The 55,256-nt window shown below is 64.9% G+C and carries 59 protein-coding genes (1 of these 59 running past the window's edge); 10 read left to right on the top strand and 49 right to left on the bottom strand.

What is annotated here, in order from left to right:
* The 3 genes in view from JQ566_RS26970 to JQ566_RS26960 are tightly spaced (at most 9 nt apart) and all read right to left on the bottom strand, a layout consistent with a single transcriptional unit that may run on beyond the window.
* Positions 1-86, bottom strand: partial view of an aspartate/glutamate racemase family protein gene (locus JQ566_RS26970; protein ID WP_212378042.1) — the 5' end (the start) only. It extends 658 nt beyond the left edge of the window; only the first 86 of its 744 coding nucleotides appear in the window; it begins with the start codon at positions 84-86; the stop codon falls past the left edge of the window.
* A gap of 9 nt (positions 87-95) precedes the next feature.
* Positions 96-1,361: an NAD(P)/FAD-dependent oxidoreductase gene (locus JQ566_RS26965; protein ID WP_212378040.1), complete on the bottom strand. Its 1,266-nt coding sequence runs from the start codon at positions 1,359-1,361 to the stop codon at positions 96-98.
* Positions 1,362-1,365: 4 nt separating this feature from the next.
* Positions 1,366-3,027 carry a thiamine pyrophosphate-binding protein gene (locus JQ566_RS26960; protein WP_212378037.1) on the bottom strand — a complete coding sequence of 554 codons (1,662 nt, stop codon included), beginning with the start codon at positions 3,025-3,027 and terminating at the stop codon, positions 1,366-1,368.
* Positions 3,028-3,241: 214 nt separating this feature from the next.
* Between JQ566_RS26960 and JQ566_RS26955 the strand changes: the two genes are divergently transcribed.
* Entirely contained in the window at positions 3,242-3,931 is a 690-nt protein-coding gene (locus tag JQ566_RS26955) for an aspartate/glutamate racemase family protein (RefSeq protein WP_212378035.1), read from the top strand.
* A 168-nt stretch (positions 3,932-4,099) separates the two neighbouring features.
* Here JQ566_RS26955 and uxuA read toward each other — a convergent pair whose 3' ends face one another.
* The 6 genes from uxuA to JQ566_RS26925 form a co-directional block, all read right to left on the bottom strand.
* Positions 4,100-5,290 (bottom strand): mannonate dehydratase, encoded by a 1,191-nt coding sequence (gene uxuA / locus JQ566_RS26950; protein ID WP_212378034.1) that lies wholly within the window; start codon positions 5,288-5,290, stop codon positions 4,100-4,102.
* Between the two features lie 71 nt (positions 5,291-5,361).
* Positions 5,362-6,411 carry an L-idonate 5-dehydrogenase gene (locus tag JQ566_RS26945; RefSeq protein WP_212378032.1) on the bottom strand — a complete coding sequence of 350 codons (1,050 nt, stop codon included), beginning with the start codon at positions 6,409-6,411 and terminating at the stop codon, positions 5,362-5,364.
* Positions 6,408-7,814 carry a TRAP transporter large permease gene (locus JQ566_RS26940; protein ID WP_212378030.1) on the bottom strand — a complete coding sequence of 469 codons (1,407 nt, stop codon included), beginning with the start codon at positions 7,812-7,814 and terminating at the stop codon, positions 6,408-6,410. Before JQ566_RS26940 ends, JQ566_RS26945 begins: the two co-directional genes overlap by 4 nt.
* A gap of 4 nt (positions 7,815-7,818) precedes the next feature.
* Positions 7,819-8,397: a TRAP transporter small permease gene (locus JQ566_RS26935; RefSeq protein ID WP_212378028.1), complete on the bottom strand. Its 579-nt coding sequence runs from the start codon at positions 8,395-8,397 to the stop codon at positions 7,819-7,821.
* Positions 8,398-8,535: 138 nt separating this feature from the next.
* Entirely contained in the window at positions 8,536-9,501 is a 966-nt protein-coding gene (locus JQ566_RS26930; RefSeq protein ID WP_434057844.1) for a sialic acid TRAP transporter substrate-binding protein SiaP, read from the bottom strand.
* An 83-nt stretch (positions 9,502-9,584) separates the two neighbouring features.
* The gene (locus JQ566_RS26925) at positions 9,585-10,400 is read right to left on the bottom strand and encodes a FadR/GntR family transcriptional regulator (RefSeq protein WP_212378024.1); all 816 of its coding nucleotides are present in this window, start codon (positions 10,398-10,400) and stop codon (positions 9,585-9,587) included.
* A gap of 158 nt (positions 10,401-10,558) precedes the next feature.
* On the opposite strand from JQ566_RS26925, the gene JQ566_RS26920 reads away from it, so the two are divergent.
* From JQ566_RS26920 to JQ566_RS26910, 3 genes are all read left to right on the top strand, one after another.
* Entirely contained in the window at positions 10,559-12,043 is a 1,485-nt protein-coding gene (locus JQ566_RS26920; RefSeq protein WP_212378228.1) for a mannitol dehydrogenase family protein, read from the top strand.
* Positions 12,044-12,138: 95 nt separating this feature from the next.
* A complete protein-coding gene (locus JQ566_RS26915; RefSeq protein ID WP_212378226.1) occupies positions 12,139-12,546 on the top strand; it encodes a nuclear transport factor 2 family protein in 408 nt (135 codons plus the stop codon).
* Positions 12,547-12,648: 102 nt separating this feature from the next.
* Positions 12,649-13,497, top strand: coding sequence for an SDR family oxidoreductase (locus JQ566_RS26910; RefSeq protein ID WP_212378022.1), 849 nt, complete (start codon positions 12,649-12,651; stop codon positions 13,495-13,497).
* 116 nt (positions 13,498-13,613) lie between these two features.
* Here JQ566_RS26910 and JQ566_RS26905 read toward each other — a convergent pair whose 3' ends face one another.
* The gene (locus tag JQ566_RS26905) at positions 13,614-14,501 is read right to left on the bottom strand and encodes a dienelactone hydrolase family protein (protein ID WP_212378020.1); all 888 of its coding nucleotides are present in this window, start codon (positions 14,499-14,501) and stop codon (positions 13,614-13,616) included.
* A 703-nt stretch (positions 14,502-15,204) separates the two neighbouring features.
* Here JQ566_RS26905 and JQ566_RS26900 point away from each other — a divergent pair.
* Positions 15,205-15,783, top strand: a complete 579-nt coding sequence (locus JQ566_RS26900) for a MarR family winged helix-turn-helix transcriptional regulator (protein WP_212378018.1) — start codon at positions 15,205-15,207, stop codon at positions 15,781-15,783.
* A 12-nt stretch (positions 15,784-15,795) separates the two neighbouring features.
* Here JQ566_RS26900 and JQ566_RS26895 read toward each other — a convergent pair whose 3' ends face one another.
* Entirely contained in the window at positions 15,796-16,752 is a 957-nt protein-coding gene (locus JQ566_RS26895; protein WP_212378016.1) for a hypothetical protein, read from the bottom strand.
* An 830-nt stretch (positions 16,753-17,582) separates the two neighbouring features.
* Here JQ566_RS26895 and JQ566_RS26890 point away from each other — a divergent pair.
* Positions 17,583-18,353, top strand: coding sequence for a response regulator transcription factor (locus JQ566_RS26890; protein ID WP_027572769.1), 771 nt, complete (start codon positions 17,583-17,585; stop codon positions 18,351-18,353).
* Between the two features lie 183 nt (positions 18,354-18,536).
* Here JQ566_RS26890 and JQ566_RS26885 read toward each other — a convergent pair whose 3' ends face one another.
* The 37 genes from JQ566_RS26885 to motA form a co-directional block, all read right to left on the bottom strand.
* Positions 18,537-18,995, bottom strand: coding sequence for a hypothetical protein (locus tag JQ566_RS26885; protein WP_212378014.1), 459 nt, complete (start codon positions 18,993-18,995; stop codon positions 18,537-18,539).
* Entirely contained in the window at positions 18,992-19,504 is a 513-nt protein-coding gene (locus JQ566_RS26880) for a flagellar biosynthesis protein FlgN (protein WP_212378012.1), read from the bottom strand. Before JQ566_RS26880 ends, JQ566_RS26885 begins: the two co-directional genes overlap by 4 nt.
* 42 nt (positions 19,505-19,546) lie before the next feature.
* Positions 19,547-20,023 carry a rod-binding protein gene (locus JQ566_RS26875; RefSeq protein WP_212378010.1) on the bottom strand — a complete coding sequence of 159 codons (477 nt, stop codon included), beginning with the start codon at positions 20,021-20,023 and terminating at the stop codon, positions 19,547-19,549.
* Positions 20,020-20,439 carry a hypothetical protein gene (locus JQ566_RS26870; protein ID WP_212378008.1) on the bottom strand — a complete coding sequence of 140 codons (420 nt, stop codon included), beginning with the start codon at positions 20,437-20,439 and terminating at the stop codon, positions 20,020-20,022. The genes JQ566_RS26875 and JQ566_RS26870 overlap by 4 nt, the downstream gene beginning before the upstream one ends.
* Before the next feature lie 6 nt (positions 20,440-20,445).
* Positions 20,446-21,198, bottom strand: a complete 753-nt coding sequence (gene fliR, locus JQ566_RS26865) for a flagellar biosynthesis protein FliR (RefSeq protein WP_212378006.1) — start codon at positions 21,196-21,198, stop codon at positions 20,446-20,448.
* On the bottom strand, positions 21,195-23,276 hold the full coding sequence (gene flhA, locus JQ566_RS26860; RefSeq protein WP_212378004.1) for a flagellar biosynthesis protein FlhA: 2,082 nt from the start codon (positions 23,274-23,276) through the stop codon (positions 21,195-21,197). Before flhA ends, fliR begins: the two co-directional genes overlap by 4 nt.
* Positions 23,277-23,351: 75 nt before the next feature.
* Positions 23,352-23,618, bottom strand: a complete 267-nt coding sequence (gene fliQ, locus JQ566_RS26855; protein WP_027572776.1) for a flagellar biosynthesis protein FliQ — start codon at positions 23,616-23,618, stop codon at positions 23,352-23,354.
* Positions 23,615-24,037, bottom strand: coding sequence for a flagellar hook assembly protein FlgD (flgD, locus tag JQ566_RS26850; RefSeq protein WP_212378002.1), 423 nt, complete (start codon positions 24,035-24,037; stop codon positions 23,615-23,617). Before flgD ends, fliQ begins: the two co-directional genes overlap by 4 nt.
* Positions 24,038-24,052: 15 nt before the next feature.
* Positions 24,053-24,463 carry a flagellar biosynthesis repressor FlbT gene (flbT, locus tag JQ566_RS26845; RefSeq protein WP_212378224.1) on the bottom strand — a complete coding sequence of 137 codons (411 nt, stop codon included), beginning with the start codon at positions 24,461-24,463 and terminating at the stop codon, positions 24,053-24,055.
* Positions 24,463-24,807, bottom strand: coding sequence for a flagellar biosynthesis regulator FlaF (gene flaF / locus JQ566_RS26840; RefSeq protein ID WP_212378000.1), 345 nt, complete (start codon positions 24,805-24,807; stop codon positions 24,463-24,465). Before flaF ends, flbT begins: the two co-directional genes overlap by 1 nt.
* A 55-nt stretch (positions 24,808-24,862) precedes the next feature.
* On the bottom strand, positions 24,863-25,909 hold the full coding sequence (locus JQ566_RS26835; protein WP_212377998.1) for a flagellar hook-associated family protein: 1,047 nt from the start codon (positions 25,907-25,909) through the stop codon (positions 24,863-24,865).
* Between the two features lie 3 nt (positions 25,910-25,912).
* Positions 25,913-27,388 (bottom strand): flagellar hook-associated protein FlgK, encoded by a 1,476-nt coding sequence (gene flgK, locus JQ566_RS26830; RefSeq protein ID WP_212377996.1) that lies wholly within the window; start codon positions 27,386-27,388, stop codon positions 25,913-25,915.
* A gap of 34 nt (positions 27,389-27,422) precedes the next feature.
* The gene (locus tag JQ566_RS26825; protein ID WP_212377994.1) at positions 27,423-28,655 is read right to left on the bottom strand and encodes a flagellar hook protein FlgE; all 1,233 of its coding nucleotides are present in this window, start codon (positions 28,653-28,655) and stop codon (positions 27,423-27,425) included.
* 90 nt (positions 28,656-28,745) lie between these two features.
* Complete coding sequence (locus JQ566_RS26820; RefSeq protein ID WP_212377992.1) at positions 28,746-29,327, bottom strand: transglycosylase SLT domain-containing protein; 582 nt, start codon at positions 29,325-29,327, stop codon at positions 28,746-28,748.
* Entirely contained in the window at positions 29,278-30,630 is a 1,353-nt protein-coding gene (fliK, locus tag JQ566_RS26815; protein ID WP_212377990.1) for a flagellar hook-length control protein FliK, read from the bottom strand. The genes JQ566_RS26820 and fliK overlap by 50 nt, the downstream gene beginning before the upstream one ends.
* Complete coding sequence (locus JQ566_RS26810) at positions 30,627-31,808, bottom strand: chemotaxis protein (RefSeq protein ID WP_212377988.1); 1,182 nt, start codon at positions 31,806-31,808, stop codon at positions 30,627-30,629. Before JQ566_RS26810 ends, fliK begins: the two co-directional genes overlap by 4 nt.
* A complete protein-coding gene (locus JQ566_RS26805; protein WP_212377986.1) occupies positions 31,805-33,118 on the bottom strand; it encodes a MotB family protein in 1,314 nt (437 codons plus the stop codon). Before JQ566_RS26805 ends, JQ566_RS26810 begins: the two co-directional genes overlap by 4 nt.
* Before the next feature lie 6 nt (positions 33,119-33,124).
* The gene (locus JQ566_RS26800; protein ID WP_212377984.1) at positions 33,125-33,799 is read right to left on the bottom strand and encodes a hypothetical protein; all 675 of its coding nucleotides are present in this window, start codon (positions 33,797-33,799) and stop codon (positions 33,125-33,127) included.
* Positions 33,796-35,421: a flagellar basal-body MS-ring/collar protein FliF gene (gene fliF / locus JQ566_RS26795; RefSeq protein ID WP_212377981.1), complete on the bottom strand. Its 1,626-nt coding sequence runs from the start codon at positions 35,419-35,421 to the stop codon at positions 33,796-33,798. The genes JQ566_RS26800 and fliF overlap by 4 nt, the downstream gene beginning before the upstream one ends.
* 300 nt (positions 35,422-35,721) lie before the next feature.
* The gene (locus JQ566_RS26790; RefSeq protein ID WP_157281905.1) at positions 35,722-36,636 is read right to left on the bottom strand and encodes a flagellin N-terminal helical domain-containing protein; all 915 of its coding nucleotides are present in this window, start codon (positions 36,634-36,636) and stop codon (positions 35,722-35,724) included.
* 276 nt (positions 36,637-36,912) lie between these two features.
* Positions 36,913-37,821 (bottom strand): flagellin N-terminal helical domain-containing protein, encoded by a 909-nt coding sequence (locus JQ566_RS26785; RefSeq protein ID WP_212377979.1) that lies wholly within the window; start codon positions 37,819-37,821, stop codon positions 36,913-36,915.
* 265 nt (positions 37,822-38,086) lie between these two features.
* Positions 38,087-38,827, bottom strand: coding sequence for a flagellar type III secretion system pore protein FliP (gene fliP / locus JQ566_RS26780; RefSeq protein WP_212377977.1), 741 nt, complete (start codon positions 38,825-38,827; stop codon positions 38,087-38,089).
* Positions 38,824-39,267 (bottom strand): flagellar basal body-associated FliL family protein, encoded by a 444-nt coding sequence (locus JQ566_RS26775; protein ID WP_212377975.1) that lies wholly within the window; start codon positions 39,265-39,267, stop codon positions 38,824-38,826. The genes fliP and JQ566_RS26775 overlap by 4 nt, the downstream gene beginning before the upstream one ends.
* A gap of 42 nt (positions 39,268-39,309) precedes the next feature.
* Complete coding sequence (gene flgH, locus JQ566_RS26770) at positions 39,310-40,017, bottom strand: flagellar basal body L-ring protein FlgH (RefSeq protein ID WP_212377973.1); 708 nt, start codon at positions 40,015-40,017, stop codon at positions 39,310-39,312.
* Positions 40,018-40,788 carry a MotE family protein gene (locus JQ566_RS26765; protein WP_212377971.1) on the bottom strand — a complete coding sequence of 257 codons (771 nt, stop codon included), beginning with the start codon at positions 40,786-40,788 and terminating at the stop codon, positions 40,018-40,020.
* Between the two features lie 67 nt (positions 40,789-40,855).
* A complete protein-coding gene (gene flgI, locus JQ566_RS26760) occupies positions 40,856-41,986 on the bottom strand; it encodes a flagellar basal body P-ring protein FlgI (RefSeq protein ID WP_212377969.1) in 1,131 nt (376 codons plus the stop codon).
* On the bottom strand, positions 41,983-42,459 hold the full coding sequence (flgA, locus tag JQ566_RS26755) for a flagellar basal body P-ring formation chaperone FlgA (protein ID WP_212377968.1): 477 nt from the start codon (positions 42,457-42,459) through the stop codon (positions 41,983-41,985). The genes flgI and flgA overlap by 4 nt, the downstream gene beginning before the upstream one ends.
* 13 nt (positions 42,460-42,472) lie before the next feature.
* Positions 42,473-43,261: a flagellar basal-body rod protein FlgG gene (gene flgG / locus JQ566_RS26750; RefSeq protein ID WP_212377966.1), complete on the bottom strand. Its 789-nt coding sequence runs from the start codon at positions 43,259-43,261 to the stop codon at positions 42,473-42,475.
* 18 nt (positions 43,262-43,279) lie between these two features.
* Positions 43,280-43,609: a flagellar hook-basal body complex protein FliE gene (gene fliE / locus JQ566_RS26745; protein WP_212377964.1), complete on the bottom strand. Its 330-nt coding sequence runs from the start codon at positions 43,607-43,609 to the stop codon at positions 43,280-43,282.
* A gap of 2 nt (positions 43,610-43,611) precedes the next feature.
* Entirely contained in the window at positions 43,612-44,028 is a 417-nt protein-coding gene (flgC, locus tag JQ566_RS26740; protein WP_172786962.1) for a flagellar basal body rod protein FlgC, read from the bottom strand.
* Between the two features lie 11 nt (positions 44,029-44,039).
* Complete coding sequence (flgB, locus tag JQ566_RS26735) at positions 44,040-44,441, bottom strand: flagellar basal body rod protein FlgB (RefSeq protein WP_212377962.1); 402 nt, start codon at positions 44,439-44,441, stop codon at positions 44,040-44,042.
* A 64-nt stretch (positions 44,442-44,505) separates the two neighbouring features.
* Entirely contained in the window at positions 44,506-45,591 is a 1,086-nt protein-coding gene (gene flhB, locus JQ566_RS26730) for a flagellar biosynthesis protein FlhB (protein WP_212377960.1), read from the bottom strand.
* Between the two features lie 13 nt (positions 45,592-45,604).
* Positions 45,605-46,645, bottom strand: coding sequence for a flagellar motor switch protein FliG (locus JQ566_RS26725; protein WP_157281925.1), 1,041 nt, complete (start codon positions 46,643-46,645; stop codon positions 45,605-45,607).
* A 2-nt stretch (positions 46,646-46,647) separates the two neighbouring features.
* Positions 46,648-47,022, bottom strand: a complete 375-nt coding sequence (gene fliN, locus JQ566_RS26720; protein ID WP_027572802.1) for a flagellar motor switch protein FliN — start codon at positions 47,020-47,022, stop codon at positions 46,648-46,650.
* Positions 47,023-47,097: 75 nt separating this feature from the next.
* Positions 47,098-47,409, bottom strand: a complete 312-nt coding sequence (locus JQ566_RS26715) for a hypothetical protein (protein WP_027572803.1) — start codon at positions 47,407-47,409, stop codon at positions 47,098-47,100.
* Positions 47,390-48,331, bottom strand: coding sequence for a flagellar motor switch protein FliM (locus JQ566_RS26710; RefSeq protein ID WP_212377958.1), 942 nt, complete (start codon positions 48,329-48,331; stop codon positions 47,390-47,392). The genes JQ566_RS26715 and JQ566_RS26710 overlap by 20 nt, the downstream gene beginning before the upstream one ends.
* A complete protein-coding gene (gene motA, locus JQ566_RS26705) occupies positions 48,328-49,224 on the bottom strand; it encodes a flagellar motor stator protein MotA (protein ID WP_212377956.1) in 897 nt (298 codons plus the stop codon). Before motA ends, JQ566_RS26710 begins: the two co-directional genes overlap by 4 nt.
* A gap of 142 nt (positions 49,225-49,366) precedes the next feature.
* Here motA and JQ566_RS26700 point away from each other — a divergent pair, with 142 nt between their 5' ends.
* The 4 genes from JQ566_RS26700 to JQ566_RS26685 all read left to right on the top strand — a co-directional run bounded on the left by JQ566_RS26700 (position 49,367) and on the right by JQ566_RS26685 (position 53,714).
* Entirely contained in the window at positions 49,367-50,155 is a 789-nt protein-coding gene (locus JQ566_RS26700) for a DUF1217 domain-containing protein (RefSeq protein WP_212377954.1), read from the top strand.
* Positions 50,156-50,158: 3 nt separating this feature from the next.
* Entirely contained in the window at positions 50,159-50,887 is a 729-nt protein-coding gene (gene flgF, locus JQ566_RS26695; protein WP_027572807.1) for a flagellar basal-body rod protein FlgF, read from the top strand.
* A gap of 42 nt (positions 50,888-50,929) precedes the next feature.
* On the top strand, positions 50,930-52,255 hold the full coding sequence (gene fliI, locus JQ566_RS26690; protein ID WP_212377952.1) for a flagellar protein export ATPase FliI: 1,326 nt from the start codon (positions 50,930-50,932) through the stop codon (positions 52,253-52,255).
* A gap of 823 nt (positions 52,256-53,078) precedes the next feature.
* Complete coding sequence (locus JQ566_RS26685) at positions 53,079-53,714, top strand: MarR family winged helix-turn-helix transcriptional regulator (RefSeq protein ID WP_212377950.1); 636 nt, start codon at positions 53,079-53,081, stop codon at positions 53,712-53,714.
* A 1,092-nt stretch (positions 53,715-54,806) separates the two neighbouring features.
* On the opposite strand, the gene JQ566_RS26680 is transcribed toward JQ566_RS26685, so the two are convergent.
* Positions 54,807-55,256 (bottom strand): porin (locus JQ566_RS26680; RefSeq protein ID WP_212377948.1); only part of this gene is annotated, 450 nt, incomplete at its 5' end.

The raw sequence follows: 55,256 nt of genomic DNA, 5'->3' as shown, positions 1-55,256 counted from the left end.
TCCAGCATCAGGATGCCGAGCGGCGCGCCATAGATGGCCTTGCCGCCACGGGCGATGCGGGAGGACGAGCTGGCTGAGATGGTCATGGTGCGCTCTCAGAGGAAACGATCGGGCGCGAACGGCGCGAGTGGAATCTCCGGCGCCTTGCCGCTCACGAGCTGGGCGACAAGACGGCCGGTGCGGGCCGAGCCGACCAGGCCGACATGGCCGTGGCCGAAAGCATAGACGACGTCGCGCGAGGCGCGCGCATGGCCGATGCAGGGACGTCCGTCCGGCATGCTCGGGCGATGGCCGAACCACGTCTTGACGCGCGAGGCCGGGATGTCCTTGGGCAGCTTCGGGAACATGCCGAGCAGATGGTTGCGCAGGATCTCGGCCCGCTTCCAGTTCGGCGCAGCCTCTAAGCCGGCGATCTCGACCGTGCCGGCGGCGCGCAGGCCCTTGTTGGTCCAGTTCACCACCATCTTGGCGTCGGAGGCCATCATCGAGCTGCGCGGACCTGCTTCCGGATTCTCGATCATGACGTGATAGCCGCGCTCGGTCTCGAGCGGGAGGGAATCGCCGACCGACGCAGTAAGCTGCTTCGAGCGGGCGCCGGCCGCGACCACCGCGGCATCGCAAGGAATCTCGCCGGTCTCGGTGAGAACAGCCACGAGCTTGTTGCCGGACAGCTTCAGGCCGGTCGCCTTGGCCCGCACGTGCCTCGCGCCACTGGCGATCGCATGAGCGGCAAGGGCCGCGACATAAGCGCCGGGATCGCGACAGCGCCCGGCTTCCTCCACCACCACGCCAAAGGTGTAGCGCGGATGCAGGTCCGGCTCGCGCTGGCGCATCTCGTCGGCATTGAGCTCCAGCCATTCGACGCCGACCTTCTTGCGCAAGCGCCAGCCGAGATCATTGTCGAAATTGCCGCGCGAGGTGAAGACATGCATCACGCCGTTGCGCTCGATCAGGTCGGGCACGCCGGCCTCTTCCGCGAGCTTGCGGTGCAGCAGCGGCGCGTCCTTCAAGAGGTCGCGCAGCGCAAACGCCGTCGTCTCGACCCGCGCCTCGGTCCAGCCGGAGAGCAGATACTTGACCAGCCAGGGCAGCGCCTTCGGCAGGTAAGACCAGCGGATTGCGAGCGGCCCGAGCGGGTCCAGGAGATAGCCCGGCACCTTCTTCCAGATGCCCGGCTCCGCCGGCGGGATCACCGAATGCGAGGAGAGCCAGCCGGCATTGCCGTAGCTCGCCGCCTGTTCGCCGCCCGGCTCGCCGGGATCGATCAGCGTGACGCGATGACCCTCGCGCAGCGCCTCGATGGCGCTGATCACGCCGACCGCGCCGGCTCCGATGATGGCGACGTGGCGGCCTTCCGGCATCGCTTTAAGCCTTCACCGCCGGCGTGAAATCCTTGCCGACCGAGATAGCCCTGGAATCGATGATGCAATGCAGGATCGACGGCTTGCCCGAGGCCAGCGCGCGCTCGAACGCCGGCGCGAACTCTTCGGTGCGTTCGATGCGCTCGCCATGGCCGCCGAACGCTTTCGCGTACATCGCGAAATCCGGGTTCTTCAGCTGGGTGCCGACGACGCGGCCGGGATAGTCGCGCTCCTGGTGCATGCGGATGGTGCCGTATTGCGAGTTGTCGACGACGATGACGACGAGCGGCGCGTCATATTGCACGGCGGTGGCGAATTCCTGGCCGTTCATCAGGAAGCAGCCGTCCCCGGCAAAAGCGACGACGACGCGATCCGGATATTGCCGTTTTGCCAGCACGCCCGCCGGCACGCCGTAGCCCATCGAGCCCGAGGTCGGCGCGAGCTGGGCGGCAAAGCTGTGGAAGCGGTGATGACGATGGATCCAGCCGGCATAATTGCCGGCACCGTTGCAAACGATCGCGTCCTTCGGCAGGCGGTCGCGCAGCCAGGTCATGACCTGGCCGTACTGGAACCTGCCCGGCAGGTCGCGCGCCTTCTCGGTCCAGGCGAGGTAATCGGCATGCGCCTTGGCGGCCTCGCCCTTCCAGGCCACCGCGCCTGAAGGCTTCAGCGTCTCGACGGCAGCGGCGAAGGCGGCCGGCGTCGCCTGGATCGCCAGCGCCGGCTGATAGACGCGGCCGAGCTCTTCGGAGCCCGGATGCACATGGATCAGCTTCTGCCGCGGAGTGGGAATGTCGAGCAGCGTGTAGGACGAGGACGGCATTTCCGACATGCGGCCGCCGATCAGCAGGAGGACATCGGCATTGTCGATGCGCGCCTTCAGGCCCGGGCTCGGCCCGATGCCGAGATCGCCGGCATAATGCGAATGGTCTGCGTCGATCAGCGAAGCCCGGCGGAACGAGGTCGCGACCGGCAGGTCGAACCGCTCGGCAAACCGCGCGATGCTCTTCGCCGCTTCATCGGTCCAGCGTGACCCGCCGAGAATGACGAGCGGCGCCTTGGCGTCGGCCAGCATGACGCCGAGCTTCTCGATATCGGCAGGCGCCGGCCAGCTCACGGCGGGCTCGATGCGCATGGCATCGGCAACGGCCGCGCTCTCGGTCAGCATGTTCTCCGGCAGCGCGATCACCACGGGACCGGGACGGCCCTGCATGGCGACGCGGAAGGCACGCGCGACCAGCTCCGGAATGCGGTCGGGGCGATCGATCTCGACCGCCCATTTCGCCATCGGGCCGAACACCGCCTTGTAGTCGAGCTCCTGGAACGCCTCGCGCTCGCGCATGCCGGTGTCGACCTGGCCGACGAACAGGATCATCGGCGTCGAATCCTGCATCGCGATGTGGACGCCGTGGCTGGCATTGGTGGCGCCGGGGCCGCGGGTGACGAAGCAGATTCCGGGCCGCCCCGTGAGCTTGCCATAGGCCTCCGCCATCATCGCCGCGCCGCCTTCGGCGCGGCAGATCACGACGTCGATCGGGCTGTCATGCAGCGCATCGAGGGCCGCCAGATAGCTCTCGCCCGGCACGCAGGTGACGCGCTCGACGCCTTGGGCGACGAGCTGATCGATCAGGATCTGGCCCCCGGTGCGGGTGTTGCGAATGGTCATGTCGGCTCCCTCGAGACTTCAGCGATGCGCACTTATTCGGGAACTGGCCTAGGACAGGCCGAGAGAGTGCGCAAGGTCGAAAGGCTTCTCGCAGCCTGCGCAGGCGTCATGCCCGTCCCTGCCGTTTGCACTACAGGCCCTGCCGCGGCCAAGATGGCGAGCTTCGAAATCTTCGTCTACGATCCGGCCGAACCAACTCGCCTGGAGCACCGGAATGCAAACCATCGGCCTGATCGGAGGCATGAGCTGGGAGAGCACCGCGCTCTACTATAAGCTCATCAACGAGCGCGTCCGCGACCGCATGGGCAAGCTGCACTCCGCCCCGCTGCTGATGTATTCCTACGATTTCCAGGACATCAAGGAGATGCAATACGCCGGCCGCTGGAGCGAGGCGGCGGCCAGCCTCGCGGAGGTGGCCCGGCGCCTCGAAAGCGCCGGCGCGCGAGCGATCGTGCTGTGCACGAACACGATGCACAAATTGGCCCCCGAGATCATCTCGAGCATGACCGTCCCTTTCATTCACATCGGCGATGCGACGGCGGAGCGGATCCGGGCCAAGGGATATAGCCGGGTCGGGTTGCTCGGCACCAGGTTCACGATGGAGGAAGCCTTTTACGTCGACCGATTGCGCGCGCACGATCTCGACGTCCTGATTCCTCCCGCGGACGAGCGCGCCGAGGTGAACCGCATCATCTATGACGAGCTGTGCCTTGGGATCGTCGCCGCGCCGTCCCGCCGTCGCTACCAGGACGCGATGGCAGCGCTCGTCGCCGCCGGCGCGGAGTGCATCATCCTCGGCTGCACCGAGATCACGATGCTGGTCGGTCCGGACGACATTTCGGTCGAGACGTTCGACACAACCGCAATTCACGCAGAGACGGCAGCCGATTTCGCGATCGGGTGATCTTGAGTTAAGGCGCCGCGACGGCGGTTTGCCATCAAGCAGGCGGTGTTAAGGTGAAGCACCCTCTCCCCACGTCATTGCGAGCGCAGCGAAGCAATCCAGAGTCTTTCCGCGGAGGGATCCTGGATTGCTTCGCTGCGCTCGCAATGACGGTGGATAGAGCTCCGTCTATCGATGCTCGATCGCCCTGATCGCGCCGCGGAGCTCGGCGAGGCCGCGGAGGCGGCCGATGGCGGTGTAGCCGGGATTGGTGCGCTTGGTGGCGGCGAGATCGTCGAGCATGCGGTGGCCGTGGTCGGGGCGGAACACGATTTTCTTGTCCGGCGAGCGCCGCGCATTCTCCTTCAACAGCGCCTTCAGCACCGCGACCATATCGACGTCGCCGTCGAGATGATCGGACTCGTAGAACGAGAGGCCGTCGGCTTCGCGCTTGGTCGCGCGCAGATGGGCGAACGCAATGCGCGGACCGAAGCGCTCCGCCATTTCAGGCAGATTGTTCTCCGCGCGCACGCCGAGCGAGCCCGTGCACAGGCAGATGCCGTTCGCCTTGGACGGCACGGCATCGAACAGCGCCTGGTAGTCGTCGGCGGACGAAGCGATGCGCGGCAGGCCGAACAGCGGCCGCGGCGGATCGTCCGGATGCAACGTCAGGGAGACGCCGAGCTGCTCGGCGACCGGCGCGACACGCGCCAGGAACTCGGCGAGATGCTGCCGCAGGATCTCAGGCGTGATGTCGCGATAGGTTTCCAGCCGCTCGCGGAACTGCGGGATGGTCATCGGCTCGGTGGTCGAGCCCGGCAGCGCGCTGGCGATGACCATGACGAGATAGTCGATATCGGCCTGGCTCATCTGGTCGAACAGCTTTTTCGCGCGCGCCTGCGCTTCCTGCGAATAGTCCTGCACGGCGGCCGGGCGCTTCAGGATGTGCAGCTCGAACGCCGCAAAGCGGTCCTGGTCGAAGCGCATGGCGCGGGCGCCGTTCGGCAGCTCCCATTCGAGATCGGTGCGGCACCAGTCCACAACAGGCATGAAATTGTAGCAGATGATCTTGATGCCAGCGCTCGCGACCGCCTCCAGGCTCGCGATCCACGCCTCGATCGACTTGTTTGCCTTGCCCCCGAGCCGCTTGACGTCGTCGGGGATCGGAATCGATTCCACCACCGACCAGGTCAGTTGCGTGCGGCCGGGCTGGCCATTCTCGATGAAGTTCTTGCGCGCCTCGACCGCCTTGCGCGTCCAGGCTTCGCCGATCGGCACCTGATGCAGCGCCGAGACGATATCGCTCGCCCCGGCCTGCCTGACGTCATCCAAAGACACCGGATCATCCGGACCGTACCAGCGCCATCCCTCCAGCATCATGGGCATCTCCTAAAGCGTTTTCGAGCGAAGTGGGCACCGGTTCGCGTGAAGAAAACGCGTCAAAACAAAAGTCAATTCGCGGTCAGCACGACCTTCACGCTCTGCGAGCGGTCGAGCGCGAGCCGCAGCGCGTCCGGCGCGGTCGAGAGCGGCCGCTCGGCGGTGACCAGCGACAGCACATCGACGCTGCCGTTGCCGATCAGTTCCACCGCATTCATGAACTCGAAGCCGAACCGGAACGAGCCGCGCAGGTCGATCTCCTTGGCCATCACCGCATTCGACGGCGTCGGGATCTGGCCGCCCGGCAGATTGCCGATCTGCACCACGACGCCGCCGCGCCTGACGATACCGATCGCGCTGGCAAGGCCTGCTGCGGTGCCGGAGACCTCGAACGCGACGTCGTAGGGTCGCGACGCAGCCTGCGCCTTCAGTCCTTCCTCGCCACCGGAGACATTCTCGACGTGGGACGCCCCGAGCCGGCTCGCGAAGGCGAGCGGTGCCGGGGCGATGTCGGCCACCGTGATGTCAGCCATGCCGGCGCGGTGTGCGGCCAGCATGGTCAATAGCCCGATCGGGCCGGCGCCGAAGATGATGCCGCGCTTGCCCTCGATATTGCCGGCGCGCGCGACAGCGTGCAGGCAGACCGCGAGCGGCTCGGCCAGCGCCGCGGCCTGGTAGGAGACGTGGTCGGGAATCTTCACGCACTGCGCGGGGATTGCGTCGAAATAGTTGGCGAAGCCACCCTGCATGTGCGGGGTCTTCGAAGCCGAACCCATGAAATAGATATTCTCGCACAGGTTCGGCCGGCCCTCGCGGCAGGCGACGCAATGGCCGCACCAGCGCGAGGGGTTGACCGCGACGCGGTCGCCGACCTTCAGGTTCGCTGCGGTGCCCGAGATCTCCACGACCTCGCCCGAGATCTCATGTCCCAGCACCAGCGGCGACTTCACCACGAAATCGCCGGTCCGGGCATGACGGAAATAGTGCATGTCCGAGCCGCAGATGCCGCCGGCGCCGAAGCGGATGCGCACCATGCCCTGGCTAAGCTTGTCGAGCGGATGCTCGATCATGCGCAGGTCTTCGGGGCCGAACAGGGTCGCGGCGAGAGCTGTGGAGGTCATTTGGAGAGTCCCATGTATTTTGGCAGCCAGAGGGTCAGGTCGGGAATGTAGGTGATCGCGATCAGCGCGAGCATCAGCGGCACCAGCCAAGGCAGGATCGCGACCGTCGTGCGCTCGACCGAGAGCTTTGCGACGCGGGCGAGCACGAACAGCACCATGCCGAGCGGCGGATGCAACAGGCCGATCATCAAGTTCAGCGTCATGATCAGGCCGAAGTGGATCGGATCGATGCCGAGCTTGAGCACGATCGGCAGCAGGATCGGCACCAGGATGGTGATCGCCGCCGTTGTGTCGATGAAGCAGCCGACGAACAGGATCAGCACGTTGGCGAGCGCCAGGAACACCCATTTGTTGTGGGTGATGCTGAGCATCCAGTCCGACAGCATCTGCGCCGCCTGCGACACCGTCAGCAGCCAGGCGAAGATCGAGGCGGCGGTCACGATGAACAGCACCGAGGCCGTGGTCTCGATGGTGTCGAAAGTCGCCTTCGCAACGGTCTGGAACGTCATGGTCCGGTAGCGCACGAGGCCGAGGAACAGCGACCAGATCACCGCGGCGACGGCGGCTTCGGTCGGCGTGAACCAGCCGAGCGTCATGCCGCCGATCAGGATCACCGGCGCCATCAGCGCCATCACCGCCGAGAAGTCGAAATACCAGTCGATCAGGAGCAGCGTACCGAGGCCGATGACGACCGCCATGTTGACCGAGAGGCCGGCGAGCACCATCAGCCAGATTGCCATCGGGAACGACAGCACGATCAAGATCTCGAGGCCGGCCGAGCCGAGTTGCGGCCAGGAGAACGGCGTGTCGCTGCCCCATTTGTTCTTGTGCGCGAAATAGGTGACGGTCACCATCATGAACAGCGTCAGCACGACGCCGGGAATGAGGCCGCCGAGGAACAGGGCGCCGATCGAGACGTTCGCCATCATGCCGTAGATCACGAACGGCAGCGACGGCGGGATGATCGGCCCGAGCGTCGCCGAGGCCGCGGTGACGCCGACCGAGAATTCGGTGGAGTAGCCGTGGTCCTTCATCGCCTTGATCTCGATGGTGCCGAGGCCGGCAGCGTCCGCGATCGCGGTACCGGACATGCCCGAGAAGATCACCGAGCCGATGATGTTGACGTGGCCGAGGCCGCCGCGCATCCAGCCGACCAGCGCGACGGCGAACTTGTAGATGCGCCCGGTGACACCGGCGATGTTCATGAGGTTGCCGGCCAGGATGAAGAACGGCACGGCGAGCAGCGGAAAGCTCTCGACACCGGCGATCATGCGCTGCGCCAGCGTGACGTCGGGCGTCACGCCGCTGACCAGGATGTAGAGCAGCGACGACGCGGCCATGGCGATCGCCACGGGAACGCCGAGCAGCATCAGGATCAGAAAGCCTCCGAGCAGCAGCAGCATGGTCTTATCCTTCCGATCCGTCGTAGGCACCGGGACGCTCGAGGACCGAGTAGCCCTGCCGCCAGTTCTGTAGCGCCACCTGCACGGAGCGCGCGAACATCAGCACGAAGCTGAGCAGCACGGCGTAGTAGACGTAGTCCTTGGGAAGATTGATCGTGGTCATCTGCTCGTCGCCGATGATCTGGATGTAGACCCAGACCAGCTTGATGGCGTAGCCGAAGAAGGCGATCCGAATCAGGTCGATCATCGTCGCCAGCGCGCGCCCTACTGGATGCGGCAGATAGCGATAGACCAGGTCGACCTGGATGTGCCGCGACAGCCGCACGCACATCGAGGAGCCGATGAAGACCACGCCGATCAGGCAATAGGTCGCGATCTCCTCGGTCCAGGCGTAGCTGTCGTTGAGCACGTAACGGGTGAAGAACTGGAGGAAGACGGCGAGCGCCATCACCCAGAAGATCGCCAGCGCCACCCAATCCTCGAACGCGTAGATGCCGAGATCGACCTTCGGCGTCGCCTCCTCCTCGAAGGTATGGGCGATCTCCTCCGCGGTGATCTGCCGGTGGATTTCGGCGGTCGACATGGTGGGCTCCTCAAACCTTTTCATCGTCATTCCGGGGCGGCTCAACGGGACCGCGCAACGCGCGGCCCGGCGAGCCGAACCCGGAATCTCGAGGTTCCGGGCTCTCGCTTTCGCGAGCCCCGGAACGACGGGCGCTGGTTATTTCACCGCCTGGATCTTTTCCCAATCAGCCTTGCGGTAACCGAACGTCTCGAACGCGACGTTCTTCAGCACGGTGTCGCGGAACTCGTTCTTGTCGACCTCGGTCACGGTCAGGCCCTTCTCCTTGAAGAAGGCGACCAGCTTGGCTTCGTTCTGCTTGATCTCCCCGGTGGCCTTGGCCGCCGCCTCCTGCGCGACGTCGGTGAAGATCTTCTTGTCCTCGTCGGAGAGCTTCTTCCAGAGCGCGCCCGCCACCACCGTGTTGAGGTGGTCGACGATGTGACCGGTCAGCACGATGTGCTTCTGCACCTCGTAGAACTTCTTGGCCTCGATCGTGGTCAGCGGATTCTCCTGCGCCTCGACGGTGCCGTTCTGGAGCGCGAGATAGACTTCGGCAAACGCGATCGGCGCGGTGTTGGCGCCGCAGGCGCGGGGCATTGCGAGGTAGGCCGGCACGTCGGGCACGCGTATCTTCAGGCCCTTCATGTCGGCGCAGGTCTTGATCGGCTTGTTCGACGAGGTCTGGCGCACGCCGTAATAGGTCACCGCGACGATGTGGTGGCCGCTCTTGTCCTCATAGCCCTTGGCGAGCTCCTTGAAGATGTCGCTCTTGGTGTAGGCGAGGAGATGATCGGCGTCGCGGAAGGTGTAGGGATAATAGGTCACGCCGATCGGCGCAAAGCTCTTGGCTGCGAAGCTCGAGCCGGAGATGATGATGTCGACCGAGCCGAGCGACAGGCCCTGGTTGATGTCGGCTTCCTTGCCGAGCTGGGAGGCCGGATAGACTTCGATCTGGTAGCGCCCGTTGGTGCGCTTGCCGATCTCCTGCGCGGCCCAGACCGACGCAGTGTGGAACGGCTCCGAGGTCTCGTAGACATGGGCCCATTTGAGCTTGGTCTGCGCCATGCTCGCGCTGGTCGCTGCCAGCAGCGTGGCGGCGGAGATCGCCGCGGCAATCGTCATCTTCTTCAACATCGACTTTTCCTCCATCGTTCAAGTCTGCTTCTTGTTCGCCCGCGTCCGAAGCGGATGCGGGGCGCCCAATCTCATCGCCGCCGCGCGCCGCTGCTCGCGGCTGGCTTCTTCTTCGGCGCATGTTTCGGTTTCGACGGTTCTGCCGCCGATCGCACCGTGCGGCTTTGCCCCGAAGCCGATCCCGCCGCGGTCTCGGCACCGAAGTTTTGTGCAAAGCGTTCCTGGGATCGCGCCAGATGAGCGCGCATGGCTTCACGCGCGGCGTCGGGATCATGCGCCGCGATCGCGTCGCGCACGGCGCGATGCTCGTCGAGCGCCGTGCGCCAGGTGCCCGGACTCTCGAAATAATGCGCAAGCTTCGCGAAATAGGGATTGAGACGCTGGTCGAACAGCTCGCCGACCACGCGCACCAGAACGGCATTGCCGAGGCTTCCGGCGATCGCGACGTGGAACGCGCGGTCGTGCACCATCGAGGCTTCGCCGGGATGCTCGACATTCTCCATGGCGACCAGGGACGCATCGATGCGGGCGACGTCATCCTTTGTCGCCACGCGCGCGGCCTCTTCGGCAATGGCGCTTTCCAGGAATTCGCGGGCGCGCAGCAGCTCGAACGGACCCTCGATGACGGCAGCGGGTGCGGGCGCGGCCACGGCGGCGGGCTCGATCACATAGATGCCGGACCCGACGCGGATGCGGACGCGGCCTTCGACCTCGAGCGCGATCAGGGCTTCGCGCACCGTCGGCCGCGACACCTTGAGCTGCTCGGCGAGCTCGCGCTCGGTCGGCAAGCGGCTGCCGACCGCGTACTCGCCGCTGTCGATCAGGCTTCGCAATTGATCGGCGACCTGGCGATAGAGCCGTCTCGCCTCCACAGCTTCCAGCGGCACGCTGGTCCTCCCGAAAGGGTCTCGCGGGGGATTTTGCAGCCCGCGGCCCGCCAATTTTGGAAAATTGGTCTTACCAATTGACCGGAGCATTGACCGAGGACAGGCGCCATGTCAAGCAGCGGCAAAGCAAAGGGGAGACGTCCATGCGCCAGAGCTCGATGCGCCTTGATTCCACTTGCCTTGGCCGCGCCAATCTCGACCGGCTGCCGCCGGCCATCCGCCGCCCGGCCTATGATCGTTCGCGCGTCACGCCCGGCATCGTGCATCTCGGCCTCGGGGCGTTTCATCGCGCGCACCAAGCGGTCGTCATCGATGACTGCCTTGCCACCGGCGCCACGTCCTGGGGCATCGTCGGCGCCAGCCTGCGCAGCCCGGGCACGCGCGAGGCCCTCGCCCCGCAGGATCATCTCTACACCGTTGCCGTACGCGCCGCCGAAGGCACCGAGCACCGCGTCATCGGTGCGCTGCTCGACAGCGTCGTCGCGCGCGAGAAGCCGGCAGCGCTGGTCGAGCGCATGGCCGGTCCCGCCACCCGCATCGTCTCGCTGACGGTTACCGAGAAGGGCTATTGCCACACGCCACAGACCGGCGACCTCGACGAGCGGCACCCCGATATCGTGCACGATCTCAACAATTTCGATGCGCCGCGCTCGGCGCCCGGCTTCATCGTCGCCGCGCTGGCACGCCGGCGGGCGCTAGGCGCCGCACCGTTCACCGTGCTGTGCTGCGACAATCTCGCCGCCAACGGCCACACCGTGCAGCGGATCGTGACGCAGTTCGCCGCGCTGCGCTCGAAGGATCTCGGCAAGTGGATCGCGGATGCGGTCGCCTTTCCCTCGACCATGGTCGACCGCATCGTGCCGGAGACGACGGATCGCGACCGCGATGCGGTCGCATCGGCGCTGGGCATGCGCGACGCCTGGCCGGTGATGACCGAGCCGTTCACGCAATGGGTGGTCGAGGACCGCTTCACCGCAGGCCGGCCGGACCTTGCCGCTGCGGGCGTCGAGCTCGTCACCGACGTCAAGCCGTTCGAGTTGATGAAGCTGCGGCTACTCAACGCCAGCCATTCCGCGCTCGCCTATCTCGGCTATCTCTCAGGCTACGAGACCATCGCCGACACCATGCAGGATCCGCATTTTGCGCGCCTTGCCGCGCAGGTGATGGAAGAGGCCGCGGTGACGCTGACCATGCCCGCGGGCACCGACCTTGCAGCGTATCGCGCCTCGTTGCTCAAGCGCTTCGCCAATCCGGCGCTGCACCACCGCACCTGGCAGATCGCCATGGACGGCTCGCAAAAGCTGCCGCAGCGGCTTCTCGGCGCGATGCAGGATCGCCTTGCCAGGAGCCTGCCGATCGCAACGCATGCGCTCGCGGTGGCCGGCTGGATGCGCTACGTCACCGGCCTCGACGAGCAGGGCCGGCCGATCGACGTGCGCGATCCACTCGCCGGCGAGTTCGCCGCGCTGGCGCGCGAGGCGGGCCCCGTCGCCGAGCGGCTCGCGCCGGCACTGCTCGGGGTGGCGAAGGTGTTCGGCCCGCTCGGCGCCGAGCCGCGCCTGCGCGAGGCCGTCACCGCGGCGCTCGGCCGCCTTTACAAGGATGGCGCGCGACAGGCCGTGGCAACGCACGTCTCGGCGTGACCACTGAGCGGGCAGCATCTTGAATGCTGCACTGCGGCCAAAATCGACGGAAAGTCGCGCTTGATTTTTGCCAGTCCTTGCCCCACCCGAGAGCGATGGGAAAGGACAGCAAGGTCATCGCCGCCAACGCGGCCTTTTACGCCGCATTCTCAGCGGGCGACTTCGCCGGCATGGAGCGGATGTGGGCGGACGACGACTCCATCTCCTGCATCCATCCCGGCTGGCCGGCCATCGTCGGGCGCGCCACCGTGATCGGAAGCTGGCGCGACATCCTGCAAGACCCGCAGCGGCCGCAGATCGTCTGCGCCGAGCCGCAGGCGATCATCGACGGCGACAGCGCGCGGGTGCTCTGCATCGAGATCGTCGACGGCACCGCTTTGGCCGCCGCCAACCATTTTCGCCGCGTCGGCGACGACTGGCGCCTGGTGCACCATCAGTCCAGCCCGATCGCGCAGATTGTCGAGCAAGCCGAGGACGATAGAACCAGTCACCGCGTCCACTGAAGGCAGCGATCACGCGAGCGTGATCTACTGTGCATGGGGTTGTTTTTCAGTCTTTGTTTGGCGGCCCAAAAGTTCCGACAGATCGTCCAGCACGGGAGACGCATGCGGCTCTTCATCCTTGGCCTCGGCTACAGTGCCCGGCACTTCGTCCGCAGACACGGCGACCGCTTCTCGCATGTCGCCGGCACTGTGCGCGATCCCGCGCAGCGGAACGATCTCGCCGGCTTCGAGGCGCATCCGTTTTCGGGCAGCCGTCCGTCGCGCGAGATGGTTCAACAGGTTCGCGACGCCGATGTCCTCCTGGTGTCGATCCCGCCCGGCAGCACCGGCGATCCCGCGATCGCGGCGTTCGGCGACGTGCTCCAGGGGAGCCGCCGCAAGGTCGTCTATCTCTCCACGATCGGGGTGTACGGTGATCACGGCGGTGCATGGGTCGACGAGAGCACGCCGCCGCAGGCAACCCTCGACCGCACGCGCATGCGGATCGCTGCGGAGCAGGCCTGGACGGATGCGGCGCGCGGCGATGCCGCCATCCTGCGGCTCGCCGGCATCTACGGTCCCGGCCGCAACGCGCTGGCGACGCTGCGCGCGGGGACGGCGAGGCGCATCATCAAGCCGGGACAGGTCTTCAACCGCATCCACGTCGACGACATCGCAAGCGCGATCATGGCCGCGGTTCATCACCCGAACGGCGGCGTTTGGAACGTCTGCGACGACGAGCCCGCGCCGCCGCAGGACGTGATCGCCTATGCGGCGAAGCTGATGGGCGTGGCGCCGCCGCCTGAAGAGGCGTTCGAGACAGCCGAGATGTCGGCAATGGCGCGCAGCTTCTATGCCAGCAGCGCGCGTGTCTCCAACGCGAAATTGAAGCGCGAGCTCGGCGTCACGCTGGCCTGCCCCACCTATCGGCACGGCCTCGACGCGTTGTGGCGCGCAGGCGAAGGACGATAGGGTTCCTGCACCCCCATTCCTCCCAGACATGCCTTGCCCGCGCTTGACTTCGTCCCTGTGTGGTCCGCGCCGAAATCAAAAGGGCGGCCGTTCGGACCGCCCTTCGAAACCATGCGTCAGCTCAAGACGCCATACTTCTTGAACCAGGCCTCGGCCCGCTTCCAGCCATCTTCCGCGGCGTCCTTGCGGTAGCTGCCGCGATAATCGGCATGGAAGCCGTGCGGCGCTTCGGGATAGATCTTGAACTCGGCCGTCTTCTTGTTCTGCTCGAGCGCTGCCTTCATCTGCTCGACCTGGGCGACGGGAATGCCGGTATCGGCGCCGCCGTAGAGGCCGAGCACCGGCGCCTTCATCTCGGGCGCGAGCTGCATCGGGCTCTTCGGCCACAGCGGATTGGCAGGATCGACCAACGTCCCATAGAAGGCAACGCCCGCCTTGAGCGCGCCGCTATGGGCGGCATATTCCCAGACCGTGCGGCCGCCCCGGCAGAAGCCGATCATGCCGAGCCTTGTGGCGTCACCGCCTTGCGATCCTGCCCACGCCACCGTTGCATCGAGATCCGACCACATCTCGGCGTCCGGCTTCGCATTCACCACCGGCAGCAGGTCCTTGACGTCCGAGACCTTGGTCAGGTCGACGCCCTTGCGGAAATAATAGTCGGGCGCGACCGCAAACGCGCCGAGCTTGGCGAGGCGCCGCGTCACGTCCTTGATGTATTCGTGCAGGCCGAAGATCTCCATCGCCACGATGATCATCGGCGCCTTGGTGTTGCCGGCGGGGCGGGCGAAATAGGCCGGCATCTCCTCGGAACCCAGCTTGATCCTGGCATCGCCGGCCTGAAGACCATTGGTGTCGGTCGTGACCACTTCGGCGCGCACCGGTCCGGCCGCAAGCGTATAGCCCGCCGCCACGGCCGCGGTGGCACTCATGAATCCGCGGCGCGAGACAGGGGCGCTTTTGGTCAGCCCGACGACGTCGGATGTCATGGTGGTTTCGAAGCTCATTGGCCCATTCCTTCCTGCTGATTGCCATCCCCCCGGGGGGCGACGCATTCGCCAATAGTTGCCGGCGGAACGCAAGTCACCAGCCTGCGAGCACACTCGCTTTCACGCCAAGCCACGAGGGCCGGCGAACGCGCGAGCAGCCGCACGAAGTCGTCGAATTCGAGGATGCTGCCGAGAGTGACTGCCAATGCGGCACGATTGACGCTGAACGGTGCTGGACTCGCAACGACACTCCGACGTTCCCTGGATCGCGCGTGTAACTTAACCGTCTGGCTGCATTGCATCGCAACATCCATTAACCGAAAAATGCGGTTCTTCCCTGCCGGCCGGACCGTCAGACCTCGCATGGGATGCTCGTGTTCGCGCCCGCGACAGGCTCGGCCGCAACAAATGGCAATCGCGGCTACGAGAATGACACATCATGTTGCTCGCGCATCGCACATCATCGCCAATTCTCGTGCGAACCGTCGTCATTTGATTGAAATTTTCGAAGGATCTGGGCCGCGCGATTTACTCGAACTTTCTTTGTGACACCGTAGTTCCACGGCCGGAAGCTCCATCTCTGCAAACAGAGAGGCTTCCTCCCGACGCGCGATCGGCCGCCCGGCAACGGACGAGGGAGCGCCCGGGTTTCATTCTCGTTCACTCAGATTGCGCTGCCCAAGGCTCAATTGAATAAACGTTTATCCGACCTGGAATTGAAATGAATTTGGCTCGCGAATCGATTGAACTGTTGGAGCAGGCCGCGCGAATCCTGTGGTTCGAAGGCACCAAGCACGGTTTGCGCGACCGCGAATGGATGGCGCTGCGGTTCCTCTCCCGCGCCAACCGGTTCTCCCGAACGCCGTCGGCGCTGGCGAGCTACGTCGGCACCACGCGCGGCACTGCCTCCTTCATCATCGGCGAGCTCGAGCGGCTCGGTTATCTCGAACGAAAGCGCTCGGCCACGGACAAACGGTCGGTGATGTTGAGCGTGACGCAGCAGGGCAAGAAGTTCCTCGTGCGCGACCCCGTCAACGTTCTCGTCGAGGCGATTGCCACTCTCGACGACGACGTCAAGATCCGCTTCCGCGACACGTTCCGGCACGTGCTGGACCATTCGGATGCTGCCGAGCAGCGGCACCACACCGACGTTTGCAAGCGGTGCATCTTCCTGCGGGAAGATCGCACCACCACGGACAGCAAGACGACCGTCGAGTTCAGCTGCCGCCTGTTTCGTGCGCCGATCGCGGAGGCGGAGGTCGATCTGCTATGCACCAGCTTCGAGCATCACCGTCAATAGAGAGCGGCTCGATCAGGGCGTTGCCTTGCGTGACGAATAGATGACGCCGCCGCTGGATTCCACGACCAGGCGCCCGTTCTCGTTCCTGATCTCTTCGATCCGGCCAAGACCGGGCACCTGTTGCCCGAGCACGGCCTCGATGACGCCGTTCGGGCTTTGCAGGATCGCAATCCCCTCATAGGCCTGGCGGACCGACCAGCCCTTGATCGTCTTGCGCGGCGCCGACGCACGCTCGGGCGCTGGCACCGATCCCGTGAATTCGGGCGCTGCGACCGAGGCCATCATCGGCCCCTGCTGTGACACGGGCTGGGATTGCACCATTGCCGGCGCGGGAGCCTGGGCCTGGGCCTGCACCTGAGCGAGCTTGTCGAGCTTCGCCGTGGAGGACGAGCTCACCCGCTCGATCCGGTCCAGGTTCTCGGCAAACCTGCCGAAGCGATCATTCGTCACCTTGCTCGATTGATCGACCGCGGTGCGCAAGCCGTCGAGATTTTCGGATACGCCCGACACCTGCTTGCGCAGCTGCGCGACGGTCTCGCGCAGAATTCTGATCTCCGCATTGGCTGCAGCGTTGTTCTGAGCGGGCTGGGTGGTGAGATAGGCGATCACGCCGGTGCAGGCGCAGACCACCAACATGGCAGCGACCGCCAGAGTTGCGAGCGGCGCGACCCATGTCGGACGGGGTGGCGGCGGCTTCGCCACGATCACGGCCGGCTTGATCACGACCGGCGCAGGTTTCGGGATCGCCATCTTGTCGAGGCGGGCCTTGGCACGAATGCGCTTCAGCCCCTCGAGTGCCTCTTTTGCGAGAGCTTCGTCGCTCGTCGCGGCCGATGCACGCTTTGCGCTCGCAGCAGGCTTGGTCGCTCGCGTGGCATTGTCCTTTGTATCGCTCGCCTCCGGAGCCGGCTTCGCCGCCGCGGAAGCATCCGCGGTCGCGGTGGGACGAGCTTGTCCATCGGACAACATGTGAAAATGCTCCGTTCGTTTCGATCTACCGAACGGTGACGTTATTTGCCGAAGCTTGCCTGAAACGTGCGCATCGGAAACTTTTCATCGCGCGAGATGCGACGCCGCATGAGTCAATCGGAGTCGATCCGCGTCATACACGTGGCGATAGTGCGACTCGAAAGACACACACTCGCCAAGATTTCACCAAGCTGGAGTCGCTGCGCCGAGCGTGAGTCGAATTGTCGCATGTGGAAAAGCGAGTGCCGGAGTCAATCCGGGGTTGAAAACCCCTCAATGTGCATGACTCGGAGCACCACCCAAAATAGCTGTAATTGTACGGGGATGCGGAACTATACAGCCGCTACGGTGCAAAACTAGTTTAAAATCCAAATCAACTGATGCGATTGAATACATCAAGAAACAACCCGAAACGAATCAACAGCATCAAGCACGCGTAGCAATCGCTTTCTTACGCACGCTTGATCGGAAATCGGCAATTGTTACGGTCCTACTCAAGTGATTCTCGCCAGTTGGCGAGGAGATCGACACAGTTCAGCAGTGTTCGGACGCGATGAGCAACTTGGCGCAACTGTTCTAGGTCGTTTCTCAATCCGCTCCGCGAGGTGATCCGTAAGACACCCGCCGAGCCTCACGCAGTAAGCGTTTCAGTATCGAGTTGAAGTAACAGGCCTGCGAGACGCAGGCACTGAATGCGTAGGGCTGCCCGCGAATATCGAAACCATAACAACGGTTCGCGGGATGGAATGTCGTCAAACAGCATCGTTGCCGAGCCGGGCATCACAACAACCAACCGGCCGCAACAAGTGCGAAACAGGGGCGAAAGACTGATGTATATTATCGTTGATGATCGCGAGAGCGTCGCGAACAGCTACGTCGGAGGGCTGGTTCGCGAAGGCGTATCGTCGATCGGCTTCTCCTCCGGAGAATTCTGGGACTGGCTGCAATCTGCGAGTGAATCGGATCTGGCGGCGGTAGACGCCTTTCTGCTCGGGGATTGCGATGCCCGCGGAAGCCTGCCGCGGGCGATGCGCAAGCGCTCCTCGGCGCCCATCATCGCCATGAGCGGCCAGAAGATGCTCAAGAACACGCTGGAGCTGTTCGAATCGGGCGTCGACGACGTCGTGCACGTGCCGATTCACCTGCGCGAGATCCTCGCCCGAACGGCCGCAATCGCGCGCCGCCGGGTGGGCGAGCTGCCGAGGCCCTGCGAGAGCAGGATCCAGGTCTTCTTCAACGGCCGTGACCCCGAGATCGCGGGCCACGCCCTCACCCTGCCCCGCCGCGAACTGCGCATTCTCGAATATATGGTCGCCAACCACGGCAAGTGGATCACCAAGACGCAGATCTTCAACGCGGTCTACGGTATCTTCGAGTCCACCTTCGACGAGAGCGTGATCGAGAGTCACGTCAGCAAGCTGCGCAAGAAGCTCCGCGACCGCCTCGGCTTCGACGCGATCGTGGCCCGGCGTTACGTCGGATACCGCCTCAACATCCCCGCCGGCGAGACCCTCGACGAGCCGGTGCAGGAGCTCGACGACGTCGGCATCCTCCTGAACAGGGCGCATGCCGCCCCGGCGGCATATCCGGCCGGAAACTGACGGCAAGACACTGCCACGAAACCGGCAACGGCCTCTGCGAACACTTTTGCAGAGGCCGTTGTACTTTCAGCGGCAGAGACGGCAGGGCACATGCCTGCATTGGCGACGCAACCGTCGTGGCGCCGGCCTCAGGTGGCGATTGGGCACGATCCTTCCGGAAACAGTATTTCCGAACGACCTGCTCTACGGCTTCTGCTGGAATTCTTCCTTGGACACGTAGTTGAAGTCCTCGACCAGGACGTCCTGGACGATGTCAGCCTGCATCCGTTCATTGACGCGCTGCTTGATCGCCGTCGTCAGAATGGAGAGGTCGTAACGGGCGAGCTTCCTGAAGTCGAGACGCTCGTCGGCATAGATCCTGCGGAAGGCCTCATCGACGACGAACGGCTCCGGCGGAACGTTCAGCTGGTGCATGGTCCGCGCCTCCACGGTGTAGACGAAGCGCGCGACGATGTAGCCCTGCACATTGCCGTTCTCGACCATGGGCACGCTCAGGGCCCGCGTCTTCTGATATTGCAGCCCGTCGAGGTATTCGTCCTTCGCCGGCAGCAGGCTGCCGTTCTCCTTCCAATAGGCGACGGCATAGCTCGTGCCCGCGGTGAGGATGCATACCCAGAGTCCGGCCAGCACCAGTCTGATCATTTTCCGTCCTGAGCTGCGCGACCGGTATAGGTGCCGTCCGACTCGGCTTCCTTGATCGCCTTGACGATGATGCCCGCGACCTCGCGCACCGCGTCGTAGTGCATTTCCAGGATGGAACGATTCCGCTCGAGCTTCTCCCGTAGCCGCTGAATCTCCTCGGTGATCTCGACTTCGCCGCCGAGGTGCATCCGCGCCCGCATCAGGCGGACGAACTCGAGCATGCTCCGGCTCTTCCGGGCGCTGAACTCGTCGAAATCGATCTTCTGCCCCGCCGCGAGCGCGACCGTCTCCTCCTCGACGATACCCGCGAGCCGGCGGATTGCGGCCAGGAGGCCACGCACCTCGTCCGACCTCACCGCATTCGCAGCGTCGGCCATCGCCTTGCCATTCGCGATCGGCAGCAGGACGGGCAGCAGCGCATCGCCTGCTGCCGCTTCCGTCGTCATCACCTCGGTCTCCGCGACCACCTGGTCTATCGCCATGGCCGCCGCGCCTTCTGGTACCTGCATCGGAAATTCACCCCTCAACTTCTGTCACTCGTTCGTGGATCGTCATTCGGCCTTCCCTGCGGCGCCCGGTCCGGCCGGATGTGCGGCGGCGAGCTGCTTGGCGATGCCAATGCCCTTGCCCTTTGCCAGCTGGTTGCCGAGCTGCTCTGCAAGCATCGACTTCCAGACGCCGCCAGCCGTGCCCTTGCCAAAGACCTCCTCCGACTCCTTCGGCAACATCGTCTCGACGAAGGTCTGGAGGATGAAGGCTTCGAACTTGCGGTAGACCTCGCCGGATGCCGGCGCCTTGATCACCTGCACCGGCGCTCCGTTCACTGCACCCGACTGCGCTTCGGCGACCTTCGCCGCGGATTGATCGGCAGCCGCCGCGGCCCTGCCGACCTCCGCCTCCATCGTGGCGGCGAAATCGGCGTCCGACGATTTCAGCGCGTCGAGCTTCGCGGTCGCCGCCCGCTGCGTCACGGGATCGGCGGCTTCGAGGACATCGAGAACGAGGTCGGGCGTCGCTGTCACGATCATGTCTTGTTCCGGTTGGCTGGCTGTGGCGTCCACGCTTGCACGGTAAGGCTCGTTCCCGTCATTTCCTCGAGCGAGCGCTTCTCGGCGTCGCGAAGCTTGTCCGCGAGCGCGGCCTTCGCGACCTCCTCGAGCTGCTTCACGCGGCGGCTCTCGCGGCGAACCTGGTCGAGCTGTAGCGAGGCCTGCTCCTTCACGGCGCGCGCGCCGACGCTCGTCCTGTTGAGCCGCCGCGCGATCGATTCGCTCGATGATCCCGCCGGCGGCCTTCCATCGTTCAGGGCTCCGACCAACCATTCCTGCTCGTCCTGCAGGCTGCGCTCCTGCTGCCGCAATTGCGCGAGCTGCCATTCGGACAGCCGGAGCTGGAGCTTCACGAGGGAGACCATCCGGCCGAGCTTGTCCGCGCGCGACGCCATGACCGATCACTCCGCCAGCCACGACGAGACGCCCAGCATGAACTGCGTCAGCAGCTCGTCGCTGGTGAGGTAGAGCAGCAGGAAGCCGCCGAACAGCACGAAGGGCACCGAGATGAAATAGACCGGAATTGCCGGCGTCAGCTTGTTGATCAGCCCGACTGCCAGGTTGACGATGACGGAGTAGACGATGAAGGGGCTGGTGATCCGCAGCGTCAGCACGAACGCTTCCGACAGGCGGCCGACGAGCAGCTCGAGCGCCATGTTGCCGCCGAGCCTGTTGCCGGGATGCCAGACGTCGTAGGAGTTCATCAGCCCGCGCAGCACCTGCCAATGCTGGTCGGTCATGAAGAACAGCGTGGTGACGGCCGCCATGATCAGCGGCACCAGGGCCGGCGCCGGATCGGTATCGCCGACCGGTGTGCCCGGGATGTTGCTCAGCCCGATCGCGCTCGCCATCATGGTCGCCATGGTCTGGAGGGCGAGGAAGAACACGCGCCCGCCGAGCCCGATGACGCTGCCGACCACGAGCTCGGAGCAGATCAGGAGGGCCAGCGTCAGCGGCGCCGCGTTGTCCGTGATCGGTTTCAGGACCGAGACGAGGATCGGCGTCAGTGCAAACGTCGTGACCAGCGCGACGAACAGGCGCACCTGGGGCGGAACGTTGACGCTGGAATAGCCGGGCACCAGCATCAGGCAGGCACCGATACGGCAGAACACGATAAACGTCACCAGCACGCTGTCGGCGAGCCCAGAGATCACGATATGGCTCCGAGTGCCCTGATCTCGGCGCTGCGCGCGACTTCGACATGCGACAGGATCGGCAAAGTCGGGAACACCCGCTCCAGGATCATCCGGACATAGGGCCGCGCTTCCGGCGTCACCGCCAGCACCACGCTGGTGCCGTTCTCGGTGAACTTGCGGATCACGGCGCTGGCTTCGGTCGCGAACTGCTCGATCAGGCGCGGGTCGGCGTCGAACTCGACGACGTCGCCCTTGGCGTCGCGCTTCAGGCTTTGGTGGAAAGCGAGGTCCCAGCGGTTGCCGAGACGGACCACGTTGAGGACGCCATTGTCGGAGAGGTCGCCGCAGATCTGCTGGGCAAGCCGCGTGCGCACATGCTCTGCGACCTGCTCGGAGCGCCGCACATGGGGCGCTATCTCGGCAATCGCCTCGAGGATCAGATGGAGGTTACGGATCGACACGCGCTCGGCCAGCAGGATCTTCAGGATCGCCAGCAGGCCCGAATAGGAGATCTGCGAAGGGCAGAGATCCTCGACCAGGCGCTTGTATTCGGGATCGAGCCGCTCGAGCAGGGCGCGCATGTCCTTGTAGGACAGCAGCTGGGCGAGGTTCGCCCTGATCACCTCGCTCAAGTGCGTGAGCAGCACCGACAGGTTGTCGACCGGCTTGCAGCCCTGTCGCTTGACTTCGTCGGTGAAGGCTTCAGTCACCCACAGCGCCTTCATGCCGAAGGCGGGTTCGATCACCTCGTCGCCCGGCACGTCGGGCTTGCCGTCCTTGTCGACCAGCACCAGTACCTCGCCGAGCCTGAGCTCGCCATGGGCGACGCGCGTGTCGTGAATCCGGATCTGGTAGCTCTTGGGGTCGATCGACAGATTGTCGGTGAGCTTGATCTCGGGAATGACGAATCCGTACTGCTTGGCGAACTTCTTGCGGATCTTGGCCACACGGTGGGCAAGCTCGGTGCGCGAGCCCAGGAGATGGACCGAAAGGTGGCCGCCGAGCGCCAGCTCGATCTCGGCGGTCTTGAGCTGCTCCTTCACCGATTCCTTGGCCTCGGCCTGGGCGCGCTCGTCGGCCTTGGATGCCGCCTCCTTGCGCTCCCGCGCCGCCTGCCGCCTCGGCAGCGAGTAGCCGACGAAGGCCATGACACCCCCAAGCAGCACGAACGGCGCCATCGGCAGCCCCGGCATCAGGGCGAGCACGAACATCATCAGCGCGGCAGCCGACACCGCGCGCGGATAGCCGCCGAGCTGCCGCAGCACCGCCTGCTCGGCCGAGCCCCTGGTGCCGCCCTTGGAGACCAGGAGGCCCGCCGACAGCGACACGATCAGAGCCGGCATCTGCGACACCAGACCATCGCCGACGGAGAGCTTGGTATAGACGTCGGCGGCGCGGGACAGCGTCAATCCGTGATGGGTGACGCCGATGACGATGCCGCCGAAGATGTTGATCGCGGTAATGAGGAGGCCGGCAATGGCGTCGCCGCGGACGAATTTCGAGGCGCCGTCCATGGCGCCGAAGAACGCGCTCTCCTCTTCGAGCTCGCGCCGCCGGCGCTGGGCTTCCTTGTCGTCGATCAGGCCTGCGGACAGGTCCGCGTCGATCGCCATCTGCTTGCCGGGGATGGCGTCCAAGGTGAAACGGGCGCCGACTTCGGCGATGCGCGTCGCACCCTTGGTGATCACGACGAAATTCACCGTAACGAGGATCGCGAAGATGATCAGGCCGATGACGAAGTCGCCGCCCATGACGAACTTCGAGAAGCCGGCAACGACGTGGCCCGCGGCCTGTTCGCCCTCCCCGCCCCGCGACAGGATCAGTCGCGTCGTCGCGATGTTCAGCGCCAGGCGCAGGATCGTCGCGATCAGCAGCACGGTCGGGAAGGCCGAGAAGTCGAGCGGCCGCTGAATCCACAGCGCGACCATCAGGATCAGCGCCGAAAGTGCGATCGAGAACGCGAGGCCGAGATCGATCAGGATCGGAGGAATCGGCAGGAACAGGATCGTGAGCATGGTCACGATGCCGCCAGCGAAGAAGGCATCCGCCCCGAGGCGGCGCGGATTGGGCAGGCTAGCAGCTAACGTATCGGCCATGGGTCACCGGCAGAGGGGTCCACCCGTAATCTGCCGCGCAAAGCTTACGCGAGGGTGGTGCCGGGACTGTCCGGATCAGAAGCCGTGTTCGATCCGCGAATAGACCATCTCGGTGAAGGTCGACAGATGCGCGCCGATGAAGGAGCCGGAGACCGCAACGACCAGGAGAATGACGATGATCTTCGGAACGAAGGTCAGCGTCACCTCCTGGATCTGGGTCAGGGCCTGGATCAGCGCGATGACGGTGCCGACCAGCATCGCGGCGCCGACCGCGGGCCCGGAGGCGACGATGATGGTCCAGATCGCCGCCTGGACGATATCGAGGGCGTCCCGCTCGTTCATGACTGGCTGATCGTGAGCCCCGGTCCGACCGCGACCTTCGTGCCGTCCTGAAGGGTCGCGATGGAGCCGTCGCTGTTGATGGAGACCGAGACGACCTTGCCGCTGAAGGTGGCACCGGTCGAGTCGGTGAAGCTGACCGTCTTCCCGATCAGCCCGTTGGCCTGCGACAGGGACTGCGAGGACAGCAGCGCGTCCAGCTTCGAATTCGTCTGCATCGCCTGCTCGACCGTCGAGAGCTGGGCGAACTGGCTCATATATTGCGAGGTATCCATCGGATTGGTCGGATCCTGGTTCTTCATCTCGGCGACGAGGAGCTGAAGAAACGTGTTGTAGTCCACGCTGTTGCTCGACGTCGCCGAGGTGGTGCCTGTCGAGCTGGACGACTTGCCGGTCGTGTCGGTCGCGCTGTTGACGTTCATCTAGCCTCTCCGCTGTCAGGCAGCCTCGAATGGGGAAACGGTGGCGGCGCCGGCCAAGATGGCCTGCTCCACCGGGAACAAGGCCCGAATCCGCTTGAGCGCCTCGAAGTAGCGGGTCGCGCCGACCAGTTCGTCGATCGCGCCGAGTCCATCCAGCATCTCGCGGTTCTCGCACACCGCAGACAGGGCTGCGTGATGCTGCGCGTAGAGCACCGCAGCGTCGCGGACGTCGGTCGGGTTCATCAGCATGAGCTGGACGATGAAATAGAGCTGCCGCAGCGCCGTGGTGGCGTCGGAAGCCTGCATGACCTGCCCTTCGAGCAGGAACATCACGTCGTTCACGAGCTCGACGGAGACCTTGCGGTCCACGCGGAGCACCGCACCGTTGATGTAGATCCGTTCACCCGCCCGCAAGGAGATCTTCATCAAAGCGCGTCTCGGATCAGGCGGTTGATTTCGATGAGCTGCACCACGTCGTCCGATCTCTCCTCGCGAAGGCGATCGGCCTCCTTGACGACCCACAGGCCGATCGAGATGATGTCGGCGCGCAGCTTGTCCGGAAGCCCGTTTTCCGGGTGCGCGAGATCCTCGATGAAGATCGTCCACAGCCGCCGCACATAGAGCAGGCTCTCGACCAGATCCTCGAGACTGAAACGCCCCTTCTGGATCCGCTCGAGCCGGTCGATGCCGAGGCTGAGCGCCTGCCGCTCGCGGCTTCGCGCCTCATAGCCACTTTCGTCAACGACCGCTTCATAGGCTTCAAACGTCATCAGGACCACTCTTCGCAGGAGACCGAACAACTGGACAAAGGTTACGAGCCCCGGCTCAGAGGTAATTGATGAGGCTGATCTGCTGGAGCTGCGAGGTCAGCGCCAGCGCCGTCTTGATCTGGGTCTGCAAGGTGTTGACCCGGACCGAGGCCTCGGTCGGGTCGACCTTCTCGATACCGACGATCTGATTGTTCAGGATGTCCTGCTGCGTCTTGAGCTTGGCGGTTGCGGTGGTGACCCGCTGCTGGACCGTGCCGACGCTGCCGCCGAGCGCAGCGAGGTCGTTGATGGCGTTGCCGACAAGGCCGATGGCCTTGTCCACGACGACCTGGAACGTCTCCTGGCTCAGGTTCACATTCCCGAGATCGGCCATCATGGTGTAGGCCTCCGCGAGCTTGCGGAAGCCGGCCTCGTTGGCGCTGACGGACGTATCGGCGATCTCGGTCGTCGAGATGCGGCTTTGCATGGTCTGGTCGGTGGCCGACGACCAGTTGGTGTTCCAGGCCGGGCTGGCAAACTCGGCATCGAACGTGGTGTCGAGGAAGGTCTGCATCTGGGCCGGAGTAATGGTGCCCACAGCGGGCGAGGATTGCGGGAAGCCGAAGCTCGCGAGAAAATCCGCATCGACCTGGTTCTTGCTGGCCGAGCCCGCGGCGTACGGCGTGATCGGCGCGTTCTGCGTGTTGATGCCCGAGAACAGCGACGAGCCGTTATAGGAGACATTCAACGCGCCAATCAGATCCTGGAGATTGGAGGCTGCAGGCGGCAGGATGACCCGCCCGCCGCCGTCGGTGCTGCGGGCCGCGATCAGATCCTTGAGGAAGTCGGTCGCGGTCTTGTTGAGCTGGGTGATGCGGTTCTGCGTCACGTCCAGGCGTCCCGCAACGAGCCCGTTGGTATCGACGAGTTGATCGGCGAAGCTCCAGTCAGCCCGCAGCGTCAGGTCGCTTCCCGTCGTGGCACCGAGCTCGAGGCCGACATCGGCGAAGCGGCCGGTGGTCGCCTCGGTCGAGGCCTTGCTCAGCGCCGCCTGGTTGCTCGTGATCGAATACCTCAACGACGAGGACAACATCAGGGTGGAAATGTAGTTCGCGCTCATCATGACTTAATTCCCCACGGCAGCGAGCAGGCTCTGCAGCATTTCATCGACGGTCGAAATGATCTTTGACGAGGCCGAATAGGTGCGCTCGACCTGGAGCATCAACGCCATCTCGTCGTCCATGTTGACGCCGTTGACGTTCGACAACGCCGTGATGCTGCGGTTGAGCAGCGTGTTCTGGTACTCGGAGTTGTCGTTGGCGGTCTTGCGCTGGTTTTCGATCCAGCTCGCCGACGACGACGCGAAGTCGATCAGGCTGCCGCTTGGCTTGCCTTGCGTGGTTGCATCGAACGGCTGCGAAGCATCCATGCCGCCGATGAGCTGCTGCAGCCGGACCGAATAGCCGCCGTTGCCCGCGGTGTTGTATCGGTAGGCGGGGTTGCCGTTGATCGCGCCGTCGCGCAGCAGATTGGGGTTGCCGCCCTGGGCCGGATCGACCGATGCGGCGACCGAGATCGTGCCGGCGAGGCCCACCGAGACGGTCGCGCTCGCCGGCATCGCCGGCGCGCCGGGATAGGTGAAGAGACCGGGGACGTCGGGCAGCGCCGCGGCCGTCTGATCGCTTTCCCTGAAAGTGTTGATCAGGCCGCGCGCGATTTCGTCGAGCTGGCTCTGATAGGTGACGGTGTCCTGATCACGCAGCTGAGCGAGGCCGGCGAGCTTGCCCGACTTCAGCGGCATCACCGAATTGGCGCCGGTCACGGGGACGCCGTCGATGTAGACGGCATTGCCCGTGGTGCCCGCGGTGTAGATATTCGTCGGCGCAAAGCTCACCGTCCGCGCCGTTTTGTCGAACAGCACGACGCCACTGTCGGCGTAGAGCGCCGCGTCGCCGTTGGGGCGGATCGACATCGAGACGCCGAGCTCCTGCGACAGCTTCGAGACGATGTTGTCACGCTGGTCGAGGTAGTCGGTGATGTCGTCGCCGGAGATCGTGCCCTTCACGATCGCGGTGTTCACGGTCTCGAACTGGGAGAGCAGCTGGTTGATGTTCTGAACCGACGTCTTCATGTCGGCATCCGCGCTCTCACGGACCGACTGCACGGTCCGGGTCGCCTGGTTGAGCGCGGCGGCCATGTCCTTGGCGGACGTAACGGCCGCCTGCGCCAGCGTGGTGTTGTCGGGGGCGTTGGCGTATTTCTGCAACGCCTGCTTGAGCGCATTGAGCTGCGCCGTCGGCGACTGGTCGAGCTCGGGATCGTCCACGGTCGATGCCGCGATCTTCTGGAGACCGTCATAGACCACGCTTTGCTTGGCGGACGCCGAGGTCGCGGTCAGGACGTTGGTGAACAGGCCGCCGCTCGCGGCGCGCTGGATCGCCGCGACATAGACACCGGCATTCGGCAGATTGTCCAGCACGGCGATCTTGCGCGAATAGCCGGCAGCGCTGGCACCGGCGATGTTGCGCGAGATCGTCGAGGACTGGATGCCCGACGCCATGAGCGAAGCGCGGGCGGAGTCGAGGGCGGCGGTAAGGGACATGGTTTGCTCTTGCCCGGAATGGGCGCTGAAGAATTCAACGCTTCAAGTTGACGACGACGTCGAGCAGGTCGGCACCGGTCTGGAACGATTTCGAGTTGGCGGTGAAGCCGCGCTGGGCCTCGATCATCCCGGTGAGCTCGTCCGCGAGATCGACGTTGGAATCTTCCAGGGCGCCGGACTGGATCGTGCCGAGCCCGCCAGTGCCGGCATTGCCGGCCTGCGCATTGCCGGAATTCATGTTGGTCGAATAGACGTTGCCCGGCTCCGGCGTCAGATTGTCGGGGCTCGCGACATCGGCGAGCATGATGGTGTAGAGCGTCCGTTGCTGGCCGTTCTTGAGGATCGCCGTCACGTGACCCGCCTCGTCGACGTCGACCTTGTCGATGGCCGAGGGAGCACTGCCGTTGACGGTCGCCTTGAAGCTGAAGTCGGTTCCGGTCTGCGTCATGTTCGACAGGTTCATGGTCAGCGCCGCACCGCCCGGCACAGTCACGGTGAGACCGGTCGGGCTTGCACCAGCCAGAGCGCCCTTGCCGGCCGCCGTGGTGTCGAAGGTGAAGGTGGTGGCGGGAGCGAGCGAGGTGCCGGTCGCGGAATCGTACACCTGGATCTGCCAGGTGTCCGAGCCGGCCGCCGTCGCGGTGTGAGACATATAGACGTCGAGCGTGACCGGCTGGCCGATATTGTTGTAGGCCACGATCGAGCTCTTCGAGGAATATGATGCCGGGCCGGGCGGACCGGCAATGACAGCCGCCTTCGGATCCAGATTGCCGGCCGTCAGCGTTCCCGCGGTCGACGGCACAGGCACCTGTGAGACCTGGGCGACGTTCACGATCTGCATTCCGGCCAGGCTATTTTGCGAGAAGTTGGTCACGAGACCGGGCTGGCCCAGAAGATAGTAGCCGGCCGCGTTGACCAGATTGCCCTGGGCGTCCGGCACGAAGGAGCCGGCGCGCGTCAGAAACTGCTGCGTATTGTTGGCGTTCGACACCACGAAGAAGCCGTTGCCCTGAACGGCGAGGTCCGTGCTCGACGTGGTGAACTGCGTATGTCCCGCGTCGCTGATGGCGTAGCGGACCGTGGTCTCGACGGCGCCGGAATCGTAATTGCCGGAGCCGCTCTTCAGGATCAGCGAGGAGAACTCCGTGGAAGCCCGCTTGTAACCGGTCGTGTTGACGTTGGCGATGTTGTCCGAGACCGTCGACAGCTTGTTGGACTGCGCAGACATGCCGGAAACGCCGGTGCGCATAACACCATACAGGCTCATGAATTGGGCTCCTTCGGTAGGTTGCAGCTACAATGGGGGGTCTTGCTTGCGCGGGGCTGATGATTGGACGCGATGCACAACTTCATGTTGTCAGGTCGTTTTCGGCTGACAGAACGAGCGCGCCTTGTCGGTCCACGCGCCGAAGCCGCTCGAGACGAGATGAGCGACGATGTGACAGACGTAGCGCTTCTGCGCCGGCTGGTTGTTGGGACCTGCATTGTAGCGGGCGACTGCCATGGTCCAGCTGCCTTCGCGCTGCTTCAGCTCCTTGAGGAAGCGCGCGGCATAGTCGACGTTCCTGGCGGGATCGAACATCGCCCGTACCGAAGCGAACTTGTCGCCGTGGTAATAGTGGTTGATCTGCATGCAACCGAGGTCGATCAACTTGATCCCCTTGCTGCGCATCGTCTCGAAATTCGCGATTGCATCATCCATGTCCTTGGCGAACACGGTCTGGCCGTCGGCACCGAGGGCGTAAGGGTGGAGCGCGCCGCGCCGACCGGTCTCGGTGAGGCCGACCGCGTAGAGAATGCCGAGCGGAATCCCGTGCTGCCGCGCCGCGCGCGCCATCTCGCGCTCGCAGGGGCGCGCAGTTTCAGCGGCGGCCAGGGCGGCGCCGGCATTAGAGATAGACAGGGCCGCGACGATGATGCGGCGCCACGTCCTGATCATGACGCGTCTCCTGGTTGAACTGGCGCTCCTGGCGGGCCTGCTTCGCGCCGCCGTCGGACTGCCCCGACGACGTGCCGGCGCCGCCGAACGTGCCTTGCGACTGCGGCGAGGACTGTTGCTGGCCCGACAGCTGCGGCTGCGATTGGCCGGAGCCGCTCTGGAATCCGTCCAGCGAGCCGTGCTGGACCGGCGCGACGTCGGCGACATAGCCCGCCGACTGCATGAGATCGCGGATCTGATCGCGCTGCTGGTCGAGCATCTGGCTCGTGTCCTTGCGCTCGGCCGCAAGCTGGACGGACACTTCGGTGCCGACGAGCCGCAGGCGCACGGTGACGTTGCCGAGCGCGGGCGGTTCGAGATTGACGGTCAGGATCTTGAGCGGCTGATCCGGCGCATTGGTCTGGGACGCTGCAAGATCCGGCACTGCGGACGCGGCCGGTGCCGAGGTCTCCTTCAGCTCGGCTACGACTGCATTGGCGACCTGTTGCGGAGCGTTGAACTGCGCTGGCGGCAGATGGGTCTCCTGCTGGACCACGGTGACCTTGGTCGTCTCGGGCAGCGCGGCCCGCGCCGAGGCCTTGGCAGCGCGCTCGACATTGGCCGTGACCGCCTCGAAGCCCGCTGGCGCCGGCATTGCGCTCGAAGCCTCCGTGCCTTGCGTCGGTGCGGACTGCGCCGCACCAGCCGCTTGCGAAGCCGCAGCCTGCGAGCGCGCAGCAGTGGGAGCGACACTGGACGGGACCGTGTCGACCGTCGCCGCCTTCGCCGCGCCCGTGGCGGCAGCCTCGCGCTTCGCGGCGAAGGACCGCTCGTCGCGCGCGGGCGCGTCCTTGTCGGCGGACTGCAATTGCATCTGCGTCTTCACGGCAGGCGCGGCTGCGATCTCCTGCCCGATTGCCACAGCAATGCCCGATTGCCCCTGGACGTCCGCCCCGGCGGCATGATCCACCGGACGTAGTTTCTCCGGCGACCTGTCGGCCTTCTTGTCGGAGGACTCCTCTGTGGACTCCGGTCCCTCGGAGGCCGCGATGCGTTCGCGCACCGTCGCGTTCTTCTGCTTCTCCTGCTCGGTCGGGTGGGCCAGACGCGTGCGCAACGTTCCGGTCTTCGCAGTCGTATCGCTGCCATCATCCCTCAATGCCTGCTTCGCGAGGTTCGAGACGGTGTGGAGCAGATCGTTGAACGACGAATTTGCCTGCGATTTGGTCCCGGCGCTCTTTGCGGAACGCGACGTCCCGCGCATGTTGAGACTCTCGGCGAGACCCGAGAAGAGCTGTCCGGAGGTTCCACTGAGCTTGGTCATGGACGGCGGTCCCTGGTAAGGAGTTCGAGTTCGCCGAGCTGCTTCTGTGCGCGCGCCAGCGTCACGGTCGATGACGCCAGATCAAGTCGCGCCGGCGTTGCCGGAGGCTTGTCGGCTGCGGCAGCGGGTCCGCCCGCGAACGGCTTGCGGACGTCGAGCGCGAGCTGCACCGTGGCATTCAGGAGGGGGATGTCGCGCTCGGGCAGCTTCGACCGGTCGAGCGCCTTCAGCTCGGCGAGACCGCCGTCATATTCGTCGGTGAGCGCCCGCGAGGCGCCGCGGAAGAAATGGGCCCGCTCGCGATCCGCCGAGGCATCCGCGCTGAGCGTCAGCGCCCGCTCGCCGGCAAGGCGGGTCACGGCCAGCCGTCCGCGCACCATCGCGGCGCGCGCGATCACGAGATACAGCTTGACGCGGCTCGTGCGATCGATCTGCTCCAGCAGGGTTGCGATCCGCGCGAAGCGGCGCTCGTCGAGCGCCAGGCTCGATTGCGTCAGGCCCGAGGAGAAGCGCTGCCAGAAATCGCCGGCATAGATCGAGTTGCGGTAATGGCGGATATAGGCCAGCGTCAGGAACTCGAACTTCTCGAAATCCTCCGCCTGCCCCACCAGCAGGATCTCGCGCCGCAGCGCCGCCTCCTCGACCAGCGTGCCGGGCAACAGCAGGCGCGCGTCGTCGAGACGCTCGATCGCGAGCGATGCCTCGGCACGTGCGAACAGCGCACCTTGAACCAGCGCGACCTGTCCGCCCAGACCTGAGGGAATCGTCCGCGGCTTGACGTCCTTGAGCAGCTCCCGCGCTTCGTCCTGACGACCCTCGACATAGGCGAGCGCGCCGTTGAACAGCCGCTCGTCGACGTTCATCTTGTCGCGCGGCAGCTTGCGGACGACTTGCGGCGCACCGCCGCTGAGCAGATAGATGACCACCGCCTGGCTGTTCTGCGGATTGCTCCACACGGCGGGATCGGCAGCGAGAAACTTCTCGCCGATCTGCCGTATCAGCGCGATGTGACTGCCATGCGCGGCGGTGTCGCCGTTGGCGATGCCGTCCTGCACCGCCTGTAACGCACGGACGAGCTCATAGGGCTCGCCGGACTGGGGCGCAGGTTGAGCAAGCGCGTGCGCCGCCGCCGTGAGCGGCAGCAGCAGCAAGGCGGCGCGGCGCAGCAGCCTGATCAAGGGCGCTTCTCCCGGATCAGGATCTCGATCCGGCGGTTCTGTGCGGCCGCCGGATCGTTCGGAAGCTTCGGCCGCCGGTCGGCGTAACCTTCGACATGCTCGATCCGCCGCGCATCGACCCCGGAGCGGACCAGCATGTAATAGGCCATCTGCGCACGAGCGGTCGACAGCCGCCAATTGTCGTAGGTCTCCGAGCGATACGGCCGATTGTCGGTATGGCCGCGGACGATGATCACGCCCTGGCGCTTCGTCAGCAGCGGCCCGATCTTGTCGATCACGCGGATCAACTCGGGCCTTGGCTCGGCCGAGCCGACCGCGAACATGCCGAAGCTCGCATCGTCGGTCAGGCTGACCAGGAGTCCTTCCTCGACCTGACGCACCTCGGCCGCCGGCCCCGCACCCGCTTTGATGTCCGACAGCGCGTCCGCGATCGCGGACTGAAGCTGCTTGAGGGTCGGCTGCTGCGTTTGCGCCGCATCGCGCGGTTCGGATTCCTTCGCCGTGTCGTTGGGACGCGCCTGCGGGGCGGTATTGGCCTGAACGCCGACCTGGCCGTTGCCCTCGCGCGAGGATTGCGTCGCCGCAGGGCCCGGCGGCAGCAGAGGCGACAGGCTTGCGGACGAGCCATCTGCGTTCGGCGCCACGCTGCCGCCGGCATCATCCGTCTTGGTCCGGCGCGGCTGCGCATCTCCCTGACTTGCGCCGGACGCGTTGTCGCGCGCGGAGGCATTCGGCTTCGGCTCGCTCTCGATGAAGCGATCGGCGTCCTTGGACGCCTGCGGCGCCAGCCTCCAATAGCCGGGGTCGAAGGGATCGCGGTAGGCATCGCCACCCTTGAGGCCCTCCTCTTCCACGGACGTCAGAGCGCCGGCGCGACGCTGGCCCGTGGACTGGTTCGCGCTATTGGCGATCTCCGCGAGCGTCGCATAGGGATCGCGGAACAGGACCTTCTCCTCATAGGAGGCCGGCTTCTCGGCGGTTGGAGAGTCACCGCGACGTTCTTCGTTCGGCCCGGCCGGCTGACGCTTGCCATCCTGGCCTTCGAGCGACGACGGCTCCTTCTTGGTGAGATCCCTGAGACCCTTCGGGGCAGGTGCGTTCTCCGCGAGCTTGATCGGGTTGAAATAGCTCGCGACCACCTGCTTCTGGTCCTGGTTGAGCGCATTGAGCAGCCACATGACCAGGAAGAATGCCATCATCGCGGTCATGAAGTCCGCATAGGCGATCTTCCAGACGCCGCCGTGGTGCGCCTCCTCGGCGAAGGCGCTGCGCCGGCGGACGATCACGATCTCATGCTTGACCTCTTCCATGGCGGACTACCGGCGCGCTTCCTTGAGGCGTTCACTCCAGGCGGAGATCTGCGTCTCGATCACGGTCTGGTCGGCCACGACTCGAACCTCGAGGGTGTCGGCAGCCTCGTACGCGATGCCCGTTCGCCTGGACGCCTCGAGCTGCGTCTTCACGAGGTCGAGCAGCTCGCTCGGGCCGGTGACCTTGAACACCGGCGCCGGAGAATTGCCGGTCAGTGCCGCAACCTGCTCGACCAGCGATTCGATTGCCTTGTCGCGCACCGCCTCGGCGAGGAACGGCAGCAGGATCCGCGCAACGGAGCTTGCGATGTTGGTCTCGATCTCGCGGCAGGCCGCCTCGAAGCCGCTGACGATCGCGACCGCCTGCTGGTCGGACCATTTGGCCCGCTCCTCGCCGAGCCGGATCGCGCTGCGAACGCGTTCCTCGGCGAGCTTGGCTTCGCCCTCCGCGACGCCGGCCGCATGGCCGCGCCGATAGGCATCATCCAGGAGATTGACCGGCGGCGCTTCCGTCGCGGGCGCCGGAGACGGCGCCTGAACCTGCGGTTGAGGCTGCGGCTCGCGCCGGGCTTCCTTCGGCCTGGTCAGCACGTCCTGGATTTTCGGCGGCGGAGGCGGCGGCGACTTGACCCGGCCATTCGCATCGAACTGCGTCAGGAGTTTTCCGATTGCCGCGTTCATGCCGCCTCCTCGCGCCGCATCCAGTCTTTAAGGATCGCTGCCGCCTGCATCTGATCGAGCCGGACGATCTGCTCCAGCCGCTTCTGCGGCGTTCGCTGCATCTTACCTTCGAGGTCTTCGACGAGGTTGAGCTCGGCCTCCTCGCCGTCGGCCAACGCAAGGGCCGCCGAAGCCTCGAGCTGGGCGGCCTCAGCCGCCTCGGCCTGCTCCTGCTCCGCGCGATGGGTCAGAATGCCGTTGACCGCGGGCCGCAGCCCGAACCAGACCAGCATCGAAGCAACGGCCAGGATCGTCACCGCGTTGATCACGCTGCCGAGCTGCTTGTTGATCATCTCGACGAAGCTGATCGGGGGCACCGGTGCCAGCTCACGCGAACCCTCGATGAAGTCGACGGCCGTCACCTGGATCTGATCGCCGCGCGCCTTGTCCAGTCCGCCCGCCGTCGCCGCGAGCTGACTGATCTCGGCGAGCTTGCTGTCGACGATGGCCTGGTTGCTCTTGTCGCCGAGATCGGCGACCAGCCGCGCGCGGTTGACCAGGACGGCGATGAACAGCTTCTTGACCGAATAGCCGTCGCTCACCGTCGTCGTGGTCTTGGACGAGACCTCGAAATTGGTGACGTCCTCGCGGCGGGTCTTGTCCTCGCTGGAGTTCTTGCCGCCGCCCGCATTCACCTGCTGGTCGGGGAGATTCTGCTGCACCGTGGTCGGCGTCGAACGGTCGGCGTTCTGCGATGATTCCTTCTCGCGCACGTTCCGCACCGAACGCTCGGCGCGGTTCTCGGGATCGTAGACCGTCTCGTTGATCTGCCGCTTGTCGGTGGACAGCTGCGGAGCGACACTCACCTCGAAATTGTCGAGGCCGAGATACGGCGTCAGCGCCTTGCGGATGTTCTCCTGCACCATGCCGCTGACCGTCTTCTGCAGGCTCGCCATCTTGGTCGGCGCGGCGCTGGCCTCGTCCTCCTCGGCGAGCAGCATCGATCCGTCGGCGTCGAGCACCGTCACCTTGTCCCGGCTCATGCCGGGGATGGCGGCGGCGACGAGATGACGGATCGACTGCGCCGTGCGCGCCTCGATCGCGCCGTCGGTGCGCAGCACGACCGATGCCGAAGGCGGCTGCTGCGTCGCGCGGAACGAGCCGCGCACCGGCAGCACGATATGCACCCGCGCCGCCTTCACGCCCTTCATCAATTGGACGGTGCGGGCGATCTCGCCCTCGAGCGCGCGCAGCTTGGTGACCTCCTGCATGAACGAGGTCAGCCCGAGCGAGCCGATCTTGTCGAACAGCTCGTAGCCGGAATTGGCGCTGGTCGGCAGCCCCTTCTCGGCAAGCAGCATCCGCGCCTGCATGGTCTGGCTTGGGCGCACCGAGAGCGCGTCGCCGGCCGTATTGACGTCGAAGGTGACGTTCTGCTCGCGCAGCGCCGCGCCCATGCGCGTCACGTCTTCGCGGGTGAGGCCGGTGTAGAGCGTTTCGAACTCCGGCCGGCTGAGATAGTAGGCGCCGCCGACGACGGTGACGAGAACTGCAAAGCCGATCAGCCCCAAGGCCATCAGGCGCCGCGGCCCAAGCTCCAGCAGATTGTTGAGCAGTTGCTGTACCTGCGCACGACTGAGCATATGACCTCGTACCAATGCGAACGTAGAGGACACTCAGCTGCCAACCTTGTCTGAAGGTTGCGCAAGGCCACCAATGTGTCGGTTCGCGGGCGAGGCGTTGCAATTTTACAAGAAGCCGACCAATCAGCTTGGCAGCCACAAGCGGACGCTCGGGCGCATGGCGGCGCGAACGGCTGCGGCGTGTCGCAAGAAGTCTGACGTCGGGAGGTCGATTGCCGGCACATCTTGTGCCGTCGCGTCCGCCGATCACGGCGGGGACCGTGCTCCCTGAGGGAGCACGGTCGTTTTCGAAAGCGCCGCTTAGCCGCGGAACAGCGACAGGATGCTCTGGCTGTTCTGGTTGGCGATCGAGAGCGCCTGAACGCCGAGCTGCTGCTGGGTCTGCAGAGCCTGGAGGCGGGTCGATTCAGCGTTCATGTCGGCGTCGACGAGCTGACCAACGCCGCGATCCACGGAGTCCATCAGGGTCTTGACGAACTCCGAGTTGGTCGAGATGCGGTTCTTGACCGCGCCGAGATCGGCAGCGGCCGAGGCCACCGAGTTGATCGCGGCGGTGACCTGCGCGATGTAGGCGTCGAGCGTGGTCTGGTCGGCCGCCGAGTCGGTCAGCGCGGAGATGTTGATCGTGTCGACCGAGGCGCTGCCGGCCACGGTGTCCAGGATGCCGGTCTGCGTGGTGGAGTAGAGCGTGTAGTTGGCGGTCGTCACCGTGATCGAGCCGATGGTGGGCGTGCCGCCGACACGCGAGTAGGACGACACGAGGTTGAAGCTCGTCGGGGTGGTACCCGTCGTCGTGCTCAGCCAGTTGATGCCGTTGAAGGTGGCCGAATTGGCCTTGAGCTTCATGTCCTGCTGGATCTGGGTGATGTCGGCCTGGATCTTGGTGCGGTCGATACCGGCAGTCTTGGCTTCGACCAGCAGCGCCTGGAGCTTGGTCAGGCCGGATTCCTTGTCGCCGATCACCGAGGTCAGAGCGGTATATTCGGTGTCGACGGTCGCGGCCGACAGACCGAGCGAGTCGGAGACCGCGGACAGCGCGGCGTTGTCGGAGCGCATCGACGTCGCGATCGACCAATAGGCGGCGTTGTCCGAAGCGGTGGACACGCGCTGGCCGGTGGAGATCCGGTTCTGGGTGGTGGCGAGTTGCGTGCTGACAGACCGCAAGGTCTGGAGCGCGGTCATGGCGGAGGAGTTGGTGAGAAGACTAGAACCCATTTTGATGTCCCTTTGAAGATTGAATCGAGCTTGGGGGACATACCGGGCTTGCACCGGTACGACAGAACGGCGTCATGCCTTTGGGCTTTCCGCAAAACGCGAGTTCAAGGCCCAATCTGTCGTAACGGCGAGGTTAGCGAGCGAAGCTTGTGCGAGGCTTGTGGCTCTGTGCTCCAGCTGCAACAGGTAGCCGAAATGACGGCGGGCGCAGCGTCACGCCAAACGAAAAGGGCCGCGCTTCGCGAGAAGCGCGGCCCTTCTCCGATGATCTAAGTCTTAGCGGAACAGCGACAGGATGCTCTGGCTGCTGTTGTTGGCGATCGAAAGCGCCTGAACGCCGAGCTGCTGCTGGACCTGAAGGGCGGCCAGGCGGGTGGATTCCGCGTTCATGTCCGCGTCGACGAGCTGGCCGACACCGCGGTCAACCGAGTCCATCAGCGACTTCACGAACTCCGTGTTGGTCGAGATACGGTTCTTGACGGCACCGAGATTGGCGGCGGACGCGGCCACCGAGTTGATGGCGGTCGTGACCTGCGCGATGTAGGCATCGAGCGTGGTCTGGTCAGCTGCCGAGTCCGTCAGCGCGGAGATGTTGATCGTGTCGACCGACGCACTGCCGCTCACGGTGTCCAGAATGCCGGTCTGGGTGCTGGAGTAGAGCGTGTAGTTGGCGGTCGTCACGGTGATGGAGCCGATGGTGGGCGTGCCGCCGACGCGAGAATACGACGACACGAGGCTGAAGCTCGTCGGTGTGGTGCCGGTCGTCGTGCTCAGCCAGTTGATGCCGTTGAAGGTCGCGGCATTGGCCGTGCTCTTCATCTGTTGCTGGATCTGGGTGACGTCCGCCTGGATCTTGGTGCGGTCGATACCGGCGGTCTTGGCCTGGACCAGCAGCGACTGGAGCTTGGTCAAACCGGAGTCCTTGTCGCCGATGACCGTGGTCAGGGCGGTGTACTCCGTGTCGACGGTCGCGGCCGACAGACCGAGCGAGTCGGAGACGGCGGAGAGCGCGGCGTTGTCGGCGCGCATCGAGGTGGCAATCGACCAATAGGCGGCGTTGTCCGAAGCGGTGGCCACGCGCTGACCGGTGGCGATCCGGTTCTGCGTGGTGGAGAGTTGCGATCCCACAGACCGCAGGGTCTGGAGTGCGGTCATGGCAGTCGAGTTCGTAAGCAGGCTTGACATTGCGAATGTCCCTTTTTTGTACGCGATACATTTTCACGAGGGGACATACCGGGCTTTCACCGGTACGGAGGGACGGCATCATGCCTTTGGACTGATGTGGGTGGGGTCCAACCCGCCGTGCCGCATTGCTAGCACGCCGAATCTTGCCTCCAGATTAAGGCTCAGCCCAATTCCGCAGTAAAATCATATGGTTAACATTACCCGCCGCTAACCATAACCGACACGTTTCGCTTAACCATAACCAGCGGCTCGGCGATCGCGGCGGCTACGAGAACGACCGCACCAGTCCGGAGGCCAGCAGGTTCCAGCCGTCGATCAGCACGAAGAACAGCATCTTGAACGGCAGCGCGAGGATCGTCGGCGGCATCATCATCATGCCCATCGACATGGTCAGCGTCGCCACGATCATGTCGATCACCAGGAACGGCAGGATGATGAGGAATCCGATCTCGAACGAGCGCCTGAGCTCGGAGATCATGAAGGCCGGAATGATGACGCGCAGATCCACGCGCTTGTCGTCGAACTTCTTGCGGAAGCTCTCTGCGGCGAGCGCTTCGAAGGTCTGGAGATCCTTGTCGCGGACATGAGCCAGCATGAACTCGCGGAAGGGATCGGTGATCTTCAGATAGGCTTCCTCCTCCGAGATCTCGTTCTTCATCAGCGGCTGGACGCCGCTCTCCCAGGCCCTGTCGAAGGTCGGCGCCATGACGTAGAAGGTCATGAACAGCGCGAGACTGATCAGCACCAGGTTGGCCGGCGTGGTCTGGAGGCCGAGACCGGCGCGCAGGAACGACAACGCCACCGCAAATCGCGTGAAGCTCGTCACCATGATGAGCAGCCCCGGCGCCACCGACAGCACCGTGATCAGTGCCATCAGCTGGATGATCCTGCCGCTGGTCGAGCCGTTTCCGGGCGGCAGCAGCGAATTCAGGTCCGGAATCTGGGCCAGCGCCGCTTCGGGCAGCACGACCAGAACCAACGCGAGCAGCAGGACTCTCGCTCTCACTGGATCACCAGCGTCTCGATGATCAATTCGCGGACCTTGCCCGACGAGCGGATGTTGGCGCGCTCGGTCAGGTCGTCACGCAGATGCTGGAGCCCGCGCGAGCCCTCGAACTGCGCAACCGTCGTCGACCGCAGATAGGTGACGATGTCCTCGCTGATGTGGGCGGCCAGAATGCCGGCATCCTCGTCGCTCATGCTGTCAGTCACCATGGAGGCCTCGATGCGCGCCCAGTTGTTGGCCGGTGCGGCGAGATTGGTCACGATCGGAGATAGTTTCCGGAGCCGCGCACTGCCGGCGTAGCTCGACGCCATCGGCGGCGGTGTGGCGCTCTTCTTGGCATCGGCAACGCGCTCGGCGGTCGCGATCAGATGCAGTCCGGCAAGGGCGCCCGCACCGATCGCGATCAGGGTCAGCACGACGATGGCGGCAATCAGGCGCATGGCGTCCCCTGCCGTCGCTGTGCGACCCGATCGGCGCCAGCCTCAGAATGGTGCCACGGCGTCATAGATCCGGTGTCCCCATCCAGGCTGCTGCACGTCCGACAGATTTCCGCGCCCGCCATAGGACACGCGCGCCTCTGCGATCTTGTCGTAGGTGATCGTGTTGGCTCGCGAGATGTCGCGCGGACGCACGATGCCGCCGACATTGAGCACGCGCATCTCCGTGTTGACGCGAAATTCCTGCGATCCGCTGATCATCATATTGCCGTTCGGCAGCACGTCGGTGACGATGGCCGCGATCGACAGCTTGATGTCCTCGGTGCGATCGATCTGGCCATTGCCCTTGATCTGGGTGTTGGTGCTGAGATTGGCGTTGGCTGAACCCGTGTCGTTCCATCCGGCCACGTCCATCAGCCAGTCGAGCCCGAACTTGATCTGCGAATCGCGGGAGCGGCCGGTCTTGTTGTCGAGCTTGGCCTTGTCCTGCATCGAGATGATCACCGTCACGACGTCACCGGTGCGCCGGGCGCGGGGATCGCGGTAGAGATCGGTGCCGTCGTCCCAGGTCGAGCGATAGCTGACGGGCGTGCGCATGCGCGGCGTCACCGGGATCGGATCGGCCTGCGTTCTCAGGCCGCTCCCGACCGGCGACAGTCGCGGGCCGGTCAGGACTTCGGCGGGATCGTGGTAGCATCCGGCTAGGGGCACCGATGCGAGCGCGAGCGAGAGGATGAGGATCGGCTTGTTCATCTATTTGGTCTTTCCGTCATCCACGCGACGCATGCCGCCGAGCAGATCGGCGAGGTGCGCCGCGCGTGCCGTATCCATCTCATTGAAGATCGCGCTCGAGCTTCTCGGGCTGAGCTTGGCGAGCACGGCGGCGGCGGTCTCGTCGGCCATGCCGGCGATCTGGGTCGCCGCAGCTTCGGGCTTCATGCGCGAATAGATCTCGACCACGCTCGCTTCGGCTTTCTTCAGGAAGTCGTCGCGCAGCGCCATCCACTTCTCGTATTCGGCGCGCTTGGCCTCGACTTCGGCGATGCGCTCGCGGAGCAGGGTCTCGGCCTTCTCCAGCTCCTTGAGCTGCCAGGCCAGCCTTGCGTCGACGGCGGGATCGGCGACGTTGCTGCAGAACAGGGCGATTTCGTTGTCCGGGGCCGGCGCAGCCTGCTGCGGCGCAGCCTTGGGCGGTGCCGTGACGCTGCCGGGCTTGGCCGGACGGACCGGCGCGGACGCAGGCGCGGGTGTCGGCGCCTCCGGAGCCGGCACCGCACCGGTGATCGCCGGTCCTGAATCTTCGGCCGCCCATGCCGTCGCCCGGACCGCGGCATTGTCGCCAGGTATCGCGGTGGCCGGCGGCTGCGGCTTCTGCGGTCCGGCCGCGCGGGCGCGCGCGAAGGAGAGCAGGTTGAGCGGCTTCGGCGGCTTGGCCTCGTCCAAGGCCAGCACGGGCGAGGCGCTCGCGAGCACAGAGGCCGCGGCCAGCAGGAGGAGTTTGGCTTTGTGATCCAGCTTCAACATCGGGCCGCGTGCGATTCTCGCTTCAGACCTGAGCATTGAGCGACCAAGCTTGCACGACGCTTGTGCATCATTGCACGATGACGTCGGCCTGGAGCGCGCCTGCGGTCTTGATCGCCTGGAGGATCGCGATGATCCCTGAGGGCTTCAGGCCGATCTGGTTCAGCCCGCGCACCAGGCGCTGGAGATCGACCCCGCTCAGGATCGCCACCTGCGATCCGGCCTCGTTGGCCTCGACCACCGTCTGCGGAACGACCACCGTCTGTCCTCGCGAGAACGGCGCCGGCTGCGACACCACCGGCATTTCCGTGACGCGAACCGTCAGATTGCCGTGGGTCACGGCAACGGTCGATATTCGCACGTCGCGCCCGATCACGACCGTGCCGGTGCGCTCGTTGATGACGACCCGCGCCGGCGTGTCCGGCTCGACCGCCAATTCGCCGATCTCAGCGAGGAAGCGGACAGGGCCGATATTGCGGGGCTTCGACAGCACGATGGTGCGGTAGTCGCGCTCGAAGGCAATCTGCGCGCGGTAGCGACCGCCGGCGTAGCGGTTGATGGCGTCGAGGATGCGCGTTGCAGTGACGAAGTCCGGGTTCTTCAGCTGTAGCACCAGGAACTCCATCTCGTGGAGGCTTCCCTGCACCTCGCGTTCGACCAGCGCACCGTTCGGGATGCGCCCAGCCGTCGGCGTGCCCTGGCTGACGTTCTGCGCCTGGCCTCCAACGCTGTAGCCGGCGACCGTGATCGCGCCCTGCGCCACGGCGTAGACGGCGCCGTCCGCCGCGCGCAGCGACGTCATGACCAGCGTGCCGCCGAGCAGCGATGTCGCATCGCCAAGCGACGACACGGTGACGTCCATGCGCTCTCCGGGCCCGATCGAGGGCGGCAGGTCCGCGGTTACCATCACCGCCGCGACGTTGCGCGTGCGCAGCGTCGTCGGACGCGGGGGGTTGTTGGTGCTCGTGGTCTCGTTCCTGACGTTGATGCCCATGTTCTCGAGCATCGATTGCAGGGACTGTTCGGTGAACGGAGCGTTGCGAAGCGTATCGCCTGTGCCGTTCAAACCGATGACGAGGCCGTAGCCGACGATCTGGTTCTCGCGCAGACCCTTGATGTCCGCGATGTCCTTGACGCGGACGGCGGCCTGGGCGCTGGCGGACGACATGAGCAGAACTAGCGCAAGCAGGAGCCTGGTCATGACCCGTCCACGACCTTGACGGTGCCGTCCGGCTGGACGACGCCTCTGATGATCACCCCGGTGTCCGTATTGCGCACCGGGATCAGCGCGCCGGCCGCACCCGACTGCATCGCCGAGCCGTAAGTGACGATGGACAGGCCGCTGTCTTCGACCACGACCTTGACCATGGCGCCGCGGGCGACGGTCCAGGGGTCCTCCACCGCATTGGTCGGGATCGGCTGGCCAGGCAGCAGCGCGCGCCGGGCCATGCGGCCGACCAGCACCTGGCGTCCTTCGATGAACATGGCGACGCCGAGCAGGCTCGGCGCGAAGGCGCGCTCGGTGATCATCTCCTCCCGGATCAACTCGCCGGCGCGGATCGAGACGGCCGGCACGGGAAGCCGCTTCTCCTCGGCCGCAGCGATCCGCGCCGCGGCGAGAACCAGCAGCACGGCGGCCAACCCGCGCATGATCAGGCCCACCCAGTTCAACATCGAGACACCGGAACTAGCGCATGCCCTTCGAGACCGTCTGGGCCATTTCATCCGAGGCCTGAATGACCTTGGCGTTCATTTCGTAGGCGCGCTGCGCCGAGATCAATTCGGTGATTTCCTTGACCGGGTCGACGTTGGAGGCTTCGAGCCATTTCTGGTTGATCTTGCCGTAGCCGGCATCGCCCGGCAGACCAACGACCGGCGTGCCGGACGCCGTGGTCTCGCGATAGAGATTGCCGCCCAGCGGTTCGAGGCCCGCTTCGTTGGCAAAATTGGCGAGGTTGAGCTGGCCGATCTGCCGCGGATTCACTTCCGTGTCGAGCTTGGCAAACACCTGTCCGGTCTGGTTGACCGTGACCTCGACCGTGCCTTGCGGCACCGTGATCGCAGGGTCCAGCAGATAGCCGTCGATCGTGACGAGCTGGGCGTTGGCATTGGTGTTGAACGAGCCTGCGCGGGTGTATTGCACCTCGTTGTTCGGGCCGAGCACCTGGAACCAGCCGCGACCGTTGATCGCCATATCGTAGGGGTTGCCGGTCTGCGTCAGCGCGCCCTGGATGTGCAGCTTGCGGATCGCCGCCGACTTGACGCCGAGACCGAGATTGGCGCCTTCCGGGATCGGCGAGGAGCCGTTGACGTTCGCGACGCCCTGCATGCGGTCCATCTGGTAGAACAGATCGGTGAACTCCGCGCGGGCCCGCTTGTACGAGGTCGAGTTGATGTTGGCGATGTTGTTCGCGATGACTTCGATGTTGGTCTGCTGGGCGTTCATGCCCGTGGCCGCAATGGCGAGCGATTTCACTTATCTCACTCCTTCAGATCAAATCGACATCCGGACGACTTCCTGGTAGGCCTGCACGACCTTGTCGCGAACCGCGACCGCCGTCTGCAGGGCCTGCTCGGCCGACATCAGCGCCTCCACGACCTTGCGCGTCGATTCCTTGCCCTGCATCGCCGAGATCGACGCCGCTTCGCCCGCCTTCAACGTCCCGATCGCGTCAGTCGTCACCTGCTTCATCACCGACTCGAAGCCGACATCTTCGCCAGTCTGGATCGGAGCCGTGGCAGCGGGCGAGATTGCCTGCGTCTCGGTGGCGCGGGTCGCCGCCTGTCCTGCGGAGACCGCCGTGGATGAAATCGCCTCAAGCATTGTCAGCTCCTTAGGAGGTCGATGCTCATGCCGAGCATGGACCTCACCTGCTTCACGACCTGGAGATTGGCTTCATAGGACCGGTTGACCTCCCGCATGTCGGCCATCTCGATCATCATGTTCACGTTCGGCAGCTTGACGTAGCCGGCTTTGTCGGCAGCGGGATGCCCCGGATCGTACTCGACACGGTACGGCGTGGTATCGACCCCGATCTCCTTGACCTTCGCGAGCTGCGCGCCCGAGGCGCGGTCCATCGCGGCGTCGAAGGTGATGGTCTTGCGCTGATACGGATCGGCGCCGGCGGCACGCCCGGTCGAGGTGGCGTTCGCGAGGTTCTCCGAGACGATGCGCATGCGCGTCGACTGCGCTTCGAGCCCGGAGCTCGCGACCGTCAGAGAGGCGCTCAGTGAGTCCAGCATGTCAGTTCACCTCAGGCCTTTGCACTCGACAGAACCATGCGATGGAACGACCGCACGATCGCCGCGTTCATCGAATAGTCGCGATTGACGTCGTTGCCCTTGATCATTTCCTGCTCGAGGCTGACGGAGTTGCCGGAGTGAACCACTTCCCAGCTGTCCTTCTTCGCGGTCGCCCGCGTGTCGGTCTCGGTTGCGGACAATTGCATGTGCGACGGCGACGTCGTCGCAAGCCTGACCGGCATGCCGTCGAGCACCTTGCTGAACGGCTCGACGTCGCGCGCCCGAAAGCCCGGCGTGTTGGCGTTGGCAACGTTGGTGGCGATGGTCGACTGGCGCAGTTCGAGGTACCGCGCTTGCGACGATGCGAGTTCGAAGAGATAAAGCGGTCCCACGACGGCCCCATTCTGATCCATTCGGGACAAGCCTAGGGTGTTAAGCTTTCGTCAAGCTGATGCGCGAAGCACCATCCTCGGAAATCTACTGAACCTTCTCGGGCCGCGGCGTCTGCTTGGATTGGAGGAAGTAGATGATCTCGGCGACGGGCCGGAAGAATTCCGCCGGGATCACCTGATCGACCTGGACCGCCTCGTAGAGCGCGCGCGCCAACGCCTTGTTCTCGATGACGGGGATTCGGTTCTGCTCGGCGACTTCGCGGATCTTCAGCGCGATCACGTCCATGCCCTTGGCCACCACGAGCGGCGCAGCGTTTTCCTCGCGCTTGTAGCGCAACGCGATCGCGACGTGCGTCGGATTCGCAATCACCAGCGTCGCGCGCGAGGCCGCGGCGATCATGCGTTGGCGCGAACGGTCGCGCGCCAGCGAGCGCAGGCGCGCCTTGATCAGCGGATCGCCTTCCGCCTGCTTGTGCTCGTCCTTGATCTCCTGCTTGGTCATGCGCAGCTCGCGCCGCCAGTGGAAGCGCGCCCAGGCGAGGTCGATCGCCACCAGGACGATGGTCGCGATGCAGATCGCCGAGACTATGCGCATCGCGATATTGAGAATCATCTCCGGCAGCGCGACCGGATCGGTGTACATCGCCTCGAACGCCCTCGCTTCGGACGAGCGCAGCACGAAGGCGACGACGGCGGTCACCGCGGCGAGCTTGAACAGCGACTTGGCGAACTCGATCAGGCCCTGCGTCCCGAACAACCGGCTCCAGCCGCTGACCGGAGAGATTCGCGACAGGTCCGGCTTGATGCGCTCGAGCACCAGGCGCGGCGCGTTTTGCAGCAGCGAAGCGGCGAGCCCGAACACCACCAGGATGACGACCAGCGGCACCAGGAACCGCAGGGCCTGGAGGCCGACCACGGTGAGCAGGTTCTGCGCGTCAGCGCCGGTGCTGAGCGGGAAGCCCTCGGGATCGTCGAGCAGGCTCTTCAGCGTCGGCGTCAATTGCTGCACGCCCTGGCCGATCAGGAACGCCTGGATCACCATCAGCGCGGCCATCGAGGCGAAAATGGACGCCTCCCGAGAGACCGGAATCTTGCCCTGCTCGAGCGCATCGCGGACTTTCTTCTCGGTCGGCTCTTCTGTCTTGCTCTCCTGATCGGATGTTTCTGCCATGCCCGTTCAGCGGTCAGCGGAAGACCAGCTCATCCTCCTGCTCGGGGTTGAGCTCGATTTCGCCCTTCTCCGCCAGTTCAAGCGCGAGGTCGGTGATCACGCGGCGCGCCTCCAGCACGTCGCGCTGGTTGGACGGCTCGCCGATGGCGAGCTCGTGCTCGACGACACGGCGGACGCGCGAGGCGACCGAGGACAGGATCAGCTCGCGGAAATGCTTGTCGGTGCCCTTCAGCGCAACGACGATGCGATCGGTCGGCACCTGGTCGAAGATCATGGTGCGCGCCTTCGGCGTCAGGTTGACCACGTCGTCGAAGGTGAACAGCAGCTCCTTCAGCACTTCGGCCGACTTCGGCCGCTTCTCCGACAGGCTCTTCAGCATGTCCTCGATATGGCCGCGTTCCATCTTGTTGATGATGTCGGCAACGCGGGCGTAGGTGTCGGCGCCGAGGTTGCGGGCGAAGTTCAGCGTCAGGTCCTCGTGCAGCGTCTTCTCGATGATGCGCATGGCGTCGTCGACGATCGGCTTGAGGCTCAGGACACGCCGCATCAGCTCGTTGCGCAGGCTCGAGGGCAGCTGGCTCATGACCTTGGCAGCGCAGGCCGGCTTGACCTTGGACAGGATCAGCGCCGCGGTCTGCGGATGCTCCTTGGACAGGTAGCTCGCCAGCGAGTTCTCCGACACCGACGAGACGCGGTCCCACACCGACCGGCTCGAATTGCCGAGTAGGTCCGACATGATCTGCGAGACCTGGTCGGCCGGCAGCACGTCGCCGAGCACGGCCTCCAGACCGCCGAGCGTGCCGAGGATGTTCGCGCCCATCGAGAACTGCTGGGCGAACTCCTCGACTATACCCTCGAGCTCCTGCGCGGTGATCGGCCGCAGCTCCGCCGCCGCCTTGGTGACGATGCGGATCTCCTGCGGCTCGAACTGCTGCAGCACGCTCGCCGCCGCCTGCCGGCCCATCGCCAGCAGGAGCGCGGCGACCTTTTCCGTGCCGCCCAGCGTGGTAACGCCTCGCTGCTTGACGGGAGCGATGCCGACCGGTGCCGCCATGGTCAGGTATCACCCTGCCCCAGCGGTCCGACGATCTCCGTGAGCGAGACGCCGAAGCGGGAATTGTCCTCTTCGACGACGACCACCTCGCCACGGGCGACGATGCGGCCGTTGACGACGACATCGACGGGCTCCCCGACCCGGTGATCGAGCGGAACCACCGCGCCGCGGCCGAGCTTCATCAGGTTTGCCACCGGAATGGTCGCCGATCCCAGCACCACCTGCATGGTGACGGGAATGCGCAGGATGGCGTCGACATTAGCGAACTTGCCGGTCTCCTCGGCCGTGCGCTGGGCGATCTCCGCCAGCCGCTCCAGCGGAGACGTCTCGGCCTCTGCCGATGCAGGTGCAGACTCATAGTCGAAGGATTGCGCCATTTGCTATCGCCTCTTGGTATTTCCGCTCCCGGAGCGCCGTAGCGTTCCGATCGTATCGTTCTGCCGGCTTCGGCTTCAATGCTTGTTCAGGTCGGCGCCTGCGGTCGCGGCGGGTGCGAGCCCGCTCCGCGCATCGAGCGCCGCGATCGCCTCGTGGGCCTGATCGATCTTCGTGCTCAGCACGTTGGCGAGCCGTCCGAGATTTGCGGTGGAATCGTGCGCCGCGGTGATGACCGTGTCGAAGGCGCCCGCCGTCTCGTGCACGATGGTCGAGAATTCGCCCTGATAGCTGCGCAACCGCGCCAGCTCGCGGTGCATCCTGGTCACCCGCATGCTGGTGAAGGCGAGCGCAATCAGCAGCACGACATCAACGAGATAGGATATCATCGACGAACTCCCGCTTCTGATCGACGGGATCTGCCACCTGCATGGCGTAATAGCCATCAAGCTGGCCGATCTGACACCAGAACAGCACCTGATTGTTGCTTTCGAGACGGGCCAGCGTGCGCGGCGTGGCCTCCAGCTCGAGCACCTGTCCTACCTTGAATTTCACGACGTCCTCGAGCAAAATCATCTTCTCGTCGAGCACCGCGCTCAGCGTCACCTCGGTCCGGTGAACCTCGCTCTCCATCTGCTCGCGCCAGCGCGGATCGGTCGCGCGGCCGTCGCTGACGACGACGTGAGCAAGCTTCTGCCGCAGCGGGTTGAGCGCGGAGTGGGGAATGATCAGGAACATCTGGCCGCCGCGGTAGAGTGCCTGCACCATCATGTTCGCGCAGATCGACATGTTGCTGGCGCGCCCGATCGCCAGCGAGGCCATCGCCGTCTCGACCCGCTCCACGCGAAAGGTGACGTTCGAGGTGCCGGCGAAGGCGGATTGCAGCGCCTTGGCGAACCGTTCGAACAGCGCCTGCACCAGGCGAAGCTCGATGTTCGAGAACGAGCGCTCGACGTCGAGCGGCGGCTCGGCGCCGTCGGAGCCGAACATCGCCTCGACCATCGTGAACACGAAGTCACGGTCGAGCATGATGATGACGCGCGAGTCCCACTGCTCGGCATAGAGCACCGCCGCAACCGCGTTGGCCTCGTAGTCCTTGATGATGTCGCCGACACGGTCGTTGGTGATGCCGTTGACCGAGAAATAGCAGGGCGTTCCGGCCATCGGCTGCAGGCTGTCGGTGCACGATGCGGCCATGCGATCGAAGATCACATTGAGCATCGGCATACGATCGATCGATATGCCGGCGGCGTCCAGCAGGTAGTTCGGCAGCTGCTTGCGCTGATCGACTTCGGCGTCTTCCATCATCATGCGCGCGCCGCCTTGGGTTCAGCATCGGCAACGACGGTCTTGGGACCTGCGATCGTCTCGTTCTCGACGACGTCGATCGAGGGACGCTCGCTGCTGGAGATCATCTTGCGGCCGTGCTCGACCGCGATCTGCGGCATGGCGCCGTTCATGAACGCCAGCAGCGTCTGCTTGACGATGATGTAGGGCCGGCACTTCTTCTCGCGCGTCATCTTGATCTTGATCGCGAAGGGCGAAATGATGCCGTAGGACAGGAAGATGCCGGCGAAGGTTCCGACGAGGGCGGCGCCGATGAAGCCGCCCAGCAGCTTCGGCGACTGGTCGAGCGCGCCCATCGCCTTGATGACGCCGAGCACCGCGGCGACGATGCCGAGCGCCGGCATCGCCTCGGACACCGTCACCAGCGCATGATAAGGCGCCAGCTTGCCCTTTACGATGGTGTGGATCTCCTCGTCCATCAGCGCCTCGATCTCGTGCGTGCGCGCGTTGCCCATGATGATGAGACGGACATAGTCGCAGATGAACTGAAGCAGCGAGGGGTCGCCGAGCACGCTGGGGAATGCCTTGAAGATCTCGGACGACGAGGGATCGTCGATATGCGCCTCCACCTCGTTGCGGCCCTTGCCCCGCAGCTCACGCATCAGGGCATGCAGCGCCCCGAGCAGGTCGAGGTAGTAGCGCTGTCCCGGCACCGCGTTGGTGATGGCCTGCATGCAGGCGACCCCGCTGTCGACGACCGTCTTCCACGGATTGGCCACGATGAAGGTGCCGACCGCGGTGCCTATGATGATGACGAATTCCCACGGCTGCATGAGCACGGCCAAGTGCCCGCCCATGGCGGCAAAGCCGCCGAGCAGCGCCGCTACCGTGATGAAAATCCCCACGAAACTGCCCAACACGCCGCTCCATCGCCGATCCCACCGGGAATACCTAGTCGGCGACGCTTGCGCGAAGCTGGCTTCTTCCTCGCCAGCCCCGCGCAAGCAATTGGCGGCAGCTTGAAGCGGTGTCGCAACGGCGGCCAGAGGGGCGCGTGTCATGCTATCCACCATCGCGGACTATACCAGGCTGACCAAGGACATGGGCAAGTCGCTGACGCAGGTCGCACAGCAGCCGGACGTCAGCCGCGAGACCGATTATTTCCTCAGCCATATCGGCAAGGTGAAGACCATCGACGATTTCCTGAAGGACTATCGTCTCTATTCCTACGCGATGAAGGCCTATGGCCTCAGCGACATGACCTATGCCAAGGCGTTCATGCGCAAGGTTCTGACCGAGGGGGTTGCGAGCAAGGACGCCTTCGCCAACAAGCTGACCGACACCCGCTACCGGCAATTCGCAACCGCCTTCAATTTCGCCGCCCTCGGCGACAAGGCGACCCAGACCGCCGCGGCCACGACCGGCACCGCGACCCAATACGTCACGCAGACGATGGAGGAGAAGGCCGGCGATCAGAACGAAGGCCTGCGTTTGGCGTTGTATTTCACCCGCAAGGCTTCCACGATCACGACCGCCTACCAGGTCCTCGCGGACAAGGCGCTGACGCAGGTGGTGCAGACCGCACTCGGCCTGCCGGCGACGATCAGCTCGGCCGATATCGATGCCCAGGCCAAGATGATCGCGAGCAAGATCAACCTCACCGACTTCCAGGACCCCGCCGAGGTGACCAAGTTCGTGCAGCGCTTTGCGGCGATGTGGGATGCGACCCAGGCCCAGAGCGACAGCTCGACCAATCCCGCGCTGGTCCTGATCGCCGGTGCCGCGACGTCGATCAGCATGGATACCAACATGCTCACGACACTTCAGAACATCAAGTTCAACAGGTAAGTCATGCAATCGGCTCTCTATGTGGGACTGTCGGCGCAGGTCGCCCTCGAAAAGCGCCTCCAGACGATCGCCAACAACGTCGCCAACGTCAACACGGCGGCGTTCCGCACCGACGTGGTGAAGTTCGAGACCGTGCTGTCCAAGGCGGGGCCGACCCCGGTGGCGTTCTCCTCGCCTGGCGACAACATCATCTCGCGCGAGATGGGCAACATCACCGAGAGCGGCAACCCGCTCGACGTCGCGGTGGTCGGCCAGGGCTGGATCGCCTTCGCCGGTCCGAACGGCACGGTCTACACGCGCGACGGCCGACTCCAGATCGCCCCCAACGGCGATCTTCAGACCGTGAGCGGCTTCCCCGTCGTCGATTCCGGCGGCGCGCAGATCACGCTCGATCCGAACGGCGGACCGATCTCGATCGCGCGCAGCGGCGCGATCACCCAGGACAACAACGAGATCGGCACCATCGGCCTGTTCAACATTCCGGCCGACGCCAATCTCGAACGTTACGGCAATTCCGGCGTGACACCCGACCGGCCCGCGACCGCCATCGCCGATTTCTCCCGGGACGGCTTCAAGCAAGGCTATGTCGAGGGTTCCGGCGCCAATCCGATGCTCGAATTGACGCGGCTGATCTCGGCCTCGCGTGCCTTCGACGGCACCAACTCGATGATCGAGGGCACCGAGAGCTCGCTCCAGAACGCGATCCGGACGCTCGGCGAGCCCGGCAAGTAGACTGCGCCTCGCGCGCATTGAGATTGAGGTTGGACGGTTTCCTTGAACGCTCTTCGGCAACTCGAGTGGGCGCTGCTGGAGCTTCAGCAGAGCACTCCCATGGCAAGCGTCAGCGGCGCGATCTCCGAGATCGCGCCGACGCATTTCCGCGTCTCCGGCCTGTCGCGCTTCGTCAGGCTCGGCGAGCTCATCGGCGTCAATTCGGCCGGCAAGCGCCAGATCGGCGAGGTGGTGCGGATCGACAGCGACGGCATCGTTGCCAAGCCGTTCGACCGGCAATTTGCCGGCGGGCTCGGCTCGGCCGCCTACCGGATGCCGCCTCTGTCCTTTGCGCCCGATCCGAGCTGGAAGGGCCGCGTCATCAACGCCCTCGGCGCGCCGCTGGACGGACAGGGTCCCCTCACCCAGGGATCCCGGGCGGTCTCGGCGGAGGCGGAGGCGCCGTCGGCCATGAAGCGCGCACGCGTGCACAGGCCGCTGCGCACCGGCGTGCGCGTCATCGACCTGTTCGCGCCGATCTGCGCCGGCCAGCGCGTCGGCATCTTTGCCGGATCAGGCGTCGGCAAATCGACGCTGCTCGCGATGCTCGCCCGCAGCCAGGGTTTCGACACCGTCGTGCTGGCCCTGGTCGGCGAGCGCGGCCGCGAGGTGCGCGAGTTCATCGAGGACGTGCTGGGTCCCGACCGGCACCGCGCCGTCACAATCGTATCGACGGGCGACGAAAGCCCGATGATGCGGCGGCTGGCGCCGAAGACGGCCATGGCGGTCGCGGAATATTTCCGTGACCGCGGCGAATCGGTCTTGCTGATGGTCGATTCGATCACTCGGTTCGCCCACGCCGCCCGCGAGGTCGCGCTCGCCGCAGGCGAGCCCGCGGTCGCGCGCGGCTACGCGCCGACGGTCTTCACCGATCTGCCGCGCCTCCTGGAGCGCGCCGGGCCCGGCGAGGAAGGTTCCGGCACGATTACCGGGATCTTCTCCGTGCTGGTCGACGGCGACGATCACAACGAGCCGATCGCGGATACGATTCGCAGCACACTCGATGGACACATCGTGCTCTCCAGGCACATCGCCGACCAGGCGCGCTATCCAGCCGTCGACGTTCTGGCCTCGGTCTCCCGACTCGCCCATAACGTCTGGGACCCCGAGGAGCGCGAATTGGTGAGCAAGCTGCGCGCCATGATCGCGAAATACGAGGACACGCGCGACCTTCGCCTGATGGGTGGATATCAGTCGGGGCGTGATTCGGGCCTCGACCAGGCGGTCGAGATGGTTCCGAGAATCTACAGCGCGATGCGGCAAGGCGCTTCGGCTCCGCCGAGCGCCGATCCGTTCCGCGAGCTCCGGGACATGCTCAAGGGCGACTGACCGGTGGAGAGCGTGAGGCGGCGCGCGAGGCGTCTCGCCGTCCATTCTGCTCGTGGTTTTCGACAGCAGATTGCGCATGTCGCCACGCTTCCAGCGCATGCGCGCGCACATCCGTCACCGATTTCCGTCGTGATTCCCGTCCACCGTTCGGGTGAGCGCAACGCGCAGCCGCGGTGCAAGCGATCGAGCGGACGGTTCCGCAAGCACGGCAACAACAACCGGCACGTGTAATTCCTGTGAGTTCCCCCGGCGATTCTCCGACAGAGCGCACAAGTTGTGGATGACGTGCCGGCAAACATGATCGTCGTGCACAAGCTTCGATCAATTTGCGTCAACGACAGACAACAACGTGCCGTGCAATCAAACCTTCGTGGAGTTGAGCGCATGCTGCTCGGTAGGCAGCGTATTGCGTTCACCATCATGTGTCCCGAACAGCGAGATTGCCTTGAACGTTACATTCACTTGCAACGACATCCAGTCTCCGCGAGGGTCTCTACTTGATTTTGTTGAGAAGCTCATTCATCGTTTCCGCGGAATACAAGAAACGTCTGCTTGTGACTTGAACTTTGGGGGCTTCGGTTGAACTACTCCGATCCACCGTCTGCCGGCGACGGCAACCCGGGCTCCCGCGCGACGACGCTGTTGGCATGCCATCGGCGACGCAACCTCTCGCTCCGGACGATGCGACGCCCATCAGCCAAGATCCGACGCGTTGCGGTCCGTGCCTTTGAACGAGAGTTCGACACGACATGCTGGTCGGACACTCAAGGCGCGAAGCGGCTTCGGGACGCCGCAGACGAAGTTCCGGGGACGAGGTAGATTCATGCCATTGGCGCGAGAAGCCGTCGAGCTGCTGGTTCAGGCGGCGAGGGCTTGGTATTTCGAAGGCAATCAGCATGGATTGCGCGATCGGGAGTGGATGGCGCTGCGCTTTCTCGGCCGCGCCAACAGGTTTTCGCGCACCCCGTCCGCGCTGGCCGGCTTCATCGGCGCCACCCGCGCGACTGCATCGCAGATCGTGAAGACTCTGGAGAGCAAGTCCTTCCTGGTGCGAAAGCCGTCGCATGAGGACAAGCGTTCCGTCGTCCTGCACGTCACCGCTCAGGGCGAGAAATGCCTGAGCCAGCACGACCCGATCAACCACGTGGTGAATGCGGTCACGGCGCTCGGAACCGACGAGTGTATCAGGCTGCGCGACTCTCTCCGCGAGATCCTCAATCATCTCGACGCCGCCCATCAGCGGCTCGATGCCAGCATCTGCCGGGACTGCATGTTTCTCGCAGAGCGCGGCCCGGGCACCGGCAAGGGACGTGGAACCGCCGAATTCATGTGCCGGCTCTATCGTGCTCCGATCTCGCTCGCGGAGACCGAACTGCTCTGCACCAGTTTCGAGCGCACGCGTGACCGCCCCAAGATCGAGCAGCATCTCGACCGCGCGCGCGTGGCGAGCCAGGGGTGAGGCGCGTCCAGGGTCGGAACGGACAACATCGGTAAGGCCAGCGGAGAGAGGCCGTGCCAACATCCATCGTTGGCAACTCTCGCGTCCCGGACAAGCTGCAACGCGTGAAGCGTTGCAGTGCCGAGCCGGGACCCAAAAAGCACACGGATTGCTCTCGGAGACATGGGCCCCGGCTCTGCAGCGCATCGTCGAAGGGACGCTGCGCTGCGTCCGGGGCACGAGAGCGAAATTGCTCTTCGCATTCGAATTCAAATCGCAGGCACACCTTCGCAGTCTCGCGGCTTAATTCGCCCGAGCTTTGCTTAATCTCGCCACCCTCTAAATCAAGAGGGCGCAGGGAAGGCCGGGTGCAGACTGGCACCCGCGGTCTGCTGCGCAAAAGGCACACGCAGAAAACCGCACAGCAGCATACAGGTGTAGCCGTACACACGGCCTTCCCTGCGCGATGGTCGGACGGCTTATGCCATGCTCTCCCGGGAGCCGAGTTCGTTCTGGCCTCCCTCACTTTCACGAAAGTCGCCGGCGCCGCGCCGGTTGACGCGATCACCGCCTCCGCAAGAGCTTGACCGTAGCAACGACGGCCAGGACCACACGGTTTTGCCGTACGCACGGCCCGCCATTTCGCCGCAGTTTTCCCAGCCCCGTCGACGGAGCCGGAAACTTACAGACGAGACGAACCTGACAGCGCCGTTCGTCCGCACGCAGTTTCGGGCTCACGGAGAGCAATCCGCCCTGCCCGCACTTCTCGTACACGACGCTGCCGCGTCCACCGCAAGCCCAGCTCGCGAACATGACGACCACACGATCGCCCCTCAAGAATGAGCCGGGATGGGCGATGCATACGCCATTTCCGAATTTCGGTAAAGCGGAATATTTTTACGTTGCTGGATTGACAGAGGGCGACACAGGGCCGAGACCTGTAGCCCGGATGGAGCGAAAGCGTAATCCGGGACAGTGCGAAATGCCGGAGCAGCCCCGGATTACGCTTTCGCTCCATCCGGGCTACAGGGGCGTCGGATATCACGCAGAATGCGCACAAAAAAACACCCGGCGGTTTCCCGCCGGGTGCTGGTCGAAATGCTTCGACAGGTCTTACCAGTTGCGCTGAGCGCGGAGGAGCAGGGTGAACGAGTCCTGATCCTTGAGCTCATACACTGCGGTCGGCTTGGCAGTGTTAACAGCCGGGCTGAGAACAGCCGTGCCCGAATACTTCTGGTCCAGATGGGTCCAGTTGAAGTCTGCCGAGAAGGTCAGGTTCTTGACCGGAGTCCAGCGGGTGATGACACCGATCTGACCGATGGCGAAGTCAGGGTTACAACCCGTGACACCCGCGAGGCCGCCGAACACGCCGCCAGCACCGCCAGCGCCGCAGAGCGTGGTCTTGGCGAGGGTGCCGAACTGGGCCTGAGCGTAGGCACCGTAGAGTGCGGTGTTCCAGTACGGATCCCAGTTGTGGGTGTACGCGCCACGGAAGCCCCAGGTCTTGACCGTCTCCTGCTGCGAGCCGGTGACGAACACCGTGTCCGGAGCATTGGCGAAGCC

Origin of the sequence: Bradyrhizobium sp. SZCCT0231, from assembly GCF_018130245.1 — a bacterium.
Lineage (GTDB): Bacteria > Pseudomonadota > Alphaproteobacteria > Rhizobiales > Xanthobacteraceae > Bradyrhizobium > Bradyrhizobium japonicum_F.
This window is presented reverse-complemented; position numbering and strand designations above follow the sequence as displayed.

Excerpts from the sequence above, each read along its gene's own strand:
- JQ566_RS26945 (WP_212378032.1), bottom strand. The coding sequence starts at position 6,411 with ATGACCTCCACAGCTCTCGCCGCGACCCTGTTCGGCCCCGAAGACCTG.
- JQ566_RS26765 (WP_212377971.1), bottom strand. The coding sequence starts at position 40,788 with ATGTTGAAGCTGGATCACAAAGCCAAACTCCTCCTGCTGGCCGCGGCC.
- JQ566_RS26955 (WP_212378035.1), top strand. The coding sequence starts at position 3,242 with ATGCAAACCATCGGCCTGATCGGAGGCATGAGCTGGGAGAGCACCGCG.
- JQ566_RS26930 (WP_434057844.1), bottom strand. The coding sequence starts at position 9,501 with ATGACGATTGCCGCGGCGATCTCCGCCGCCACGCTGCTGGCAGCGACC.
- flgH (WP_212377973.1), bottom strand. The coding sequence starts at position 40,017 with ATGAACAAGCCGATCCTCATCCTCTCGCTCGCGCTCGCATCGGTGCCC.
- JQ566_RS26805 (WP_212377986.1), bottom strand. The coding sequence starts at position 33,118 with ATGGAAGAGGTCAAGCATGAGATCGTGATCGTCCGCCGGCGCAGCGCC.
- flgB (WP_212377962.1), bottom strand. The coding sequence starts at position 44,441 with ATGGATCAGAATGGGGCCGTCGTGGGACCGCTTTATCTCTTCGAACTC.
- JQ566_RS26835 (WP_212377998.1), bottom strand. The coding sequence starts at position 25,909 with ATGATGAGCGCGAACTACATTTCCACCCTGATGTTGTCCTCGTCGTTG.
- flhB (WP_212377960.1), bottom strand. The coding sequence starts at position 45,591 with ATGGCAGAAACATCCGATCAGGAGAGCAAGACAGAAGAGCCGACCGAG.
- fliE (WP_212377964.1), bottom strand. The coding sequence starts at position 43,609 with ATGCTTGAGGCGATTTCATCCACGGCGGTCTCCGCAGGACAGGCGGCG.
- JQ566_RS26710 (WP_212377958.1), bottom strand. The coding sequence starts at position 48,331 with ATGATGATGGAAGACGCCGAAGTCGATCAGCGCAAGCAGCTGCCGAAC.
- flgI (WP_212377969.1), bottom strand. The coding sequence starts at position 41,986 with ATGACCAGGCTCCTGCTTGCGCTAGTTCTGCTCATGTCGTCCGCCAGC.
- JQ566_RS26870 (WP_212378008.1), bottom strand. The coding sequence starts at position 20,439 with ATGGCGTCGCGCGCGGACAAGCTCGGCCGGATGGTCTCCCTCGTGAAG.
- flgD (WP_212378002.1), bottom strand. The coding sequence starts at position 24,037 with ATGAACGTCAACAGCGCGACCGACACGACCGGCAAGTCGTCCAGCTCG.
- fliK (WP_212377990.1), bottom strand. The coding sequence starts at position 30,630 with ATGACCAAGCTCAGTGGAACCTCCGGACAGCTCTTCTCGGGTCTCGCC.
- JQ566_RS26960 (WP_212378037.1), bottom strand. The coding sequence starts at position 3,027 with ATGACCATTCGCAACACCCGCACCGGGGGCCAGATCCTGATCGATCAG.
- JQ566_RS26940 (WP_212378030.1), bottom strand. The coding sequence starts at position 7,814 with ATGCTGCTGCTGCTCGGAGGCTTTCTGATCCTGATGCTGCTCGGCGTT.
- JQ566_RS26725 (WP_157281925.1), bottom strand. The coding sequence starts at position 46,645 with ATGGCGGCACCGGTCGGCATCGCTCCCGTCAAGCAGCGAGGCGTTACC.
- JQ566_RS26685 (WP_212377950.1), top strand. The coding sequence starts at position 53,079 with ATGCCATTGGCGCGAGAAGCCGTCGAGCTGCTGGTTCAGGCGGCGAGG.
- JQ566_RS26935 (WP_212378028.1), bottom strand. The coding sequence starts at position 8,397 with ATGTCGACCGCCGAAATCCACCGGCAGATCACCGCGGAGGAGATCGCC.
- JQ566_RS26785 (WP_212377979.1), bottom strand. The coding sequence starts at position 37,821 with ATGTCAAGCCTGCTTACGAACTCGACTGCCATGACCGCACTCCAGACC.
- fliQ (WP_027572776.1), bottom strand. The coding sequence starts at position 23,618 with ATGAACGAGCGGGACGCCCTCGATATCGTCCAGGCGGCGATCTGGACC.
- JQ566_RS26800 (WP_212377984.1), bottom strand. The coding sequence starts at position 33,799 with ATGAACGCGGCAATCGGAAAACTCCTGACGCAGTTCGATGCGAATGGC.
- JQ566_RS26885 (WP_212378014.1), bottom strand. The coding sequence starts at position 18,995 with ATGATCAGACTGGTGCTGGCCGGACTCTGGGTATGCATCCTCACCGCG.
- uxuA (WP_212378034.1), bottom strand. The coding sequence starts at position 5,290 with ATGATGCTGGAGGGATGGCGCTGGTACGGTCCGGATGATCCGGTGTCT.
- flgK (WP_212377996.1), bottom strand. The coding sequence starts at position 27,388 with ATGTCCCTTACCGCCGCCCTCGACTCCGCCCGCGCTTCGCTCATGGCG.
- flgC (WP_172786962.1), bottom strand. The coding sequence starts at position 44,028 with ATGCTGGACTCACTGAGCGCCTCTCTGACGGTCGCGAGCTCCGGGCTC.
- JQ566_RS26715 (WP_027572803.1), bottom strand. The coding sequence starts at position 47,409 with ATGATATCCTATCTCGTTGATGTCGTGCTGCTGATTGCGCTCGCCTTC.
- fliN (WP_027572802.1), bottom strand. The coding sequence starts at position 47,022 with ATGGCGCAATCCTTCGACTATGAGTCTGCACCTGCATCGGCAGAGGCC.
- JQ566_RS26965 (WP_212378040.1), bottom strand. The coding sequence starts at position 1,361 with ATGCCGGAAGGCCGCCACGTCGCCATCATCGGAGCCGGCGCGGTCGGC.
- flaF (WP_212378000.1), bottom strand. The coding sequence starts at position 24,807 with ATGACGTTTGAAGCCTATGAAGCGGTCGTTGACGAAAGTGGCTATGAG.
- JQ566_RS26920 (WP_212378228.1), top strand. The coding sequence starts at position 10,559 with ATGCGCCTTGATTCCACTTGCCTTGGCCGCGCCAATCTCGACCGGCTG.
- JQ566_RS26910 (WP_212378022.1), top strand. The coding sequence starts at position 12,649 with ATGCGGCTCTTCATCCTTGGCCTCGGCTACAGTGCCCGGCACTTCGTC.
- JQ566_RS26880 (WP_212378012.1), bottom strand. The coding sequence starts at position 19,504 with ATGCAGGTACCAGAAGGCGCGGCGGCCATGGCGATAGACCAGGTGGTC.
- JQ566_RS26790 (WP_157281905.1), bottom strand. The coding sequence starts at position 36,636 with ATGGGTTCTAGTCTTCTCACCAACTCCTCCGCCATGACCGCGCTCCAG.
- fliF (WP_212377981.1), bottom strand. The coding sequence starts at position 35,421 with ATGCTCAGTCGTGCGCAGGTACAGCAACTGCTCAACAATCTGCTGGAG.
- flgF (WP_027572807.1), top strand. The coding sequence starts at position 50,159 with ATGCAATCGGCTCTCTATGTGGGACTGTCGGCGCAGGTCGCCCTCGAA.
- flbT (WP_212378224.1), bottom strand. The coding sequence starts at position 24,463 with ATGAAGATCTCCTTGCGGGCGGGTGAACGGATCTACATCAACGGTGCG.
- JQ566_RS26825 (WP_212377994.1), bottom strand. The coding sequence starts at position 28,655 with ATGAGCCTGTATGGTGTTATGCGCACCGGCGTTTCCGGCATGTCTGCG.
- JQ566_RS26875 (WP_212378010.1), bottom strand. The coding sequence starts at position 20,023 with ATGATCGTGACAGCGACGCCCGACCTCGTTCTCGATGTCCTCGAAGCC.
- JQ566_RS26915 (WP_212378226.1), top strand. The coding sequence starts at position 12,139 with ATGGGAAAGGACAGCAAGGTCATCGCCGCCAACGCGGCCTTTTACGCC.
- JQ566_RS26900 (WP_212378018.1), top strand. The coding sequence starts at position 15,205 with ATGAATTTGGCTCGCGAATCGATTGAACTGTTGGAGCAGGCCGCGCGA.
- JQ566_RS26700 (WP_212377954.1), top strand. The coding sequence starts at position 49,367 with ATGCTATCCACCATCGCGGACTATACCAGGCTGACCAAGGACATGGGC.
- JQ566_RS26890 (WP_027572769.1), top strand. The coding sequence starts at position 17,583 with ATGTATATTATCGTTGATGATCGCGAGAGCGTCGCGAACAGCTACGTC.
- flhA (WP_212378004.1), bottom strand. The coding sequence starts at position 23,276 with ATGGCCGATACGTTAGCTGCTAGCCTGCCCAATCCGCGCCGCCTCGGG.
- JQ566_RS26895 (WP_212378016.1), bottom strand. The coding sequence starts at position 16,752 with ATGTTGTCCGATGGACAAGCTCGTCCCACCGCGACCGCGGATGCTTCC.
- JQ566_RS26820 (WP_212377992.1), bottom strand. The coding sequence starts at position 29,327 with ATGATCAGGACGTGGCGCCGCATCATCGTCGCGGCCCTGTCTATCTCT.
- JQ566_RS26905 (WP_212378020.1), bottom strand. The coding sequence starts at position 14,501 with ATGAGCTTCGAAACCACCATGACATCCGACGTCGTCGGGCTGACCAAA.
- JQ566_RS26775 (WP_212377975.1), bottom strand. The coding sequence starts at position 39,267 with ATGCGCCTGATTGCCGCCATCGTCGTGCTGACCCTGATCGCGATCGGT.
- flgA (WP_212377968.1), bottom strand. The coding sequence starts at position 42,459 with ATGTTGAACTGGGTGGGCCTGATCATGCGCGGGTTGGCCGCCGTGCTG.